This is a genomic window from Elongatibacter sediminis, from assembly GCF_037892215.1.
Classification (GTDB): Bacteria; Pseudomonadota; Gammaproteobacteria; order Xanthomonadales; family SZUA-36; genus Elongatibacter; species Elongatibacter sediminis.
On record NZ_JAZHOG010000005.1, the window covers coordinates 173,014 to 230,684 of the forward strand.

The following is a 57,671-nucleotide window of genomic DNA, read 5'->3' on the forward strand; positions in this document are numbered from 1 at the left end:
CGCCGCTCTTGAACTCCGACAACGCACGGGTGCGCGCGCCCTGGCTCTTGTTGCCATGAATGGCGGCGGCGGTCAGGCCATCCTGGTCGAGCTGCTTGGCCAGGCGATTGGCGCCGTGCTTGGTGCGGGTGAACACCAGCACCTGGCGCCAGTTGCCGGCGCCGATCATGTGGCTGAGCAATTCGCGCTTGCGTCCCGCATCGACCGGATGCACTTTCTGCTCGATGCGTTCCACCGTCGTGTTGCGCGGCGCCACTTCCAGCAGTTGGGGATCATTGAGCAAGGTGCCCGCGAGCTTCTGGATGTCCTTCGAGAAAGTCGCCGAGAACAACAGGTTCTGACGCAGCGCCTTGTCCGGCAGCATCGCGATGATGCGGCGGATGTCATGAATGAAGCCCATGTCCAGCATGCGGTCGGCTTCGTCGAGCACCAGCACCTCGACCCGCGACAGGTCAACGGTCTTCTGCTGGGCATGGTCCAGCAGACGCCCGGGGGTCGCTACCAGTACATCCACGCCGCGCCGCAGTTTGCTGATCTGGGGAGAAATTTTCACACCACCGAAGATCACCGCGCTGCGGGTCGGCAGGTGCCGGCTGTAGGTCGTGACGCTCTCGCCCACCTGCGCCGCCAGTTCACGGGTCGGTGTCAGCACCAGTGCGCGCGGGGCGTTGGGCCGTTTGTTCTGGGGCCGCGGCCCGAGCCGGTGCAACAGCGGCAAGGTGAATCCGGCAGTCTTGCCGGTGCCGGTCTGCGCGCAGGCCATGATGTCACGGCCTTCGAGCACCAGGGGAATCGCCTTGCTCTGGATGGGAGTGGGTTCGTTATAGCCCTGCTCGCGCACAGCGCGCAGGATGTCGGCCGAAAGGCCGAGGGAATCAAAAGACATTCGGGAAATTACTCCAAAGGTGCCCCGCCGCCGGCGCATGGCGCAGGTGGATACCGGTCAGGGCGGAATCAGGGGTCGAATCTCGCGGCAGGCCCACAGGGTCGTGGGGGCGTACGGCAGAAGTGACGTCCAGCGGCTGGCCTCATTGCCGAATCCGCCGGTCGCGCCAACCGGTGCGGCGCGTTTGCGGTGTGCATGGTAACAGGTTTCCGGCCACGGCGTATGACGGTCTTTCAATAGACCTTACAGACTCCCGGCCATGGCTTCCGGGCGGCGGGAGAAACCGAAGTACAGCAGCAGCACCGCGCTGATTGGAATCACGGCGGCGGCCACGAACATGGGCCCGAAGCCCTGCGCCTCGATCACCCGTCCCGCCACCAGCATGAACAGCATGCCGCCGAATCCGGCCCCCATGCCGCTCAGGCCGGTGACGGTGCCGACAACACGGTTGGGAAAGGCGTCACCGATCAGGGTCATGACGTTGGGCGCCCACAGCCCGAAGCCCAGCATGGCCATGCAAATGGCCATGAAGGTGACGCCGAAAGCCACATCCAGCGCGATCAGAAATGCGGGCACGGCACATGCGATACCAATCATCATGATGGTGAAACGAGCCGCGAACAGGCTCCGTCCGCGGCGGCACAACAGATCCGACAGAAAGCCGCCCAACAGCAGGCCGGCGCCCTGGAACGTGAACGGTATCCATGCATACTTGCCGATGTCCGCCATCGAAAAGCCCGCACCCTGCGACAGGTAGGTGGGGATCCAGTAGTTGTAGAACCAGATGCAGGGATCGACGAGGACCCGGATCAGGACCACGACCCAGACGTTGCGGGTTTTCAGCAAGGCCAGGTAGCCGGCGCCTTCGGAGGGCGGTGACGGATCAGCCGGCGGCGGATCCTGCGCCGCCGCTGGCGGATCGCTGTCGGCTGCAGGCAAGTGGTAGTAGCGGAGCCAGGCGATCAGCCAGATGAAGCCGATCAGGCCGGTGAACACGAAGGCCAGGCGCCAGTCGAGCACGATGGTGATCCAGGCCACCAGCGGCACCGAGACAATCTGCCCGACACTGACACCGAATCCCCACAGGGAGTTGGCCATGCCGCGCTCCCGGGCCGGGAACCACTCCGCCACCGCCTTGACGCAGGCAGCCCAGCTTCCGGCCTCCCCCGCGCCGAGCAGAACACGGTAAATGGCGAACGAGGTCACGTCGTCGCCCAGCGCGTGCAGCATGGTCGCCACCGACCACCACAACATGATGACGGCGAAGCCGAAGCGGGTACCGAAGCGGTCGATCAGCCAGCCGGCCGCGGCCTGCATCACCGTGTAGGCGAACAGGAAACAGCTCAGGACGAAGGCGTAGTCCGAATTGGTGATGCCCAGTTCATCGCGCAGCACGGGCGCGATGACGGACAGGGTCTGCCGGTCGATGTAGCTGATCGCCGTGGCGGCGAACAGCAGCCCCAGTATCACCCAGCGCAGACGCGACACCATCGCCATCCGCTCAGGCCGTACCCTTGTTGGCGGTGCCGGTCACACGTCGATGACCAGGGCGTCGTGCGCCAGCACGACCGGGCCGTCGTAAACCGCTTCGGCCTTGGCCACGATCTCGTCCCAGATTTCCGGGCCGCGGGCGGGGCCGTAGTACATTTCGCCCATCTCGATGGCTTTCGGGTGACTGGTGTAGGGGCCGAGATGGGTCAGCACCAGCTTCTTCACGCCGGCTTCCTTTGCGACGCGAGCCGCACCCGACGGGCCGGAGTGGCTCCACATCTGCCGCTCCTCGATGATTTCGTCGAGAAAAGCCGTGTCATGAATCAGCACATCCGCGCCCTTCGCCAGATCGATCATGCCCTGGCAGGGGGAGGTGTCGCCACTGATGGCCACCACCCCGTATTCGGACTCCACCCGGTAAGCCACGGACGGCATGCCCACGCACTGGTGGTGCACCACCTCACCGGCGGTCACCTTGAAGGTATCGGTTTCCAGCTCGAAGCCGACCTCGATGTCCAGTGCCTTGACGTTGGGGTCGTTGGACGGCTTGTTGGTGATGTGCGAAGGCAGTCTCCTGATATAACCGCGAACGAAATCGAAGTCGGCCTTGTGCGTGCCGTAGATGGAATTGGCCACCATCGCCTCGGTGCCGTCGGGGCCGTAAACCTGAAGTGTCTGGCGACGTCCGCAGTTCCAGGTGGACATCACCAGGTAGCCGAATTCGGCCATGTGATCCCAGTGGAGATGGGTAAGAAACAGATGCCCCACGTCGTTGGGGTTGATGCCGGACTTGATCAGATTGATCGTGGTTCGCTCACCGCAATCGAACAGCAGGATCTCGTCGTCGATCACTACCGCCTGGCTCGGATTGCCGCGGTCGGGGTCGGGAACCGCAGAACCGGATCCCACGATGACCGCTTTCATGCCTTTTGCCATTACTTCATCTCCTCATGCTATTGGGGTTGTGGACTGAATTGGAGGTCGCGCGCGACCACGGCGGAACGGATCCGACGGCAACCATCGTCCGTTCGCGAATTTCATACGCACAGGTGCCGGGGTTCAAACCGACCGCCCGAGCCGGCTCAAGGTGTCGCGGATCGCCTTTTTCCCCTCGTCTGCGATGGGCAGGACCGGCGGTCGCGGATAACCGCCCGGCAAACCCTGGGCGTTCAGCGCTTCTTTCATCAGCGCCTGGACCGTACCGAAGCGGGGACGGTAGCCGGCCGTGAACCAGTCGGTCATCAGAATGCGATCCTTTTCGCCGCAGGCCAGGGCCTCATCGAGTTGACCCCGGTCGAGGCAATCGAAAAACGCCGGGTGATCACGACCGAGAACGGCACCTGAGCCGATCATGCCGTCGGCCGCGTGATGTGTGTACAGCGAGGCGCCAAACTCATTGGTCGGCACGCCGTAATACCGCACCTGATCCTTGAGCCCGAAGAAACACTCGATGAAACGCCCCATGTCGCCGGTCGAGTTCTTGACCGCCACGACTTTGTCCAGCGCCACGATGCGCTTGAGCACGTCCAGCGAGAGATCGACGCCGGTACCGGGCGGCCAGTTGTAGACGCAAATGGGCAGGTCGATGGCGTCGTTGACCGTGCGGTAGAACGCGACGATTTCGTCATCGGTCGGAACCACGTACGGTGGCGGAGTCAGCAGAATGCCGTCGAACCCGTGTTCCTTCGCCGCGCGCGCATAGCCGATGCTTTCGTTCGGGGTGAACGCATTGCACCCTGCCAGCAGCGGCAGCTTGCCGCCGAGCACAGATCCCGCCTTGCGGAACAACGCCGTGCGCTCGTCCGCAGTGAGACTGAACCACTCGCCGGTCGTCCCGGCCAATACAATTCCGTGCATGCCCTCGCCCTGCAGCCACAGCAGCAGGTCTTCGAGCATTTTCTCGTCAAACCGGAGTTCGGCATCGAACGGCGTGGTGATGGCCGGAATGTATCCACGCCAGGTAACGGAGTTTCGATCCATGGGAGCCCCCACTTCGGATGGTCTGAGCCGTGGCCTCATCAGTCTCTGACTGCTGACACACCGGCTGGATTTCGCGGCGGGCCGAGTGTCACCCGACCGCCCGGAGCATGATCAGGCGTTGCGGTCTTCGGCCAGTTCCAACTGGTTTCCGAAAGGATCGACAACGTATCGATTACGGCAACCGGCATGCGGACCGTCGGTCATCTCGATGGTGCCCGGCATGGGGGTACAGCCGCGTGCTTCCAGGTCGCGTACCGCGGCATCGAGGTCGTTGACCCGCAGCGCGATGTGGTGACCACCGACGTCACAATTGCGGATGGGTTCTTTGCTCGCATCATCCGGCGCGTCGTATTGAAAGACCTCGAGCCGGAGATCCGGGGTGAGTTGTAATTCGACCAGGGTCAGTTTGGCGCCGGGTACGCCGACGTGCTCGGCCATCCAGTCACGGCCGTTGGGGCCTGCGGGAAGGTCCTCCGCGGCCATCGGACCCAGGCGGAAAATCTCGCGGGCACCGAGCGCCTCGCTGTAGAATTTCACGACCGCTTCGAGGTCGGTTACGGTCCAGCCGACGTGATCGACGCCACGGAACCAGGCGGGCGGATTCAACCGGTCGTCGGCTGGATGGTCAGGTGCTGCGTTCATCGCTTCCTCCACAGGTCATGCGATGCGGAATGGAATAACGCGCTCACCCGAGCGAACCGGCCGTTGCGGCGCGGCACGCGTGCGCATTCAGTCCTCTCCGCTGTTCACGGTAAAGACCATCCCGTCGTCTGCCAGAACGAACGGTCCTTCGTAGGCCGTTTTCACGGCATGAATGACTTCCGACCAGACCTGCTCGCCGGGGTTCCCGCCCGTGTACAAGGCCATCATGTCGAGCATGGCTTTGGAGCCGGTCAGCGGATTGACATGATACCCCACCAACATTTTCACGCCTGCCCGGGTGGCCATGTCGCCGAGTTCGGAGGGGGCGGTATGTCCGGTCTGCGGCCGGTCCTTGTCGGGCTTCTGAAATTCCTTGCTGGCGAACTTGCCGCCGGACAGCATGCCCGGATCCGGCTTGGTCAGCTCGTGGATCAGGATATCGGCACCCCGGGCCAGTTCGACCATCTGTTCGGACGGGCCGGTGTCACCGGAGATGACCACCGAACCATGGCGCGAATCCACGCGGTAGGCGAGGCTTTCCGCATCGTAGGGGTAGTGTGGTGATGAGATCGCCGTGACCTTGAACGAGTCGGTTTCGAGAACGGTTCCGGCCCCGCTGTCGTGCACGTCGAACGGTGGCTCATACATCGGCTTGACCTTCTGGTCCGGTGGCCACTTGTCCACGATGAACTGCACGAAGCGGTAATCGGACGCGTGCATGCCGCGCAGGGCACCTTCGTGCAAGGCCTCGGTTCCGGACGGACCGTAGATTCCCATCACGCTCTGCCGGCCCGCGATCCAGGTTGCGTACAGAAAGTAGTCGTAGCTGGCGACGTGATCGAAATGGTGATGCGTCAGAAAGCCGTAGTCGACATCCAGCGGATTGATGCCGGCCTGAATCTGCCCTTCCATCACGCCGCGCCCGAAATCGAACTGCAAAATGGTCCCGTCGATCGTCACGGCCACGCTGGCACCGGCCCGCTCCGGGTCGGGCATGGCGGAACCGGTACCGGTCATCACCACGTGCATGCCCGTGGCGTAAGGGCCGTCGGAGACTTCCGCGAATACCGTTCCCGACAGGACGAACAGCAGGCCGGCACAGATTCGCCAGGTCATTTCACAAACCCGGTCAGTACGGGCATTCGGAACAATTCTCATGTTTTCCCCAGGGTTCTGGTCGACGGCCAATCGGGTATATCGTCACAGGCCCCGGAAATCCGGGGCCTGTGAGCGTTTTCAGGTCAGAAGGTGCGACGGAACGACAGGTAGAAGGTCCGCGGCCAGGGACGAACCTCGCCGGGCGGCACGTAACCGACCGCAGGCTGGCTGTTGCCGTTGAACGTATAGGCCGTGGTTTCGTCCTCATCGAAGAGGTTGTTCACACCGGCAATCGCCGACCATTTCTCGCCGTCGACTCCCACCCTCAGGTTGAAGACCGAGTAGCTGTCGATCTCCCGGTAGGTGGAGTCCGTCGGACGCAAGCGGTTCTGCTGGTCATCCTGGAACGTCAGGTCGCCGCCGATAAACCCCATGCCGCCAATGCTGGTGAGGAACGGAAACTCGTAACGGCCGGAAAGGCTGAAGCTGTACTCCGGCACGTAGGGCAGTGCGTCACCGTCCATGCCGTCGTCTGCCACCGGCAGATCCTGGGTGAGTTCCGCATCCGTCCAGCCGAAGGTCGCGCCCAGTTGCAGGCGGTCGGTCGGATAGGCGGTGAGCTCGAACTCCAGACCGGTCACTTCAGCCGCGCCGCCATTGCCGCGGTAGGCGAACTGCAGACCACCCGGCGCGATGGCGCGCCGCAATACCTGAATGTCCGTCCAGTCCATGAAGAAGGCCGCGGCATTGAACACAAGCCGGCTGTCCATCAGAGTGCTCTTGATGCCAATCTCGTAGTTGTCCACCGAGTCGGAACCGAAACCGGCCGGAATCGACACACCGGCGAGGCTGGCGGCCGTCTGGTCATTGGTGCCGCCGGCCCGGTAACCCTGGGAGAACGTGGCGTAACCCAGGACGTCGTCAGTGAAGTCATAGCCGACATTGAACTTGAAGATGGTATCGCTTTCCGTTGACGACAGCGGGTTGCCCGGGCCACTGCCGGGAGTGCCGGGAAAGCCGGTGACCGCGGTGGCGATTTCGTCCAGATCGAACTCGAACCAGCGCACGCCACCCGTGATGGCCAGGCGGTCGGTTGCCTGCCAGGTCAGTTCACCGAAGAACGCGACCTCGTCGATATCGGTGTCGACCAGGCGGTCGAGGTAGGCGATCGAATCGTCGGTGACCTTGCCGGTGACCGGATCAGTGGTAAGCACCGCGCTCTGGAAATGGCGCTCTTCCTTCTGCGTGAACCCGCCGACCAGCACCTGCACCGGGCCATCCCAGTTGGAGGCGAAACGCAACTCACCCTGGGTCAGCTTGCGGTCCTGCGGCTGGATGATCGTGGTCTGGCCAGTGCCGTCCGCGGGAAACGTCAAACCGGTGATGATCTCGATTTCAGCCGAAGCGTCGCGGAAAAAGTCGGTCTCGCGGTCGAGAATCGAGCCCGTGGCCGTCACCGTGCCCCAGTCAGCCGAATACTCGGCCTTGAGGTTGTACAAATCGATGTTGTCCTTGAAGGGCTCCGCACTGAGCGTGTTGTTCCAGTGATCGCTCGGCGCCGCACCGCCGTTCAGCGACGAACTCGCCGGCAGATCGATCAGCAGATCCATATGCCCGGCACGACCGCCGGTCTTGGATTCCTGCGTCATGGCCGTGGCGGAAATCAACAGGTTGTCTGTCGCCTGGAACGCCAACATCGCGCGAACGGCTTCCGAATCGTCGTAATTGACGTCTTCGGCGAAACGCGTGTCGATGTAGCCTTCCTTCTCGATCACCGTGGCCGCGAGACGCAGTGCGAAGCGATCCGCCACCAGCGGAATGTTCACCATCGCGTCCACGTCCCAACTCGGGAAGTCGGCATTCTTGGTCGAGCTCAGGGTACCGCCGATCTCGGCGCTGAACTCGCTGAGATCCGGTGCATTGGGAATCCAGCGAATGGTGCCGGAAAGCGAACTCGAACCGAAGGTCGTGCCCTGCGGTCCCTTCAGCACCTCGATGCGATCCATGTCGAACAGCCGGATGTCGGGTTGCCGGCCACCCTCCGACGACAGAAACTCACCGGTGATGATGGTTTCGTCGAAATACAGGCCGACGGTACCAGCACCCGAGGAGCTGATGCCGCGGATGATGTAGGTTTTGTGCCCCGGGCCCTGGTCGTTGACGCTGAGGCCGGGAACGAGCCGGAAGTAATCGTTGAAGTCCAGTGCACCGGTTTCCTGCAGCCGGTCGCCGGAAATGGCCTGCACCGTGATCGGAATGTCCTGAATCAGCTGGCCGCCACGTTTGCTGGCCGTGACGACGACTTCTTCGAGCGCCGATGCTCCCGCATTCGATTGCGCCTGCGCCGATCCGGCTGCAAGCAATCCAAGAACCATCCCCGCGTACGTGTATGTGGTATGTCGCATGTGTGTGCCCATCGTTAGTTGCGGAAGTCCGTGGGAAGAGGCACGCGACACAACCGCGTGGCCATTTCGCCCGGCCCTGTTCTTAAGGCTAGTCCGTTGCGGGGGCGAGTCAATGCGTTCAATCGCAGAAATTTGTTGTCTTTTGCGCAACACACTCCGGGCCCAGACCACGTAAACACCCTTGCCGGAACCGCCGGGACGATGGAACAGCCCGGCCGGCACCCAACGTTGTCCGCAATGCAATGAGAGCGCACTTTCGACGCACCGGCGCTTATGGCACCCTCGAACGCAGTTTCCGAAATTCGGCTAAATCCGGCCGTTTCGTGCCCCGACGCGGTTACGACACGCACGGACCGATCTTCCATCTTGAAGGCAGAATACTCATGTTTAAAACCAAGATTGCAGCGATCTTTCTGGCCCTGGCCCTCCTCCTGCCTTCGGCTTTGCCCGCACAGGAAGGAGCCGAAATCGATCTCGCCGTCGTGGGCGGGCGGCTGATCGACGGATTCGGCGGAACGCCGCTGCCGAATGCGGTAATCCTGGTAAGCGGAAACCGTATCGTCGAAGTCGGCCAGGTCGGCATGGTCGACATCCCCGCCAGCGCCGCCGTGGTCGACAGCAACGGCATGACTGTCCTGCCCGGCCTGTGGGAATCACACGGCCACCTGTTCCATGCCGCCGAAGGCGATCCACAATCGTTTCCCGCCAAATTTCGCGAACGCGCGCCGGCAGTGATGGCGGCGGTGGCGAAAATCAACCTGATGTCCGGTATCACGAGCTTTCGCGACACCGGGGGGCCGATTGAACAGCAGTTACAACTTCGCGCGGACATCGAGGCGGGCGAGACCGTTGGGCCCCGCCTGTTCCTGGCCGGCCCGATTCTGAGGCAAGAGGCCCTGGATCCGGACGGAAGCCGGGGCGAGTACTACATCGACTCACCCGATTCGGCGCGCCGGGTCACCCGCAAAGTGCTCGGCCTGGGCGTGGACCAGATCAAGGTCTACGGGTTCTGGGACCGGGAAATTCTGGAAGGTGTGACCCAAACAGCGCATGAAGCGGGGATCGGCGTTGACGCCGACGTGCGGCACATTACCGCCTACCGCACGGCCATCGAGGCCGGTGTTGACCGCCTGCATCACGTATTTACCGCCGATGCGCTGTCGGACTACAGCGACGCGGACCTGAGGCTGCTCATCCGCGGGCTGAAACCCGCGGCGGCGGGACCGATGGCCAATATTCTTCGCGGCCCCTGGATTCTGCCCACGATTGAAATGCGCATGGCCTACGCCCGCGTGCTGGCTTTTCCCGAATTGATCGACCATCCGTCGCTGGCCCGGCAATACCCGCCGGACGTGTACGAACACTTGCGCGAGTCCTGGGAAAATCCCTCATCGGTGCCCTGGGGCATTGGCGCGCCGGAACGAATCAAGGTGGCCAAGAGAAAGCTGGCGCACTTCATCGAGGCGGGCGGGCGCGAACAGATTGTCGCCGGCACGGACGCGGGCGCACCGTTCAATTTCCACAGTCCGCTGACCCGCGAACTGCGCAACCTGCACGAGGCCGGCCTGACCGCGATGGAAACGATCCAGGCTGCGACCTTGCGCCCGGCACAACTCCAGGGCGTGCAAGAGGATCTCGGCAGCGTCTCGGCCGGCAAGCTCGCCGACATGGTCATCGTCGACGGTGATCCGCTGCGCGACGTGTCGGTGCTGCAGCACCGGATCGCCGTGGTGATCAAGGATGGTGAGGTTTACCGCCCCGGCCACGGCGCGGACACCGACTAAACCCGGGGCGGGGAACCCGGCCGCCCTATCGGGTGGCCGAAGCGGGCTTCAACCCCCGCTGCGAATCCGGCTCAGCGCGTCACGGGCTTCCCGGATTTCAGGCAACGGCGCATCGGAGGCGCCCCAGTAGTCGAGGAATTCCGTGTACAGGCGGCCGGCGTCATCCATCCGGCCCTGGGATTCATAGAGCCGGCCCAGGCGATAGTGTGCACGCACGAACATCGTCGGGATGTCCAGCCGCGCATCGGTGAGCCGGATGATGTGCAGCAGGCTGTTCTCGGCCTCTTCGAAGCGCTCGAGCGCCAGCAGCGCACGCACTTCGGTTTCGCGGTACAGCGGGTGATCGTAAATCCCGATGGCGCGCGTGATGGAGGCGAGCGCGTCCGCGGCATGCCCGTCAGCGAGGCGCAGCTCCGCGTCGAGCTGGTAGAAACGCCTCAATTGATTATTCAGGCCCGCTTCGAACACCGCATCGCCGATGATTCGCAGCCGATCGCCCACCGTGTGCAGGCTCCCTTGTTTGATTTCCCCCAGCGCGGCCAGGTGAATCACATCGAGACCGAGCGCGCTGGCCGCCGGCACCCGTTCCAGGGCACGCGCGAACGAGTCGCTCGCGGCATCCAGATCACCGAACTCGGTCTGGATGTAGCCGATCTGCATGAACCTTCGGGCTGCGTCCGCATCACTGCCGCCGTTTTCGACGGTAAGAACCCGCGCCGCGTTCTTGTGCCGGATCGCATCGGCGAACCGGCCCTGGTAAAGCGCGATCAGCGCCAGTTCGTCATTCGCCGCGAGACGGGCGCGAAAGTCCTTGCTGTCGAGCAGGGGCGAAAGCAGCGCGGACGACTCCGCGTATTCCCCGGCGAGTATCATCGTTCGTGCCAACTGAACCCGGGGCTCGAGCTGATCGGGATGACGGCGCATGCGCTGCTCGAAAAACGCCTTCGCGGCCGCGATATCGCCGTCGCGGCGGGCCCGGATGCCCTCGGCCAGATCACCCTTGGGCGCGGACGGACCGCCATGAGGCAGATCGGAAGCGGGTTCGGGCCGCCATTGCTCGCGGCCCTGTTCGAAAAACTCCGTCAGCATCGTCGCCAACGCGTCGAGATACGCGGCACCGAACTCGGCGGTTGCCGGCCGGGGATCGCCCAGCGCTCCGGTCGGGGCGACAGCGCGCGTCCCCTCCCGGTTCATCTGCTCGCCAATTCCGTAGGCGTCGCCCATGAAGCCCTCTTCGGCGCGATTCATGCGCACCAGGTCCGGCCGCACCGCCAACGCCATCGCTGTCTCGCTCATGCCGGCGTGCGAGCCGGCGACATCGAGCGGAACGCCCAGACGTTCCGAAGTCGAAACCAGGGCGCCGATGTATCGGTCGGCATCCGCGAACGCCATCACGTTCACGTACGGATAAAGCGTGTTCAAGCGGCGGCCGACCTCGGCCACGGTGGTGAAATTTCCCCCATGGGTGGGCACGATGGCGATATGGCGATAGCCATGCCATATCAGGCTGTGCGCGTACTCCATGATCATTTTCGCGAGGACTTCGCTGCGCACCGTAATCGTGCCCGGAAAGGTCATGTGATGAGGCGAAACACCGACCCGGATATTGGGCGCAATCAGGGTACGTCCCAGCCGGCGTGCGATTTCCGGGGCGAGGTAGTCGCCGGTGATCGAGTCACTGGCCATGGCGATCTGCGGGCCATGCTGCTCGGTCGCGCCAATGGTGATGATCGCCGTGTCGGTGCCCTCGGCCAGGGCGGTTTCGATTTCCTCCCAGGTCAGTTCTTCCATGTGGAGGGACGTCTCAGCCAGCCCGGCTTCGGCGGACAACGCGAGAAGAAGAACACACAGCGACAACACGGTGGCTTTCATTTCGATCGATGCTCCTGCTTTGCTTCGATAGCGCGGGCCAGAGGACCCCGGCCGATGGTGGACCGTGGCGCGCGCGGAACTGATCCGGCCGCCACGGCGGCCAGGGCCGGGAGGTGGTTCAGGCGGACACCCCGGCGCCGACCGCCCTGGCGGGCTGGACGGACCCGGCTGGCAACCGATCGAGTATCGCGAGCGTCTCGCGCACCTTCTCGAGTCCATGTTCGTCGAGATCCATGACCGGCGCCCGGGTATGTCCTCCCGGCAACCCCTGCAGATTGAGCAGTGCCTTGAACGTGCCCTGCGTGGAACCGTACTTGGCCGTGTAGTCCGGATTGAACAGCCGCGACATCACCAGATCGAGACGCTGACCCAGCGCGCGGGCGCGGTCGATGTCACCGTCCCAGATGGCCTCGAAGTAGTCCGCGTATTCCCGCCCCAGTACCGCACCCGCGCCCATGGTGCCGTCGGCGCCGTGCTGCAAGGTAAGGCTGATGCCAAGATCATTGGTGGGCATGCCGAACACTCGCACCCGGTCGTTCAGGGAGAAGAACACGTCCAGGTAATGGTTCATGTCGAATCCGGCCGTGGAGTTCTTGATCGCCACCACCCGGTCGAGTTCGCAGATGCGCTCCAGCAGGGCGCGTGACATGTTCACGTGCGTGCCTGGCGGCCAGTTGTAAACGCAGATTGGCAGCGTGACCAGTTCGTTCACCCGGCGGTAAAACTCGTAAATCTCACCTTCGGTGGGGCAGACATAGGGCGGCGGCGTGACCAGCACCCCGTCGAAACCGAACTCGGCGGCGAGCGCGGCATTGGCGGAGACCTCTTCAGCCGTGAACGCGTTACAGCCGGCGATGATCGTCATGTGGCCTTTCAGCTCTTCGCTGACGACTCGCAGCATATCGCGCCGCTCGCCACGACTCAGGCTGAACCACTCGCCCTGGGTTCCCAGAGCGATCATGCCGTGAATGCCTTCATTCAGCAGCCAGCGGCAAAGCTGCCGCTCCGCGTTGAGGTCCAGGGCGCCGTTGGCGTCGAAGGGCGTGGTGATGGCGGGGATGTATCCGCGCCAGTCAATCGAGTCTCGATCCATAAGTTTGTTTCGCGCCCCGGTCGCGGCGCCAGTTATTGATGATGGGGAAATGCTATTGCCCGAATCACCGCAGCGCAATTACCGCGGCCGCTCAACTTTGTTGCACGGCAGGCAACCCTGACCGCGAAACAGCCACAAAGCACGCTGTGGCAACATCGTTGCGTCCATGCGGAAATCTTGTTGCCCTGGCCGCATCGGGTGGCCGCGTAAGCCGCATGCCAGCGTCGCCGGGCGTTCCGGCGGCGTGGACCGGGCTTGACAGCCCAGGCCTGATCCCGCTGAATTCAGGCTCCATCAGCCGCCCGGACAGCACCCATACCATGCCTACTTTCATCAACATGATCCGTAGCAGTCTGCTGGCCGCAGCCATCCTCTTTCTGCCGGCAGGAGCCGGCGACCTGTCCGCCCAGGACCTGTCGACCTACTACACCGTGACCCACCCGGAAGAATTCGACATCGACTGGGGCTCGTTTTACCGGGAAATGGATGCACGCACGGCCGTGGTGAGAAAGCAGTACCCACACCACCTCGATCTCGCATTCGGCGACGACCCGAAGCAACGGCTGGATCTGTATCTGCCCAGGGGCGACGTCTCCGGCGCACCGGTCTTCCTGTTCCTGCACGGTGGCGGATTCCGCGAGGGTGACCGGGCCCACTACGGTGGCGTGGCCGCGCCCTTTCTGGCCGAAGGCATCATCACCGCCGTCGCGAGCTATCGCCTGACTGCCGACGGATTTTCGTATCCGGCGCAGACCGAAGACACCCGCAGCGCCATCCTGTGGCTGCACGAGCATGTCGCCGAATACGGTGGCAACCCGGCCGCGCTGTATCTGGGCGGCCATTCCGCCGGCGCCATTCTGACCGCAGACGTGGGGGTCGACCGGCAATGGATGGCCGCCGCCGGAATCCCCGGCAACGCGCTGCAGGGCATCATCCCCATCAGCGGCCCCTACGATTTGCGCAATCGTGGACGGGCCGGCGAGACCGATGCGTACGCGCCGACCGCCGAGCTGGCGCGGCAGGCCAGTCCGGTCCTGCACGTGGGCGATCCCGCCCCCGCAGCGATCGTCGCGGTGGGATCGCTGGAGGCCTACCAGGCCTCGTCGCAGGAACTGACCGCGAAACTCGCCGCGGCAGGCAGCGACGCATCCTACCTGTTGCTGGACGGCCAGGATCACAAGGACACCGCGCTGTCACTGGCCGACCCCGAAAGCGAACTGTTTCAGGCCGTGCTGCGGCTGATCCGGGAGTAGCCTCATCATGACCGGAACCGGCCGCCAGGCGTTTTTCTCCCGCCGACCCTCGACGGCATCCCCGGCAACGGTGCTCCCGATGTGCCTGGTTCTGGTGTGCCTGGCACTGGTGCTCCCGGCACACGCCGCCGACGGTGCGTCCGGCGATGAATCCATCACCCTGGTTCTGGCGGGCGGGCGCCTGATCGATGGTTTCGGTGGCGCACCCGTGGAGAACGCCGGCGTGCTGATCGCCGGTGAACGCATTGCCGCCGCCGGGCCGCTTCACTCCCTGAAGGTACCGGACGGTGTGCGGACCATCGACACCAACGGCATGACGATGTTGCCGGGACTGTGGGAATCGCATGGCCACCTGTTTCACGTCGGCGAGGCCGATCCGGGTGCTTTCCAGCAACGCTTCGCCGATCGGCTGCCCATCATCATGCAAGCAGTGGCTCGCGTTTCAGTGGAAGCCGGCATCACGGCCTATCGCGATTTCTGCACCAGCTGCGCGGCCATGGCGAAGGGCTGGCGCAGCCCGCTACACGAAGCACAGCTGGAACTGAAACGACAAATCCTGGCGGGTGAGATGCCGGGGCCACGGTTGTATCTTTCCGGCCCCATCCTGGGCCAGGCCGCGTCAGACGGTGGACGGGGGAACCATTTCAAAGTCGCGACCCGGGCCGAAGCCCGGCGAGCGGTGCGGGAACTGGTGGACATGGCCGTGGACAACGTGTTCGTGGGCGCCAACATCTGGGACGTCGAACTGCTGCGCTCCATCGTTGAAGCGTCCCATGCCGCCGGCCTGGGCGTGGATGCCGAATCGCGGCACGTTCGCGCCACCACCGCCCTGCTCGAAGCCGGTGCAGACCGTATCCACGTGCTGTTCACGGCGGATGCGCTGGCCGGGAACAGCGACGAAGAATTACGTGCTCTCATTCGCGGCCACCGCCCCACCGCGAGCGGCCCGTCCGCCAACATCCTGCGCGGCCCGTGGTACCTGTCGACGCTGCCCATGCGCCAGGCCTACGTCGATGCCGGGCAGTTTCCGGAAATCCTCGATCACCCGCGTTTTCGCGAGCTGTTGCCCGCCGACATCCACGCGGATCTGCGCGCCAACTGGGCGAATTACAGCGCCATACCCTGGGGGATCGGCGCCGGGGAGCGCGTCGAGGTGGCCCGGCGCAAGTTGGAGCGGTTCATCGAGGCCGGCGGAAGGGAACAACTGATCGCCGCCACCGACGTCGGCGCACCGCTCAACTTTCATACGCCCATTCCGCGCCAGTTGCGCAATTTCGTCGAAGCGGGGCTGACCCCGATGGAGGCCATCCAGAGCGCGACCCTGCGCCCGGCGCAGATGCAGGGAGTTGATCGGCAACTCGGCACGGTGTCAGCCGGCAAGTTCGCTGACATCATCGTCGTGGACGGCGATCCACTGCAGGACATCACCGTGCTGGAGCATCGCCTGGTACGGGTTGTCATGAACGGCAGGGTGGTGAAATAGGCATTGCTGGCGAGCCGCGCGGTCATCGAAAATCCAACCCGCTTGCGTTCGGTTGCAGGTGCGCGGCGCAGTACGGGTAAAATCCCTGCTTCGACGTCCAGCGGTACCCGTCCCTCATGAGCGGAATCTTCAGCAAACTTGGCAGTCTCGCGGGTCCTGCGGCAGTGATCGCCGCGGGCAGCATGGGCGCAGGTTCGGTGGCGACCCTGATCCTGGCCGGCGCCTGGTTCCGTTACGAGTTGCTGTGGGTCATTCCGCTGACCCTGCCGCTGTTTGTCGCCGCGGTGGATTCCTCGTCGCGCATCGGCAGTGTCAACCGCGGCCAGGGCATGCTGTCCATCGTGCGGCAGCACATCCATCCGGGTGTGGCCTGGCTGCTGCTGGCGGTCAATGTGCCGGTGCACATGCTGGTCGGCATGAGCCAGTTATCGGTGATGACTTCGGCGTTTCTGTCGCTCCTCGGACTCGAACCACAAACCGTGGACGGAGTACGGGAAGGTATCCCGGGCATCGAGATCGTCACTTCGATCGTCCTGGCGGCGCTGGTGGCCTGGCTGGTGCTGTCGCGGGGTTACCAGCGCATGCAGACCGTAATGACCGGCCTGATGGTGGCCATGTTCGTCTGCTTTCTGCTGATCGCTCTGCGCAGCTTCAGCGAGCTGGGCGACATCCTGCAGGGTTTCGTCCCGGGCGTTCCGGACGATCTCCCCGCACCGGGGCACAACACGGTACGCATCAGTACCGCTACCATTATAGCGATGGTAGGCAGTACCATTGCGCCGGGATCGCTGCTGACCATTCCCTACCTCAGCTCCGATGCCACCAGGGGCGACCCGGAACTCGGCCGGAACCTGCGGCGGTTCATCGTCAATCTGGGCATTATCTTCGGCGCCTACTCCATCTTCATCCTCGTCGCCGGCGGGTTCGCGCTCTATGCGCTCACCAACCACGCCGAGATCGAGACCGTGGGGGAAGCCGGTCAGGTGCTGACCCTGGCACTGCCCCATTCGCTCGGCTTTCTCGGCCCCCTGCTGTTCACGATGGGACTGTTCATTGCCGCGATGACAACCCTGGTGATTTGCGTGCAGCTGGTGATTTATCTGTCGCTCGACATGTTTCGCAAGCCCTGGAGCTTCACCCGTGACAACCCGCTGTTCGGCCGGCTGGTCATGGCGGTCACCTTGCTGGTGGGCGTTCTGGCCCCGGTTTGGGATTTTCCGGCGATGCTGAAAGTCGTGCTGATGATGGGTGCGAATGTATTCGTGGTGCCGCTGGTCATCTTCACCCTGATCTACCTGCTCAACCGGCGGGCGGTGATGGGCGAACATACGGCCGGCGCCCCCCGCAACCTGTTGTTGGGAGTGTGCCTGATCATGGCCGTCGCACTGGCCGTGAACCAGTTCCCCAACTACCTGTCGATGGTGCTCAAATAGGCGAGCGCCTGCTCCAGCGACAACACGTCGCCGTAGCGTTGTTCGATGTCGATCAGGTTGGTCTCGTTGGCCAGCGGCGAACGGTCTCCCACCGCTTCGCGGACCACTCCCGGCCGGAATCCGGCCTGGGCGGCATCCACCGCAGACGCTCGTACACACCCACTGGTGACGCAGCCTGCCAACAAGACGGTATCCACGCCCATGACCTGAAGCTGAGAGGCCAGCGCAGTGCCGAAAAACGCCGACCCGTGCTGCTTGGATACGATCACGTCGTCATCCCGTGGCGGCAGGCGATGATCGACCCCGGTCCAGCGTGAACCTTCGAGCAGTGCACCAATCCGCGGTGTTTTCAGGTAGAGCAGGTTACGTTCGAGATCCGCCGACCGGAGTTCCACCGTGGTGTAAACCACCGGAACCCCCGCCTCTCGTGCTCCAGCCAGCAGGCTGGCAGTATGCTCGATCTCCCGGTCCCAGGAACCACCCAGGGGGGATTCGGGGTTGGTGAAACCCTCGATGAAGTCGACGACGATGACCGCCGGCCGCCGCCCAAGGCCGAGCGGACGGGCCTCGCCGCACGGATAACTTTGCCGCAATTCGGCAATCATTCGATCCATGTTCATATCCCGAATGGTAACCTGAAGATCGGGCTGCCGCGACGGGTATGCGGCAGACGAAGCGTGGCCTGATGGAGCAAGTGCGATGCGACCACGATCCATCGATCAGCAAATTGCGGCGCTCCGGCCCGCCGTGCGATCCGGCCTGGCGGGCCGGTTTCATGTCTGGCTACTCGCCTGCGCCGCGGGGTGTTCGCTCATTGCCGTGGTGATGTGGCACCCCGTTCCATTGATGGTGGCGGCCTTCCTCGCGATCGTGGGCCTGTCGGAGCGCCGGGCGGGACCCAACATCGTGGCCGCACTGTCCGCCTATGAGACGCAAACTCATTCGTCCGGCGAAGTCACCATTTCGACCACAACCGGTTCGGACGAAGTGCATTATCACGCCCGGGTCGAAGAACCAGGCCAGTCCGCCTGGAGCTATGAGTTCATCCCACAGGGCTGGACTCCCGAACCGGGCAGATACCCGGCACGCATCTGGCGCGACTCGGTTTCCTCCAGCATCGTGCTTGCCACGATCGATGGCGGGCTGCTGATCCCGCGGTACGCCCCCCAGCCGGCGGAGCCATCGGATAGACATTCTCAACCGGGCTAAGCCGGTTTCCGGCAGCCACTACCCGTAGCGACCTGTGACATGCCGTTGACCATGTCGTGGGTGCGGATGGAAAGATCCCGGTCAGGCCAAAAAACGCCCCCCGATCCGGTGCGGGCGCCCCAACCGGCGGCGCCGCATCGTACACTGGGGCTCATGGACTGGAATCCCCGCATATCCCATCTCGAGTGCATCGGCTGCGGCGCGCGTTATCCGGCGACCACGCTGATGAACCTGTGCCCGGTCGACAACCGTCCGGTCGAAATCCGCATGGACCTGGAACGGCTGGTGGCCGAACGGCCCGGTCTCGCCTGGTACGATCCCGCGCGCCGTGACCAATGGCGCTTCGGCGGACTGTTACCGCTGGATGTGACCGAAGCGGCGGATCAGCCGTACATCGTGTCGCTGGGCGAAGGCGCGACTCCGCTACTCGATTACCGGAATCACGCGCTCGCCCAACTCGGTGGATTCGAACTGTACGTCAAGGACGAAGGCAAGGCCCGGGCGGATCACGGCGCCAACCCCACCCAGAGTTTCAAGGACCGCGGCATGTCCATGGTCGCCTCGATGGCCCGGCGTCATGGCCTGAATCGGCTGGCGGTGCCGACCCAGGGCAATGCCGGGGATTCGCTGTGCGCTTACGCCGAAGCGGCCGGACTGCAGGCCGTTGTGGCGATGCCGGAAGACACGCCGCTGCCCATTCTGGGCCGGGTGGCGGCGCTGGCGCATGGCTCGGAGAATTTTCACCTGGTGCGGGTCCAGGGCACGATTCGCGAAGCCGGCGAGGCCCTCAAACACGACTGGATTCCCAACGGCTGGTTTTCCGTCGCGACCTTCCAGGAACCGGGCTGGCGTATCGAAGGCAAAAAGACTCTGGGCCTGGAACTGGCCGAGCCGGCTGAGCCGGGCGGTCAATGGTGCCTGCCCGATGTGATCGTCTACCCGACGGGTGGCGGCACCGGTGTCCTGGGCATGTGGAAAGCCTTTGCGGAATTGGAAATCCTGGGACTCATCGGCCCCCGGCGCCCGCGCATGGTCTGCGTGCAGGCGGCGCCGACCGCGCCGTTGGCCACGGCCTTCGAATCCGGCGACAACGATACCCGGGCGGCCGCGGCCGGCCAGACCCTGGCTTTTGGGCTGAATGTGCCGGGCGGGATCGGTCACGCCCGCGTCCTGGAAATCATCCGCGCCAGCGACGGAGTCGCGCTGGCCATCCCCGAAGCGGAAATCCAGGCCGTGTTTCGCAGTGAATGGCGCGAGCGCCACGGCTGGACCGGACCCGAAGGCGCGGCCTGCCTGGCGGCCCTTCCGCGTCTGCTGGATGCCGGGGTGATTCGTCCACGGGACCGGGTCGTCGCGTTCAACACCGGTTCGCTGGAAAAATACCTGCCGGACCTGCGACACTTGCTCTGAAGCCACGAACAAACGCGCCCCCGCAACCGCTGGGATACGAGCCGGCGCGATCATGACCCGCGTCCGGCTGACTGCGACCGGCTCACGGGCCACCGCCCCGGGGCAGGAGGAGCATCATGAAAATTCATTACCTCGAAATTGTGACACCGGACGTGGAAGGCGTGTGTGCCGCCTACAGCGCCGCGCTGGGAGTGGTGTTCGCTGGCCCTGACGCGGGTCTGGGCGAAGCCCGGACCGCCCCGCTGCCCGGGGGTGGCAGCGTCGGGGTGCGTGCTCCGCTACATGCCGGGGAGCAACCGGTGGTTCGCCCGTATGCGCTGGTGGAGGATGTCGAGGCCGCATTGGCATCAGCGGTCGAGGCCGGCGCCGAAGTCGCGCATCCGCCGATGGATATCCCAGGTCACGGCAGATTCGCAATTTACATCCTCGGCGGAATACACCACGGACTCTGGCAACTTTGATCGGCGGCTGGAAGCCCCGTTGACGGACAGGTTGGTCCGGGTTGCCTAGCTGGGCTGAGCGACCTCCCGGATGATTTGGGCCAGCGCCTGTGCGTGCGCTTCGCTGTCATTCAGCGCCGGAATGTAGGCCAATTTGCCGCCACCGGTCTCCTCGAACAGTTCGGCGTTCTGCATCGCGATTTCCTCCAGCGTTTCCAGGCAATCGACGGCAAAACCGGGACAGGCGACCTGCAGGGACTTGGCACCCTGTTCTGCCAGCGAGCGAACGGTTTCGTCAGTATAGGGCTGCAGCCAGGGTTCACGGCCAACCCGCGATTGAAAGCACAGCATCCAGTCTTCCGATTCCAGCCCCGCCGCCTTCGCAATGGCCTCGACCCCGGCCCGGCACTGATCGGCGTACGGGTCGCCCTGCGCGACGTAGCGCTGCGGAATGCCGTGCAGGGAAAACAGCAACTGGTCCGGCTCGCCGTGTTGCTGCCGATACTGGCGGATGCTGTCGGCAACGGCCCCGACCCAGGCGGGATGAACGTGATAGTCCTCGATTCGCCGCTGCACCGGTTGCCAGTCGAGTTCACCCAGGCCGGCATCGACGGCATCGAAGATCGACGCGGTCGTGGTGCCGGAGAATTGTGGATAAAGCGGCAGCACGACGAGTTCATCGACGCCGTCATCGCGCAGCCCCGCCAACGCATCGCGAATGGACGGCTGCCCGTAACGCATGCCGATGGCCACGTGGGTGGCAGGTCCGAGTTCCGCAGCCAGACGGCCCGCGAGGCGCTGGGTGAATACCAGCAGCGGGGAGCCGTCCTCGCGCCATACTGCCCGATAGGCCGCGGCTGAGCGGCCGGCCCGCAGCGGAATGATGACCCCATTGAGCAACGGCAGCCACAGCCACCGCGGCAGATCGACAACCCGGGGGTCGGACAGAAACTCGCGCAGAAACCGCGCTACCGCACGGCGCTCCGGAGCTGCGGGCGTGCCCAGGTTGGCGAGGAGCACACCACGGCGTCGCTCGGCGCCGCCGCCACGGTCGGAGCGTGCCGGTGATTCGCTGGCGGGCACGGACGCACCGCCCTCCGTGAGGGTGTCCCCGCCGTTCGATGAGGGCAATTGCGCAGTCATTGTTGGGTCATGGCTCGCAGGTCCCGGACCTGGAAGGGCTGTTGTTTATACGCGACAATCCACGGCTCCGATCATCGCCGATCCTGCAGGGAAAATACAGCACGCCAAGCGGAGTCGCCGTAAAGCCCGCCGTTGCTGGGCTTGCGTCGGTCGTCTGCGGGGGTTCCGGGTGGCCGAGACGCGGACACATTGTTGCGGAATACCAACACCCCCGGAACCAGGTCCGGAACGGGCCTGCAAAACAGGCGATAACAATTTGTTTTGCATGTTTTTTCTGCTAGCATGTGCGTCCCGTCGTTCCCACGAACGAGAGTATTGTTTGCCCTGATGAACCGCTTGTCCAAATTTTGTCTGCTCAGCCTGCTGACCGCACTGTCGGCCACGGTCGCGGCCGCGCCGGACGGCTACAGCATCAATTCGGACAGTCCGAGCGGCGATGCCGACAGCCTGTACCGGATCGATCTGGCCACGGGAGCGCACACGCGGCTCGGTCGCATCCAGTCATTGGGACAAACGCGGCTCGACGTGGAAGGCCTCGCCTTCGCCCCCGACGGAACCCTGTATGGCGCCGACGACGAGGCCATGCGGCTGTTCCCGCTCAATGTCGACAACGGCATCGTGGTCAACCAGGAAGAAGTCAACATCACCGGCATCCCGGGCGGCGGCGGCAACGACTTCGGCATGACCTTCGCCTGCAATGGCAATCTGTATCTGACGTCGGTTGCCACCCAGTCACTTTTTGTCGTCGGCCTCGACGGCCAGGCCAGCCAGGTGGGCGCGGCCGGCGCGCTCGGCGCCAACATCAGCGCAATCGCGGCCTTCGGCACCCCGGTAAAACTCTATGGACTGGGTAACGGACTGACCAGCGGCGGCGCGGTGGATTCGCGCAAACTCTACGAAATCAATGTCGCCGATGGCACCACCGTCGAGGTGGGCACCCTCAGCGGCGCAGCGGGCGATTACCACGAGGCCGGCCTTGCTTTCGACAACAGCGGCCAGTTGTGGGCCATCACCGATCGGCGGGCCGTGCCCGGCGGTCCGTTCCCGAGCCAGATTCTGCGCCTGGGACTGAACCCGTTCAGCACCACCGCGGTTGCCAACACCACCGAGCAGGGCTTCGAAAGCCTGGCCATCACGGTTCCTCGGGGTTGCAGCACGGGCGGCGGCGAAACGGCGCGCTTCACGGTTCAAAAACGCTACGTCGATGGCAATGATGTGACGCCGGTGACCCTGAATCTGAGTTGCAACACCGGACTTCCCCTGGAACAGAGCATCGAGGTCGTGCCCAACGATGGGGTGTTCGGTGAATTCGAAGTGGAGTTCGTGGTCACCGACTTCGATTCCGGTGAATTGGAGTGTTCGGTGACCGAGACACCCCCGGCGGGTTATTCGCCCACCTACACCTGCCTCGGCGAATCAACCTGCGCGGCACCGCAGAGTGCACAGAGTTGTATGTTTACCGACATCGAAAGTGGCAGCGAAAACCTCTGCCAGGTGCAAAATTACCCCGATCCGGTTGAATTCACGGTTATCAAGGAATGGTTGTTCGCAGCCGAGGAACTGGGTTCGGTGAACGTATCGAGCATCGAGCTCACCTGCGAGAACGTGTTCGGCGGCGACGGCGTGGCCAACGGCAGTTCCATGACGTGGTCGTGGGACGTCGAGGGCAATCAAAGCCTCACCGCGCAGGTCCGGCCGGACTACGAAGGCAACACCACCTGCAGCGCCGAGGAGTTCCCCGTTTTCAGCGCGGTCGAGGCCGACAACGGCTGTGCCAATCCGATCCCGGTCCGCGTGGGCGACGGCCCCAGGTCCTGCACCATCGTCAACACGGTGTTTCTCGAAGGCATTCCCACGCTCGGCGATGCCGGCAAACTTCTGTTCGCCTTGCTGATGCTCATCACCGGGCTGGTCTTCATCCGGCGCATCTGAGTCCGGGCCGGAACCGAAAACAACACCGTTTCCCCGGCTCGTTTGCGTTAAACTTTCCTTTTTGCGGCATCACGGAGCGCAATCATGGGTTTAGGTGGTATCAGTATGTGGCAGCTAGTCGTGCTGCTGCTCATCGTGGTTCTGGTGTTCGGCACCAAGCGGCTGCGCAACATGGGTAGCGATCTGGGCGCGGCCGTCAAAGGTTTTCGCAAAGGCATGAACGAGGAAAAGGACGCTGACGCCGAACGCCTCGAGGCGGATGCCATCGGCGCCGATGCGACGACTTCGCCCAACGCTTCCGACACGTCCGACACAGAACGGTCCGGAAACGAATCCACCAGCAAGCCCTGACCTCCGCCCATGTTCGATGTCGGCTTTGCCGAGCTGGTCCTGCTGTTCATCATCGGCCTGCTCATTCTGGGTCCCGAGCGGCTGCCTAAAGTTGCGCGCACACTGGGCGGACTCACCCGGAAAGCACGCAGCAGCTGGCTGAACCTGAAACGGTCGATCGAGGCCGAAATGCGGGCCGAGGAGCTCAAACAGCCATTCGAGCAGTTCAGCAAGGACGTACGCTCGACGGTCAGTGACGTCAACGAAAAAGTGGATTCGTTCAAACGCGACATGAATGCGGACATCACCGAATCGGGTGACGCAAAAGACCCCAAACCCCCTTCCGGCGATGACTCCCGTTAATACCCCGGCCGAGCCCGAGGACGACCGCGAACAGACTTTCCTCGAGCATCTGGTCGAGTTGCGCGGCCGCCTGCTGAAGGCCTGCGCCGCCGTTCTGCTGGTACTGCTGGCTTTGTTGCCGTTTTCGCGACGACTCTACAGCCTGCTCGCCGAGCCCCTGTCCGCCCAGTTGCCCGCCGGCAGCAGCATGATCGCCATCGATGTGGCGTCACCGTTTCTCACGCCGTTCAAGCTGGCCTTGTTGCTGGCGCTGATCCTGTCCATCCCCGTCGTCCTCTACCAGATCTGGGCCTTCGTGGCGCCGGCCCTGTACCGCCACGAGAAGCGACTGGCCAAACCGCTGCTGTACACGTCGGTGCTGTTGTTTTACGCCGGCTGCGCCTTCGCCTATTTCGTCGTATTCCCCCTGGTGTTCGGATTCTTCACCAGCGTTGCCCCCGAAGGGGTCACGGTGATGACCGACATCAGCAAGTACCTGGATTTCGTGATCACGCTGTTCCTGGCGTTCGGCATCACTTTCGAGGTGCCCATCGCCACCATCATCCTCGTCGCCACCGGCATCACCACGGTGCAGCGGCTGGCCCGGGCGCGCGGCTACATTCTGGTCGGCGCTTTCGCACTGGGCATGCTGCTGACCCCGCCCGACGTGATATCACAGACCCTGCTGGCCCTGCCTATGTGGCTGCTGTTCGAGTTTGGTCTGGTCATGGCGCGCATCCTGCTGCCGGACCGCGTCAAGGCGGCGGCCGAGGACGAAGCAGACGAGGATCAGGCCACGAACTGACCGCCGTCCCCGCCCTCCGGGCGGTCTCCGCGATCGTCATCCCCGTTGTTCACGTTGTCGTCCGGCGCTCCGGTCGACGACCCTCCGGCATCAGATAAACCGAAAATGGCCCGGTGCGCGCAATATTGAGTGCCGAATATCATCAATTGCACGAACAACATCACCCCGATGACCAGGACCAGCCCCAGCACCGAACCGCCCGGCGAGGCCCCGCCCCCGCCGAACAGCATGCCGAGAACCAGGGCAACCGGGACCAGCGCCGCCGCCATCCCCAGAGCAAGCACCAGAAAGGGTTTCCAGTTCACCACCATGGCCCGCAGACCGGCCAGCAGAGCCGTGCCCACTGGCAGTTCGCTGAACCAGATCAGGGGTATCGTCAGGTAACTGAGGGTTCCGGTCACTGCCACGGCCGTCGCCAGCGCCGCAGCCATCCGGAAGATGAATTCGGGATCGATTTGAGTCAATGCCTCGGTGTCGCCCTGCTCGATTCGGGAAATCAGGTCAGGATCAAGCCCACCGGCTCCCTCGCCGAACGCGCCCCCCATCAACAGCGACGCCGACAGGATGCCCGCCGCGAACATCACGGCACCCAGCGCCAGCAGCCGGCCGGTCCGCGGCCGGGACGTCAGTGGCGTGAACAACACCGCCAGTGGCGGTCGCTGTCCGGCGCTGACCATGTGGAAACCCTGCAGCAGTCCGGCGGAAAACGCCGGCATGGCCAGCACCACCAGCAAACCCAGAAGCGGAACCTGGCTGAGACTGAGTACCGCTTGCATCAGAACGGTGAGCAGTAGCAGGCGCCACGGCTGGGCCCGCACCAGTGCCAGGCTGCCCGCCAGCCAGGCCAGTCCCGCCCCGGCAGGGAGTACGCGTATGGATACGTTCGGCTTGGAACTCATGATACGGGCGGATCCGTTGATTCGGAGAATTGGGCGAGCCGGTATTGTAAACTGAACCGCTCACACCCACCCATGGTCTATTCACCCGCACCCTGCCACAGATTGAAACAGGCTGACTTTTGAAAGCATTTCCGAGTACCACATCGCCGACCCCGGTATCGATGGTCATCATCGCCACCTGTGCCCTCGTCTTTCTGGGCAACAACCTGTCGGCGGCCCTGGCCCTGTGGCCACTGGACAGCGGCCTGTTCCGGCCGTGGCAACCGCTGACCTACGGATTCCTGCACGGCGGCTTCAACCACCTGTTTTTCAACATGTTCGCGGTATGGATGTTTGGCTTCCCACTGGAGCGCGCGCTGGGCAGCAACCGATACGCGACCTACTACATGATCTGCGTCATCGGCGCCGCTGCCGCGCAAATCGTGGTGCAGCAGTTCGAGGGCGGCGTCTATCCCACCATCGGGGCATCGGGCGGCGTGTTCGGCCTGCTGCTGGCTTACGGCGTGATGTGGCCGGAGAACCGGCTGTTCCTGTTGTTTTTCCCGGTACCGATCAAGGCCAAGTGGTTCGTGCTGATTTACGGCGGCGTTGAATTCCTGTTCGGCGTGACTCGCACCATGCCCGGCATCGCCCATTTCGCCCATCTGGGCGGCATGCTGTTCGGCGCCGGACTGCTGTGGCGCTGGGGCTGGCGACCGAGCATGACCTGGCGGCGCTAGCACCGGCATGAAGAGGTGGCTGAAAAAGGACTACGCCGGCTGGATCGCAGTCGCGGTGCTGTTCCTGCTGTGGCGCCAGTTCGGACCCGGACTTCCCGGCGACACGGTACGCAGCCACGACCGCATTGCCGAGGCCTTCGCCAGGCAGCAGTCCGGCATCATGGTGGAATTCGACGCCCGGGTCAGGCGACTGCTTCCTGACGACACCGAAGGCAACCCGCACCAGCGATTCATCGTGGAACTGGACAATGGCCATTCCCTGCTGGTGGCGCACAACCTGAAACTGGCGGCCCGCGTGCCGCTGGCCGTCTACGATCTGCTCGCCATTCGCGGTGAATACGAATGGAACGCACAGGGCGGTGTGGTGCACTGGACCCACCGCGATCCCGGAGCCGGCGTCAAACACGGCTGGATCGAGCACAAGGGCGTCCGCTACGAGTAGCGGAAGATCAATCCTCCAGAACGAACGTCACCTTGAGTATCACTCGGTACTCACGGATGAATCCGTCGGAGTCACAATCGACTTTCTGCCCCTCCACCCAGGCGCCGCGCACATTTTTCAGCGTCTTGCTGGCGCGTTTCAAACCACTCCGAACGGCATCCTCGAAGGACTCGTTGGATGAAGAGATGATTTCCGTAACTCGTGCAACCGACATGGGCATTCTCCTTGATTCGTGATTCAGATTAACGGGCTGTCGCCTTCAAGCATAGGCCATGGCGACGAAGCTGCCAGCCCCCGTGACCCTTTGGGACAGGCAGAACAATGAACTTCAGTAGCGGCGTGCTTTCCACGGATTACCCAGAAAAAGATACGCCGTGCTGTCGCCGTTGTCGCTGCGGCCGTAAGCCAGGTACAGCGGGCCCAGCGGGGTGTCGGCGCCGAGGAATACGCTGCCGGAATAACGCAGGCTGGCGAAATCGATGTCGGCACGCTCGCGCCACACGTTTCCGGCCTCCAGGGTGAAACCCGCGAACACCGGAAACAGGTCCACGTCATTGAGCCGCCGATACAGGGCCAGGGTCGCCAGCCCCGCATGGCGGCCGAGCAACTGGTCCGGAACCAGGCCGGACAGACGGCCGAACCCGCCCAATTCGAACCACCGTTCCAGCGGCGCGGCGTCATCGATGCTATAGCCGGCCTCCAGGCTCAACAGTCCCGAATTGCGTCCCAGGGTGTAGGCCATTGAACCGCCGAAGTAGGCCTGTTCGTAGTCGATCTCGGCGCCCAGGCTATCCCGCGCCGCTCGCAGGCCGGCGACGTACAGGTGGCCTGAAGTCGGAAACCACGGGTTGTCCTGGCTGTCGTGCCGGTATTCGAGAACGACTTCACCGATATCGACCGACTCCTCGCCGAGGATGTCGGTATCGCCAATCAGCACATCGGCATCGCCCCTGAACAGTTCGTACTCCAGCCGCAGCAGGTCGGTGGAACTGAAATTGCGACCGAGGCCAAAGCTGAAGCCAACGCCCGGGATTTCCAACTGGGCGACGAAGTCGTCACCCTCGAATACGTTGTACTGCTCACGGGTTCCGAATACCCGCGGCTCGATGAACCAGCGGGCATTGCGGTCGATGGGCTGGTAGAAATCGAATTCCAGCAGATCCTCACGCCCGAGCGTGAATTCCACCCGCATTTCGCCACCGAGGCTGTTCAGGGCATTGCGGGTGTAGGCCGCGCCCAGACTGAAGTCGGTATTGCCGGCGAAGTCATCCGAAATCTCGAGCCCGAACTGAAGGTAATTGGGACCCCAGCTCCGCGGTATGGCATTGATGATGACGCCCCGGCTGCCGTCGGCCCGGGTTTCCAGGTCGTAGGTGACCGACTGGAACACATCCAGGCTGTACACGTGATCGATGTCGTCTTCGAGCCGTGCGATATCCAGCGCCTCGCCGGGCCGCAGACGCAGGCGTGAGCGGATGATGTCGTCGTTCAGCACCGATCGGTTGTTGATTTCGATGTATTCCACCACGTAAGGGTCCTGCGCGGCCGCGGCCAGATTCACGGTCTGCGCCCGGCTCTCGCCCGGTGACCGCAGCGGCACCAGCGCGGCCCGGCTGACCATGACCGCGTCATAACCATCGGCAACGATATCGAGCACCTTGACGAAGTCTGCGGCGCTGAACTGCCCCAACTGGGGAACGATCAGCACGTCCCGCGGGCCGAGGGTGGCCAATTGCTGGATGGTGTTGCGGCGTGTCAGGAAATTACTCAGTTGTTCGGTCACCGAAACCACCGAGGTCAACTCTTCGCGTACCAGCAGCGGCGAGGAGATATCGACCGCGATGACAATATCGGCTCCCATGCTTCGCACCACGCTGATCGGCAGGTTGTTGACCATGCCGCCGTCCACCAGGATGCGGTTGTCGAGCAGCACCGGTGCGAAAACACCGGGTACGGACATGCTGGCCCGAATCGCATCCGGCAGACTGCCCTCGCCGATCACCACCTCAGCTCCGGTGGCCAGATCGGTGGCCACGGCCCGAAACGGAATCCGCAGATCTTCGAAATCGGAAATTTCCCGCACACCCATCAGCACTCTCTCGAAAATCTGGTCGAGTTGCTGCCCTTCGATAGCGCCGAGCGGGAGCTGAATCCGGCCACGATTGAAACCCACCCGATGGGGTATCAGGAACTTGGCATCCAGGGCTTTTTTCCGCATCGTCGTGCCACGCCGGTCCGGCTGGTCGGAAAACGCCTCGATCCAGTTGGTTTCGCTGACGATGCGCTCGATTTCGTCAGGCGAGTACCCGGCCGCGTAATATCCGCCGACGATCGCCCCCATGCTGGTACCCGCGATGTAGTCGATCGGCACCTGCAGTTCCTCCAGTGCGCGCAACACACCGATGTGCGCACCGCCACGGGCTCCGCCACCGCTCAGCGCCAGGCCAATGCGCGGCCGCTGATGTTCCGCTTCGGCCGGCCGGGCCGTCGCCGGGAGAGTGGTCAGCACCATCGCCGCGAGCAACAAGTGAGAAAATCGCATCGAATGCTCCGCTGGAAGGGGAGAGAAGGCGATTATATCGAGTCCGGCAAGCTCTCCTCGGGCCCGTTTGGCCACGCCCCCGATGGAACGGTGCTGACAGTTCCGGGCCCAATCGCGACATGGACCCCGACCACCGATTGGCTACAATGGGACGATCTTTTTCAACCCTGGGTAACTACATGTCAAGCATTCATCCGGTTCCCGAAGAGTTTGCCAGGCAGGCGCTGTACAACGAGAAAGACTACGAGCGCATGTATCGCGCATCGATCGAGAATCCCGACGAGTTCTGGGCCGACCAGGCCAAACGCCTGGACTGGAACCGTTTCCCGACGAAAATCAGCGACGTGTCCTGGCAGCGCGACCAGCTGCACATCCGCTGGTTCGAGGACGGCGAGCTCAATGCCTGCGTCAATTGCCTGGACCGGCATCTCGACGCACATGGCGACCGCACCGCCATCATCTGGGAAGGCGACGACCCGGACCGCGACCTGAAGCTCAGCTATCGCGAATTGCACGAACAGGTGTGCCGCATGGCCAATGTGCTCAAGCGACTCGGTGTAAAACGCGGTGACCGGGTCACCGTCTACATGCCGATGATTCCGGAAGCGGCGATGGCCATGCTGGCCTGTGCCCGCATCGGTGCAGTGCACTCCGTGGTGTTCGGCGGCTTCTCGCCAGACGCGCTGGCCGGCCGCATCCTCGACTGCGAATCCAGGGTACTGATCACGGCTGACGAAGGCTTGCGCGGCGGGCGCACCGTTCCCCTCAAGAACAATGTCGACGAATCGCTGAGCCGCGCGGGCGTCGCCGATTGCCTGGAAACCGTACTGGTGGTGCGCAATACCGGTGGCGAAGTCGCCTGGTCGGAAGGCCGCGATTACTGGTACCACGAGGAGCGGGAGCACGTGGATTCCAACTGCCCCGCCGAGACGATGAATGCCGAGGATCCCCTGTTCATTCTCTACACGTCCGGCTCGACCGGCCAACCCAAGGGTGTGCTGCACACCACGGGCGGCTACCTGCTGTACTCGGCGTATACCCATGAAATGGTGTTCGACTACCAGCCCGGGGATATCTACTGGTGCACCGCGGACGTCGGCTGGGTCACCGGCCACAGTTACATCGTTTATGGTCCGCTGGCCAACGGCGCCACCACCCTGATGTTCGAAGGCGTGCCCAATTACCCCAGCCCCAGCCGGTTCTGGGAAGTGGTGGACAAGCACGGGGTGACTATCTGCTATACCGCGCCGACCGCAATCCGCGCCCTGATGCGCGAAGGCGAGGAACCGGTCAAGCGCACATCGCGCCAATCCCTGCGCCTGTTGGGCTCGGTGGGCGAACCGATCAACCCGGAAGCCTGGGAATGGTATTACCGGGTGGTGGGCGACAGCCGCTGCCCGATCGTGGACACCTGGTGGCAGACCGAAACCGGCGGCATCCTGATCAGTCCGCTGCCGGGCGCCACCACCCTCAAGCCCGGTTCGGCCACACGGCCGCTACCCGGCATCGAGCCGGCGCTGGTCGACGAGCACGGCGAGGAACTGGACGGCGCCGCCCAGGGATTGCTGGTGATCAAGAAGAGCTGGCCCGGCCAGATGCGTACCGTTTACGGCGATCACGAGCGCTTCGCCCAGACCTATTTCTCGCAGGTCGCCGGACGCTACTTCACCGGCGACGGCGCGCGTCGCGACGAAGACGGCTATTACTGGATTACCGGTCGCGTCGACGACGTTCTGAATGTTTCCGGCCACCGTCTGGGCACCGCGGAAATCGAAAGCGCGCTGGTTGCGCATCCGGCCGTGGCCGAGGCCGCCGTGGTCGGTTACCCTCATGACATCAAGGGCGAAGGCATTTACGCCTACGTGACCCTGGTGCTCGACCGTGAGCCCACCGACGAGCTGCACCAGGAACTGGTGCAGTGGGTACGCAAGGACATCGGCCCGATCGCCAGTCCCGACCAGCTGCAATGGGCGCCCGCGCTTCCCAAGACCCGGTCGGGCAAGATCATGCGCCGGATTCTGCGCAAAATCGCCGCCAACGACCACGAGAACCTTGGCGACACTTCGACCCTGGCCGACCCCGGCGTGGTCGAGGACCTGATCGACAACCGGCGCAACTGCTGAACCGCCTGCGGCCGGCCGGATGCCGGACCGCCCCCGACCCGGGAGGAAAGAACCATGGGTTTACTCGACAGCCTCAAGAACGTACTTGGAAACCGCGACCGCAACGAGGACACCGGCGCGGCTGCGGAACCAGCACCGGCTGATGTGGCCGAAGCAGCACCTGCGGCTGATGCCGCTTCCGCTGACGTGACCACCTACACCGTGCAGTCGGGCGACACCCTGTGGCGCATCGCCGAAACGCACTACGGCGACGGCAACCAGTACGGAAAAATTTTCGAAGCCAACCGCGACGTGCTGGACGACCCCGACCGCATCCTCCCCGGCCAGGTACTCACCATCCCGCCCGGGTAAGAGCCGGCTGCAGCCTGCCCACAAAGTGGCTCAACTCAGGCCCTGGTGTTCAAGGGGGCGGGAACGGTGCATCAGAATCCACTCGGCCCCCTCTTCCAGGGCCGCCTCCCCCAGCGCCTTGAGCACCCGCCGGCGGAACGCGAGATCGGTCGATCCGCGCAGAAGCTGGCGGGCGTTGGTGAATATCCTCGCCATGAACCGGTATTGCTTGATGAGTTCCTTTTCCGCTTTCTTGTGCGAAATGGTGTCACGAACGCCGGCGATCAGCGGCAACATGCCCATCAGCACCAGCAGGATCGCCTGCTGGGATTCGCTCAACACACCGCTGGCCAGACCCAATATGAAAGCGATGCCGATACCGCTCCAAAGGCAGACCCGGCCGAGCCATTCGGTACGGTGATAATTGTTCGAATTCTGCACTTCCTTGCGTGAGTAATACGCCAACTGACCACCGGAACCGGTGTCACCCACCCAACGTTCGATCACCCACCCGGTCCACGCCGGGTCCGCCTCTTCTCCCCGGGTCCTCAGCAAGCTGGCCGCACGCATGACGTGCCGGATCCAGCCCAGTTCCACGTCCTGCTTCTGCAGAAAGTTTTCGTAGGCGAAAGCCACCGAATTCGCTTCCACCACCCCCGCCAGATTCCAGTAGAACTGCACCCTGAGCGCCTCGGCCAGGGCCCGGTAATCCAGGTATTTGCGGTGCCATTCCCGCCGGTCACCGGCCACATGCAGCGCGACGCCGGCGAAGAACAGCGCCAGGAATATCCACACTAGGAAGTCGGGCGCCGGATACTCGGAGTAGACGATGAAAACCAGGCCCATGAGGATGGCCAGGGTGTGGATGCCGTACAGGCCCCGATTCACCCGTTTCTGGTATTTCAGCGCCAGCCGGTCGGCGGCGACGTGAAGCGCTTCAACGTAACGCGCGCTTTCCGGCGGCGGCGCGCCGGGCAATTCGTCATCGAGCAGTCCGCGGCCTTCGAGATCGGCGGCCTCCAGCCGTGCCCGGTCTCGCTCGAAAGCCTGCAGGCGGTCCAGCATGATGGCGTACTCGGCCGGCATGTCCGCGCCCGGCAGCCGGCCATGCTGCGAGGTAATCCAGTACTGCTCCATGGGCTTCAGCCCGGCCGCGGGTTCACCCTTGGGACGGTCCCGGCTGCAGACGATGTGGCAGGCGAGGTCGTTTTCGCTGTCGGCCAGCAGATGAGCCGAGGTGTCCGGCGCTTCGAAGCCCTCCATTACGGCACTCAGGTGGTAACGGATGACCTGCGCGGTTCCGCCGACGAGCGGAAGTTCGTGGCCGTCCCACAAGGCCAGCAGCACCTGGCAATGGTTGGAAATGAAAACCCCGGCCTGGGCGTACTGGCGATCCCGGATGGAGGCCGCGGTGGCGTCCGGAGTCAGTTCACTGCCGTCGTGCAGCGGCAGCTCCACCACCCGGCCGGCCGCGTCAATCAGCCCGCGAAACCTGCGGAGCTCTTCCGATGACTCGAAATCACGCTCGTACTCGGACTGCGCCATCGGCAACACGGCGATCAGGGACACACCCAGGTCCAACGCCACGCGGGCGACCAGTTGGTCTCCGCCCGCCGCCAACGGTGACAGCAGTTCGAGCTCCAGGTCCGGAAAACGGGCCTGCAGTCCCTGCAGAAAACCCCGCACCCGGGATTCCAGCACGGGTATTTCGGTCGCGACCAGGTCGCGGTGTGCGGTAACGCCGATGGTCAGGTACATGGCTTCAGATCATACGCCCGCCCGGCACGGGCGGCACCCGGCCGGGCTGGCGATTTTCGGCTCACGTTTCCAGGCGAGGCAGTGTGACGTACCGCCGCGCAGTGGTTCAGGGATTGCCGCCGCCCCGATTGTCGATGACCGGGTCGGAATCGATTTCCGGACCGCCGGCGCGTGGCATCGCATAGAGCCGGTAATGGGTGGAACACGGCGCTTCGTTGCGATCGCGAATCTGCAACTTGCGACCATTGGCGGTCACCATGGCCGTCGAAGCGATCCCGGTATCCCGGTCCTCGGTCTCCAGAGCGAAGGCTTCCATGGTGCAGTCCTGCAGCGGATGGCCGGGCTCTCCCCAGTGATCACCATCCGGACTGAACTGCAACCGGGTCAGCATCCAGTCTGCTTTGGACGCGCGATCCAGCTCCCACTTCAGCACCGGCGAATTGCCATGATCCGCCTCGATACAACCCTTCTCGTCGGGGCGATCCGCGCATTCCGAATTGAGAAACTCCAGCTTGTAGCTTGTTTCCCCGCTGACCACGGTCAGGTCGATCTGCTTGTCCGCGCCCTCGGCGGCTGACGCCCCGGCCAGACCGAACAGCGCCAACGCCAAAAGTCCGGGCCGAACGCCCGATGATCCCTGTTTCAACATGTCATTGCTCCGGTGGTTGTTGTGTTTGTTCGTGTGCCTGATGATCAGCGTCCGTGGCCTTTCCGGACCGCAGGTCACACAGGCCATACTCGCCGCAGAATGCGACGAAGCCCGGCTCGAAGTAGCCCTTGCCCAATACATAACGAGTATAGTCCCTGGCCAGCCCGAGGTCGCCGCGCAGCAGAGCCAGGCGCGCCGCCGTGCCCGCATCGGTGCAGCTTTGGACCTGCCTGGGCCGGGACAGGTAGCCGTCCAGCAGGTCCGTCACCTGGCCACCCGGCAGCCTGCCGGTAAGGTCCCAGTAAGCGAAACTCGCATGGGCCAACTGGCGAACGGCATGACGGTGGCCCGGATTCCCGCCCACCAGCACCGCCAGCTCACCAACTGCGCGATCCAGCGCCTCCCGGCCGATTCGGTCCTCACCCATGCGAAACGCCAGCCGGGCCAGATCGAGGCGGAATTCCGCCGCTTCCACCGCGACGGGAAGATTATCGGAGTCACTCAGTGCCCTGTTGGCCTCGATGCCTTCGGCCGTTTCGCCAAACAGTGACCAGGCCTCATCCAGGCGTTCTTGCGCGGCGTACAGCCGGGCCAGCCGCTGCTCACGCAGCAGCAGCTCCCAGCGCAGGTATTCGTTGCCGGGCTGTCGGGACAACAAATCGCGCAACAGCTCACCCGATTCGCGGATGTTCTGTTCCGCCAGGTCGAGCAGACCCATTTGCTGCTGCACCGAGGACAGCCCGGACAGCGCGTAGGCCAGCTCCTGCTGCAGGCCGGAATCGCCCGGCAGGCCACGATGCAGTTCGCGCGACAGCTCCACGTTCTGCATGCGCAGTGAAAATGCGTTGCCGAGGTCGCAGGTTTCCAGCCAGGCATCCGCCAGATGAGCGAGCATGGTTACCAGGTCCTGGCGGTAAGTGTCGTTACCGGCATCGAGCACCAGCGCCATCTGGTTGTACTGCACCGCGGACTGGAACAACTGCAGGATCTGGGCCGTGTCCGGGTTCTGCCGCGCTCGCTCGAGCGCGCCGAGGTTGGCCAGGGTATAGGCCAGCTCCATGACCATTTCGGCGTTGTTCGGATCGGCATTGATCAACCGCCGCGCGATCGCGCCGTAGCGCGAAAACGACAACTGCGCCTGGTCCAGTTCACCGCGATCCATGTGCACGTAACCCACCCAGAATTCGGCCTGGCCCAGCTCGTACAGAGCCCGCTGGGTGCCGCCTTCGCGCTGATGCAATTCGACCAGCGCCGCGCGGGACTGCTGGAACTGCTGCATCGCGGGTTCCAGCTCACCTCGGCCGTGGAAGTCGATTCCCCGGTCACGCCAGCCCGATGCCGCCGCAACCAGCTCCTCGTTCGACTTCGCGTCGATATCCAGCTCGGTCCGGTAGCGCTGCAACGCGAGATCATGATCGTCAACGATTTCCAGCCCGACGATGGGATCGAGGCGCTTGAGATCACCCAGCATGAAGCTCAGCAGTTCCTCGGTATTGGCCCGCTGCACCCGCGCCGCTTCCTGGCTGGTCGCCATCGCCCAGGCCAGCCAGCCGATCAGGCTCACCGTGGCCATTCCGGCCGTCCCCCAGAACAGCCGCCGGCGAGTGCGCCGCTGGGCATCACGCCGGCGTAATTCGTCCAGGCGAATACCCAGTATCCCGGCGACCAGTTTCAGCCGCGCCAGAGACCGGCCGTCGGCATACTTGCGGGCGTCCGCCGCCAGGGGTTCGATGGCATGACCATTGCCGCCATCGAGCAGGGCTCCGGGGAAACAGCCGTTATCCGTGCCGGACGCCAGCGGATCCCCGTCGACCACCAGCGCGAGAATGCGATCCCCGCGCCCCAGTTCACGAAAGTAGCGAATCTCCTCGTTGACCCAGCGCGAACGCGCGGCCGCTGGCGAACACACCACGATGAGCGTTTCCGATGCCGCCAGTTCCTGCTTGATCCGGGTGGACAGATCGGATGCCGAGGACAGGTCCTCACGATCGCGAAAGATCGGCTGCAGCCGTTTGGGAACCGGGCCGTGCGGGGATTCAGCGCCAACCAGCCGTTTGGGAATCCGGTAGCCTTCCAGCGACTTCTGCAGCCAGCGCGCCCAGGATTCATCCTGGTGGCTGTAGCTGATGAAGGCCTTGTAGTGAGGCGGAGTCACTGCGACCGCTTTACCGCGAAATCAGCGCGCTATTTGCCGCGATTCCTCACCATCGGGTCCGTACTCAAGGTGGCGTGCTTGCCTTCCACTTCCTCGCAGGCGGTGGCGGTCACCCGATAGTAGACGTCCTTCTGACCCTCGTGTGCGTTGGCATCGAAGATGGCGACGGTGGCCGATGCCTGGTCCCAGTCGGCTTCGAACACGATGCCGTCGCTGAGGTCCACGTCGGGAAAGGCCAGTTGCAGCCAGGCATCCTGGCCACTGTCGAAGTTATCGCCTTTCTCGGTACTTTCCACGCCACTGTCGGACAGTGCGATTTGGGTGATGACCCAATCGGCGTCACCAGAGCCAGCGCAGACATCGCCGATGTCCTCGCCCTTGATGTGAAAAATGATGGACCCGGCTTCGTCGATGTCAAAACCGACATAGCCGTCCTTCTTGCCACCCTTGCCGTAGCCCTGGGGTCCGGACTTGACCTGCAACTCGGGGTTGGCGCCATTCGGCTTGGGTTTGAGCTCGATCGCGAAGCTGCGCTGCATCGCGGCGCTGGCTGGCCTGATACCCTGGTTTGCGCAGGCCGACGTCAGGCCGACGATCACAATGGTCAGTGCACACAAAAATCTCATGACGCTCCTTCGTGCTCCATGCGCCCGGTTGGCGCCGAACGCTTTTTGCCCACGCAGCCGCCCGCATCCGGACCGGCCACCCTCACGCTTTAGCATAGTCCAGTTTGCGTTCACGCGTTCGCCGCAGGACCGATCCGGCCGATATAATCCGGTTCCCCGTCACCACCGATGACACGCGCCATGCATTGCACGGTATACCGCTCCACCCTGCGCGACTACACCTATCTCTACCTCGCCAGGAGTCACGACTTCGAAGACCTGCCGGACGACCTGCGCGACCGGTTCGGCCCGGCCGAACCCGTCATGGAACTGGACCTCGCCAAGACGACCCACCTGGCACGGGTGGACATCGATGCGGTGCGCCGCGCCCTGGCCGATGCGGGTCATTACCTGCAACTGCCGCCGCGTCACCCACTGGAGGAAGAAATCCAGGCCGCTCTCGAAGGCCGCCCCTTCAAACCCGATTGATGGGTTCACCGGCCAGAAAACCGGCGATGACCCGGGCGACCTGTTCCAGGCCGGCCTGGCGCGCGGTGCGGCTGGCCCAGGCATTGTGGGGCGTGACCAGCAGATTGGGAATGTCCTCCGCCAGCAACGGATGATCGGCCGGCGGCGGCTCCCGGCTCAGCGTGTCCACGCCGGCGCCCGCGATATCCCCTGCCCGCAGCGCATTCGCCAGGTCTTCCTCGACCACGATGCCACCCCGCGCGGTATTGATCAGAACCGCGTCGGACTTCATTCGATCCAGCACGTTCCGGTCAATCAAGCCGCGGGTTTCCGAATTCAGCGGACAATGCAGCGACAGCACGTCGGATCGCCGGATGACTTCGTCGAACGACAGCCGGCCCGGACGTGGCGCCACCCCGCGGCGCTCCGCCACGATGACTTCCATGCCCAGGCCGCGCGCCCGATCCGCGGCGGCCCGGCCCAGGCTCCCGTAACCAACCACACCAAAAACCAGCCCTCGCGCCTCGCGAATGGGCCGATCGTTGAGACAGAACTGCATCGCCCGGCTCCATTCGCCCGCCCGCACCTGGCGCCAGTACCACGGCAGGCCGGTCAGCAGGCTCAGCATCAGGGTGATGGTGTGTTGCGCGACCGACTCCGAACAGTAATCACGAATGTTGCACACCGTGACGCCCCGGTCGTGCGCGGCCTCGAGATCGATGTTATCGGTGCCGGTCGCGACCAGCGAGAGCAGACGCAGGTCGGATGCCTGGGCCAGTATCTCCCGGCTGAAAACGCATTTGTTGGAGACCACCACGTCGGCACCCCGAATGCGCTCGATGATCTGATCCTGCCCGGTGTGCTCGTGCCACCGCCATTCGCCGACCACCCGCTCGAGACAGGAGCGGTCGAGGTCGCCGTTGTCCACGGTACCCAGATCGAGGAACACGCCACGGTTTGCGGGTCCGGCGGACATGGCTCAGACCTCCGCGGGCGTGGGTGCGGCACTCATGACAGGGAGAGCGAACGGCTACTTGTTGCTGGTGGCCACGCTGACCGACTGGATATCCACCGCCTTGGCCGCGTCCAGGATGGTCACCAGGGCGTCGGTGTCGGCCTCGGGATGCGCCGCGATGATCAGCGGCGAGTCCGGCTTCTCGGCTTTTTCACGCTCGAGATTGGCCTGCACGGCACGCCGTTCCAGCATGCGCCCTTTCAGGCTGATCAGGCTACTGGAGTCGATCTTGAGGACGATGGGGCCTTTTTTCTCCTTCACTTCCTTGGGCGGCGTATTGGACGGCCGCGAAACCTCCAGACCCTTCTCCTTGACGAAGGACGTGGTGACGATGAAAAAGATCAGCATGATGAACACGATGTCGAGCATCGGTGTGATGTTGATCTCGGCCTCGTCTTCGATGTGGTGTTTTCGTCTCATTCGTAGACCTCGTGTCCGCCGCCCAAACCCAGCCCCGAGGGCCGAACGGGGAGTTCAGCTTACTGAAACAACCGGGGTTTCGCCACTGTGAAAGTGACGAAACGCCAACCGCCCGGACCGAATTATTCTTCCTGGTAGTCCGCCTCGAGCACTTGTTTTTCCTTCAGGGTACGAGTCAGTTTCTCGATCCGCACAAAGGCCACGACCCCGAGAATTCCGAATACCAGATTGATGTATTCCATTTTCTTCCTCCCTATTGAATGCGCATTTCATACGAATTCCAACGACCCGGCAAGGCTACAGCCGCCGACGGCGAAACTGTCCACCCTTGATGATCACGGGCATTTCCGTGCGGTAACGCTCGAACACCGACACGTCCTTCAGCGGATCTCCATCCAGCACGATGAGATCCGCAAGGGCACCCGGCGCCACCACGCCCAGCTCACCCTTCCTTTGCATGATTTCCGCATTGATCGAAGTCGCCGAACGAAGAATGTCGATGGGTTGGTCGACTTCGGCGCGATAACGAAACTCGCTGGCCTGGAAATCATGATGCTGGGTACCGAAAACATCCGTACCCAGACCTATCTTCACTCCTGCGCGCCGACAGGTTTCGATTGACGTGAGCATCTGTTCCCTGACCCCATTCAGCTTGGCAAGGCTTTGTGGCTGCATGCCAGCCTCCGCGCCATGCTCGGCGCCCAGATGAAGGACCGCGAGGGTCGGCACCGTGAACGTCTCCGTACTTTGGGCGATTCGCTGCGCTGTCTCTTCACTGATTTCCGTGGCATGGTCGATGGAGCGAATGCCGACATCCAGGCAGCGACGTGCGCCGTCGTCCGTGTGGCAGTGCGCGATCACATACTTGCGCCGGCTGCGGGCTTCTTCCACGGCGGCAGCCAACTCGGCCTCGGTAAATTGCGGCATCCACATCGGATCGCTCGGGGAAGCCACACCCCCTGAAATGAAAACCTTGATGTGGTCCGCCCCACGCCGCAACTCCTCGCGCGCCACTTTGCGAACTTCGTCCGCACCATCCACAACCCGGCAGATCACACCGGAATAAGCGCAGTTACAGGGATCGGCGTGACCAGGCAGCCTCATATCCCCGTGCCCGCCTGTCTGCGACAAGGCCTTGCCGCCATAGAAAAAGCGGGGGCCATCGAGCAACCCCTCTTCAATCGCCATGTGAAGCCCGATGTCACCACCACCCGGATCGCGCACCGTGGTGAATCCCCGCTGCAGGCAATCGGAAAGATGCTTGATTGCATAGGACACCAGCAAGGGTTTGGGCATGCGATCGAGCCACTGAAAATCAAACGTGGCCGAATAGGCATGGAAGTGCAGGTCGATCAGTCCCGGCATCAGGAAGCGCCCCCCGCAATCCAGAACATCCGCATTATCCGCGGCGATCGGCCGGTCAGAGACTTCCCGGATTCGATCGTTTTCGATCAGTACCTGACCGTTTTCGATCAATTCTTCATTGACGCCATCGAAAATTCGGGCGTTTGTCAGCTTCAGCATTCAGGACTTCCTTTGATTTAACGCGAAATGCGTGGGGAACTATTCGACAGTCACGGACTTGGCCAGATTGCGGGGCTGATCGACATCGGTGCCGCGCAGCACCGCCACGTGATAAGCCAGAAGCTGCAGCGGCACGGTCAGTACCACCGGCGCCAGCAGCGCTCCACCCGTTTCCAGTTCGACGATTTCGCCGTGCCGCTCGTTCAAACTGGCGCCGGCCCTGGCATCCGCGATCACGAACATCTCGCCGCCGCGCGCACGTACTTCCTCGATGTTGCTGATCAGTTTCTGCAGCAAGCTGTTGTTGGGCGCCACCGCGACCACCGGCATGTCGTGATCGACCAGGGCCAGCGGGCCGTGTTTGAGTTCTCCGGCGGGGTAGGCCTCGGCGTGGATATAGGAAATCTCCTTGAGCTTGAGAGCGCCTTCCATCGCAATCGGGTAGTGGCTGCCGCGGCCGAGAAACAGCGCGTGATGTTTCTCGACGAAATGCCCGGCGAGCCGCTCGATGGCCTCATCCAGGGTCAACGCCTGGCGCATGACGTCCGGCAGACGGTTGAGATCGGCCACCCACTCGCGCAACTGATCCGGCTCGATACGCCCGCCCAACTGGGCCAGTTCCAGCACCAGCAATTGCAGCGCCACCAGTTGGGTGGTGAATGCCTTGGTCGATGCAACCCCGATCTCGGGGCCAGCCCGGGTCATCAACACCAGGTCGGCCTCGCGCACGATGGAACTCTCCGGCACGTTGCAGATGGCCAGCGTCGCGAGGTAACCGGACTCACGCGCGTGCCTCAGAGCCGCCAGTGTATCGGCGGTTTCGCCGGACTGGGAGACCACCACGAACAGGGCGTCTTCAGGCACCACCGGGTCACGGTAGCGGTATTCACTGGCCACCTCCGCCAGGCACGGAATGCCGGCCAGCTGTTCGAGCTGGTAGCGGGCGACCAGGCCGGCGTGATAGCTGGTGCCGCAAGCCACGATGTGTACCTGTCGAACGCGACGCAGCACTTCGTCCGAACCCACACCGAAGATGTTGGGCAGCACGTGATCGGCGCCGATGCGGCCTTCCAGGGTCTCCGCCACCGCGGCCGGTTGTTCGAAAATCTCCTTCTGCATGAAGTGCCGGTAGCGGCCACGCTGCATGGCATCGGCACTGAGGTCGGCTTCCCGGACCGAGCGTTCCACCGTTTCGCCGTCGCGGTCTATGATGCGGTAACCATCCACCCGGATCTCGGCGACGTCTCCTTCGTCCAGATGCACGAATCGATTGGTCACCGCCAGCAAAGCATGAATGTCGGAGGCCAGGAAATGCTCGTTGAAACCGATACCGAGGACGATGGGATTACCGCAGCGGGCCCCCACCACCACGCCCGGCTCACGGCTGCAGACCAGGGCGATGCCGAATGACCCTTCGAGTTTTCCGACCGCCTCGCGGACCGCATCGAACAGCGACCGGTCGCCGGCCATCAGGTGATGCACCAGGTGAACCACGACTTCGGTATCGGTATCGGACTTGAAGTCATAACCGGCGGCGGCCAGTTCACCGCGCAGCGCCTGATGGTTTTCGATGATGCCATTGTGCACCAGCGCGATTTCATCGTGCGACAGGTGCGGATGCGCGTTTTCGGTGTTGGGCACGCCGTGGGTCGCCCAGCGGGTGTGGGCGATGCCGCAAAATCCGGGCACGGATTGCCGGCCAGCCTGTTTTTCCAGGTCGCGAACCTTTCCCTGGGTACGCACGCGTGTCAGCCGGCCATCATGCTGCAATGCGATACCGGCCGAGTCGTAACCCCGGTATTCGAGCGCATGCAGCCCCGAGATCAGGATCTCGCTCACATCGCGTTGAGCGGTCGCCGCGACTATCCCGCACATGCTATGGGTCCTTCTTCTTCGGCCGTTTCCAGCCTTCGACGGTGGTCTGGCGAACCCGGCTGACGGTGAGTTCACCGGCGGGGGCGTTACGGGTCAGCGTCGTGCCGGCCCCGATGGTGGCCCCTTTCTCCACGGTCACGGGCGCCACCAGTTGGGTATCCGAACCGATGAATACATCGTCGCCGATCACCGTCCGGTGTTTGTTCGCGCCGTCGTAATTGCAGGTAATGGTGCCGGCTCCGATGTTCACCCGTTCACCCAGCTCGGCGTCACCGATGTAACTCAGGTGACTGGCCTTGCTGTCGCGGCCAAAAGCGGCATTTTTCACTTCCACGAAATTTCCGATCTTCGCCCCTTCAGCCAGTTCAGTATCCGGCCGCAGGCGGGCGTACGGACCGATGGCGCAGGCGCCGGTGGTACGCACGCCTTCGAGCACGCTGTAGGCGTGAACCATCGTTCCAGCCGCCAGGTCGCAGTCCCTGAGCACGCAGCCGGGACCGATGATCACGCCGTCACCGAGCGTGACCTGCCCTTCCAGCACCACGTTGACGTCGATGCGAACATCACGGCCGGGTTCCACCTCGCCGCGCACGTCGATGCGTGCCGGATCGGCTACACAAACGCCCCGGCTCATCAGCCAGTCCGCCTGCCGCTCGCGATGGCGCTGTTCCAGCGCGGCCAGTTGGCGCTGGTCGTTCGCGCCCATCAGGTCGGCCGGATGCGGCGCGACCACGCCGTGTATTTCCAGCCCCTCGCTGTGCGCCATCGCGAAAATGTCGGTGAGGTAGTACTCGCCCTTGGCGTTTTCGCAGCCGAGTTGATCCAGCCAGCGGCGCAAGGCCTCGGCCCGGGCGAGAATGATGCCGGTGTTGACCTCCTTGATGGCCCATTGAGCCGGCGTCGCGTCCCGGTCCTCGACAATTCCGGCGATACGCCCGATCCGGTCACGCTCGATTCGGCCGTAGCCGCGTGGACGATCGAGGACCATCGTGAGTAACGACAGCGGCGCGGACGATTCCCGGATCAGTTCCTGCAGCAATTTGGCCGGAATCAGAGGGTGGTCGCCCAGTAACACCAGGATGCGTGCACCGTCCGGTATTTCCGGCATCGCCTGCTCGACCGCGTGGCCGGTACCGCGCCGCTCGGACTGCACCACCCAGTGAACGTCGAAATCAGCACAGGCCTCGCGAACCCGCTCGGCACCACTGCCGATGACCACGTGTATACCGGCCGGCTCGAGTTGCCGCGCTGTATCGAGCAAGTGGCGCAGCATGGGCTTGCCGCCCACCGGGTGCAGCACCTTGGGCAGTGCGGATTGCATCCTCGTGCCCTCGCCCGCGGCGAGGATGACGATGTGAAGACTGGCGCTCATGAAATCAGTAGCTTGGGACCGGGATTCTGGCTGCGACAGTATAGCCGGAATGCGGATTCCTGTATGCCGCCGGCCCCGCGAACCCGAAGCCGGCAATGCCCGCCCGCGGGTGTTTCGGGCCCTGCCCACCCTCCCGAATTCTTCCAGTCGGGGACACGAATTCGCCGGAACGGGACGCAACGATGGCGCAAACCGGCAACCGGTGCCCGCAGACGTTGCGCAAACCTCGGCTTCCGGCGACCATGAAGCCATGCGTCATGCCCTGATGTTGACCACATTGTGCCTCCTGGCCCTCTCTGTCGAAGCCGCCGAACACAGCGGCCGGGACACCGGATACACCGAGCGGCGCATGAACGACGGCCAGCTCATTCTGCAGGATGTGCCCGAGATTCCGCCACGCCTGGTCGAGCGGCTGCGGCAGTACCAGGCCGTGCGTTCGGCCACCTTCCTGGACTGGGCGCGGGACGGTGAGGGACTGTACGTCCTGACCCGCTTCGCCGATCTCAGCCAGGTGCACCGGGTCCGGTTCGCCGGCGGCACGCGGCAGCAACTGACCTATCTGCCCGACCCCATCATCGAGGTCCACCGCCAACCGGGCGGCGATCGCCTGGCCCTGACGACCGATCCGGGCGGCAGCGAATTTTCGCAGATCTACCGCTTCGACCCGGACACGGCCGAAACGGTGCTGTTATCCGACGGCGCCTCGCGCAACGCCCGCCTGGTCTGGAGCCGCGACGGCAGTCGGCTGGCCTTCCAGTCCACCCGCCGCAACGGCCGCAGCAACGACATCTGGATCATGGATCCCTTGCGACCCGATTCGGCGATCCCGGTGCTGGCCTCGCTGGACGATACCTGGTGGGGCCCCGCCGGATTCACCCCGGACGGCCGTGGTCTGCTGGCCCAGCAACTCATCGGCGCAACGGATTCACGCATCCACCTGATCGACCTGCAATCCGGTGAGCAGCGGCGGGTGGCCGGCGATCCGGAATTCCCATCGGCCAACCGGGCCTCGGTGGTGGACCGCAAGGGCAAGGGCTTTTACATGATTTCCAATGCCCGCGGACTCGCCGCGGAACTCGCCTGGCAGCCGTTCGAGCCCGGCGCGGAAACCGAGTTCATCAGCACGTCTACCCCCTGGGACGTGATGGAGTTCGCCCTCAGCGAGGATGGCCGTCGCGGCGCCTTCACCACCAACGAAGAGGGCATGAGCCGGCTCTACCTGTTGAATACCCGAACCGGCCGCTATTCACTGGTCGGCAACATGCCGGTGGGCCTGATCTACGGCCTCAAGTTTCATCCCGACAACCGCCAACTGGCGATGACGCTCAATGCCGCCCACACGCCCAGCGACGTGTTCGTGATGCAGCTCGGCCGCCGCCCGGAGGCCGCCCGCGCCCTGCACCGCTGGACCTTCAGTGAAGTCGGGGGGCTGGACACGGAGCGCTTCGCACGCCCGCAGTTGATTCGCTATCCGACCTTCGATTTCGCGGCGGAAGACCAGCCCCGCCGGATTCCCGCTTTCGTCTACCGCCCGGATGGCGCAGGGCCGCATCCCGTGATCATCCACATCCACGGCGGCCCGGAGGGCCAGTACCGGCCGGCCTTCTCCAGCCTGTTCCAAAGCTGGATCAGCGAACTGGGCGCGGCCGTCATCGCGCCCAACGTGCGCGGATCCTTCGGCTACGGTAACGAGTGGCTGGCGCTGGACGACGGCCGCAAACGCGAAGACGCGGTGCGGGATATCGGCGCCTTGCTGGACTGGATCCGCAACCAACCCGATCTGGACGAGAACCGGGTCGCGGTTTACGGGGGCAGCTACGGTGGCTACATGGCGCTGGCTTCCGCCGTGCATTTCGGCGACCGCCTGCGGGCAGCCGTCGACGTGGTCGGCATCAGCAACTTCGTGACATTCCTGGAACACACCCAGGACTACCGCCGCGACCTGCGGCGCCGGGAATACGGCGACGAGCGCGATCCCGAAATGCGTGCTTTTCTGGAATCGATCAGTCCGCTGAACCACGCCGACCGCATCGACGTACCGCTACTGGTGGTACAAGGCCAGAACGACCCGCGGGTGCCACCATCGGAATCGGAGCAGATCGTCACGGCCCTGCGCGCCCGCGGCCGGCCGGTGTGGTACATCAAAGCCCTCAACGAGGGCCACGGTTATGAGCGCAAGGAAAACCGCGACGTGTACCAGCAGGCCGCAATGCTGTTTCTGCAGCGCTACCTGATTGGGGCTGGTGACGCGGCCACGAACGAACCGGCGCAGGAAACCGGTTCAGGGCGAGGGCCGCACCCAGGGCCGAACCCAGAGTCAGGGTCACGGTAGATACCAGCACGACCCGGCAGCCGGTCCGCTATCATGAGAGGCAGACCGCACGCGCGGTCAGAACAGCAGCAACCAACGGCAGCAACCAACGGCAGCAACCAACGGCAATGGAAGCGTTCAGGGAAATCTGGGACAAGTCACTGGTCACCTTGAGCGGCGGCAGCGAGATCACCGTCGGTCAGGCCACTCTGGTCGCCCTGTTCCTGCTGCTCGCGCTGCTGGTCAGCCGGATTCTCGGCCGCATGCTGCTACGCCTGTTGGCTCGCAAGCAGGTCGAAGCCAACGTCGCGCAGACCATCCACCGACTGTTCAGCTGGAGCTTTCTGATCCTCGTCCTGCTGACGGCGATGGCCATGCTGCAGATTCCCATCACCGCGCTGGCCTTCATCAGCGGCGCGGTGGCCATCGGTGTGGGCTTCGGCGCACAGAACGTGATCAACAATCTCATCAGCGGCTGGATCCTGATGTCGGAAAAGCCGGTGCGGGTCGGCGATTTCATTGAGATCGACGACATGCGCGGCACCATCGAGCGCATCGGCAATCGCTCCACCCGCATTCGCCGGATCGACAACGTGCACGTGCTCGTGCCCAACAGCCAGTTGCTAGAGCGCATGGTCATCAACTGGACCCTGATCGACAACCGGATTCGAACCTCGGTGCGCGTCGGCGTCGCTTACGGCTCCCCGGCCCGCAAGGTCGAGGCGCTGTTGCTGCAGGCCGCCGCTGATCAGAAAGACGTGCTTGCCGATCCGCCGCCGGTGGTGGTGTTCGAGGACTTTGGCGACAACGCGCTGGTGTTCGACCTCTACCTGTGGTGCGAAGTACAGACAGGCACCGAGCTGCGGGTGATCCGCAGCGAAACCCGTTTCAATATCGAAGCGCTGTTCGCCGACAATGGCATTGTCGTGGCCTTCCCGCAGCGTGACGTGCACCTCGACACCACCCGACCGCTGGAAGTGCAATTGAACACCGGCACCGGTCCGGCCGGCTATCGGCTGGAGGAGCCGCCCGAGGGCCGAACCGATGAATGAAGAGGCGAACACACCGGTCATCGAAGGCCTGGTCTGCGCATACGACCTGGACGGTTTCGGCGGCGCGAGCCCGCTGGCCTGGGATGCGCTCGGCGGTGCCACGCCCGACGGCCGGGTTCGTTGGATCCACCTGGACTTCACCCACACGCGAGCCCGGCAGTGGCTGCGAACGGAAAGCGGCATCCCCGACACCGTGGTCGAAGCCATGCTGGAAGAGGACATCCGCCCACGCAGCCTGCAGCACGGCAACGGCGTACTGACGATCCTGCGCGGAGTGAACATGAATGCGGGCTCGCCCGTCGAAGACATGGTGTCCATCCGCTTATGGCTGGAACCCGGCCGCATCATCAGCACACGCCGGCGCCGGCTGAAGGCCGTCCGCCGCATTCGCGCCGAGCTGGCCGACGGGAAAGGCCCCACCGGGCCGGCAGACTTCCTCCTGACCCTGCTCGATTACCTCGGCGAGCGCATTGGCGAAGTGGTCGACACCATCGACGAGTCCATCGAGAGCGCGGAGTTGGCGATGGAGGCGAGCAGAGCGAAAACCTACCGCGGCGAATTCGGCCAATTACGGCGCAAGACGGCACTGATCCGGCGCTACCTGGCACCGCAGCGCGAAGCGCTGGACCGGCTTTCCCGCATGCAGTCGCCACTGTTCGAGCCCCATGATTCGATAGCCCTGATGGAAGCAACCAATCAGATGACCCTGCTGGTCGAGGACCTCGACCTCGCCCGTGAACGGGCCATGGTGGCCCAGGAAGAGATCCTGTCCGTGCTGGCCACCGAGCAGAATACCAAGATGTACCTGCTGTCCCTGGTTGCCGCGGTTTTCCTGCCCCTGTCGTTTCTCACCGGTCTGATGGGCATGAACGTCGCCGGTCTTCCCGGCACCGAGAACCCCGCGTCTTTCACCATTCTGGCCGTGGTGATGGTGGCCATCGGCGTCGGTATCCTGTGGTTGTTCCGGTTGAAAAAATGGCTGTAGAAAAGTCAGCCCGGTTGACGCTCGGCTGGCGGGAATGGGTCGCCCTGCCCGGGCTGGGTGTGCCACGCATCAAGGCCAAGGTCGATACCGGCGCCCGCACGTCCGCGCTGCATGCCTTCCGCGTCGAGGAGTTTGAGCGCGACGGCACGACGTGGCTGCGCTTCTGGCTGCATCCCTTGCAGAAGAATGAGCGCGAGGAAGCCGTCTGTGAAGCGCCCCTGCTGGACCGGCGCCAGGTCACGGATTCCGGCGGGCACCGCGAACTGCGCCCGGTCATCCGCACCCCGGTATCGCTGGGAGGCCAGACCTGGGACATCGAAGTGACGCTCACGGCCCGTGACACCATGAGATTCCGCATGCTGCTGGGCCGCACCGCGCTGCGTGGGCGCGCGCTGGTAAATCCCGGCCGATCCTACCTGGTGGACAGCCCCGGATCCCCGGACCGTGCAACGTCATCGGTCGGCACCGGAACAGCCAGGGCCTCATGAGCCCGGCCCGGCCACACGGAGAACCCGTCACCCTCGGCGGCACCACGGTCGCACCCGGCACGCGCGCCATTGTCGACGTACCGGTCGCCACGCTTTACACCCACGCCGTGCTGAACATGCCGGTGCAGGTGGTCAACGGAAGCCGGCCCGGACCCACCCTGTTCGTGTCGGCGGCTGTGCATGGAGACGAAATCAACGGTGTGGAGATCATCCGCCGCCTGCTGCAACGCAAGATGCTCGGCCGCCTGCGGGGAACCCTGCTCGCGGTGCCCGTCGTCAACGTGCACGGATTCCTCGATCATTCCCGTTACCTGCCGGACCGGCGTGATCTCAACCGGTCATTCCCGGGCAGCCCGAAGGGCTCGGTCGCGGCGCGCCTGGCGCACCGCTTCATGAAAGAAGTGGTGTTGCGCTCCGATTGCGGCATCGACCTGCACACCGGCACCATGCACCGCGCCAACCTGCCACAGATCCGCGCCAGCCTGGATCAGCCGGGTACCGGAGAACTGGCCCGGGCTTTCGGGGCGCCGGTGATTCTGGATGCCGCCATGCGCGACGGGTCGCTGCGTGGCAATGCGGCGGAAAACGGCATTCCCGTGCTCGTCTATGAAGCAGGCGAAGCCCTGCGGTTCGATGAATTTTGCATCCGAGCCGGCCTGCGCGGCATTCTCAACGTCATGTCCGAACTGGGCATGTTGCCGCGAAGCGGCCGCCGCAGGGAACGGGTCGAGCCGACCATCGCCAGCGCCAGCCGTTGGGTTCGCGCCCCCTTCAGTGGTATCGTGCGCGCCCCGATCGAGCTCGGCCAGCGGGTCATTCGCGGTCAGCGCATGGCGGTGGTCAGCGATCCGCTGGGCGACCGCGAGGAGTACGTGCTCGCATCCGAGTCCGGGATTGTCATTGGCCGTTCGAACCTGCCGCTGGCGCACGAAGGAGACGCGCTGTTCAATGTCGCCTCGTTCGAACGAGTCACCGAAGCCGAGGAAACCGTGGAGGAATTCGCCGCCCGGCACGATCCGAATTTCACCTCCGAAACCTGAACACCGACCGGAACCCACACCATGAAAATCGTCGTGCTGTCCACCAATCCCAGGCTCTACTCGACCCGCCGCCTGGTCGAAGCCGGCCAAGAGCGCGGTCACGAGGTCGAGGTCATCAATCACCGGCGCTGCTACATGAACATCGCCACCATGCGGCCCGCCGTTCACTACAAGGGCCACAGCCTGGAAGATGTGGACGCGGTCATTCCGCGCATCGGCGCATCGGTCACGTTCTACGGCACCGCCGTGGTGCGCCAGTTCGAAATGATGGGCGTTTACTGCGTCAACGAATCGGTGGCCATCAGCCGGTCACGCGACAAGCTGCGCGCGCTGCAGCTGCTTTCGCGCAAGGGCATCGGCATGCCGGTCACCGCGTTTGGCGCCTCACCCGACGACACCGACGACCTGCTGTCGCTGGTCGGCAATGCGCCGGTGGTGATCAAGCTGCTCGAAGGCACCCAGGGAGTCGGCGTGGTGCTGGCCGAAACGCGCCAGGCGGCGGAAAGCGTGATCGAGGCATTTCGTGGCCTGAACGCCAACTTCCTGGTCCAGGAATTCATCAAGGAAGCCGGTGGCAGCGACATTCGGTGCCTGGTCATTGGCGAGAAGGTCGTGGCGGCGATGAAACGGCAGGGCAAGGAAGGCGAATTTCGCTCCAATCTGCACCGGGGCGGCAACGCGCAACTGGTTCGCATCACACCGGAGGAGCGCTCCACCGCGGTGCGCGCGGCCCGCATCATGGGCCTGAACATCGCCGGCGTGGACCTGCTGCGTTCCAACCACGGCCCGGTGGTGATGGAAGTGAATTCATCGCCCGGGCTGGAAGGCATCGAAAACGCGACCGGCAAGGACGTGGCCGGTCTGCTCATCGAATTCATCGAGAAGAACGCCCGACGCGGCAGAACCCGGACTCGCGGCAAGGGCTGAGACCCACGGAGGCCGACATGGCTGACAAGCAAACCACCAGCTTCATGCGCTCCCTGTGCATGGGGCGAATCGAACACGACATTCTCTTCCCGTTCCCCACCCTGCCCGCGGAGCAGCAACAAACGCTGCGCGAGGTGTCAGGTGCGCTGGAGGACCTGCTGGGACCGCGCGCCGAGGATTTCCGAGCCTGGGATGTGGCCGGTGACATACCCGATGACTTCATCGAGGAACTGCGCCAGTTCGGCCTCTTCGGCCTGGTCGTGCCGGAAGAACACGGCGGCTTCGGCCTGGGCAACATGGCCTACTCCCGCACCCTGCAGGAAGTGGCCCGCTACGATGCCTCCGTCGCCGTCACGATTGGCGCGCACAGTTCCATCGGCATGCGCGGTCTGCTCCTGCACGGCACCGAAGACCAGCGCCAGCGCTACTATCCGCGCCTGGCCAGCGGCGAACTCATCGCCGCCTATTGCCTGACCGAACCGGGCGCCGGTTCGGACGCCGCCGCGATCAAGACCCGGGCGGAGCGAGATGGGGACGACTGGATTCTCAACGGCAACAAGCTGTGGATCACCAACGGCGGCATCGCCAGTTTCTTCACCGTGTTCGCACGGACCGAGCCCGAGGACGGCGGCAAAGGCAAAATGACGGCGTTCCTGGTCACCTCCGACATGGACGGTGTGAGCATCGGTCCGCACGAGGATAAAATGGGCCTGCGCGCCAACCCGACCACCACGGTGCATTTCGACAACGTCCGGGTGCCCGCCGCCAATGTGCTTGGCCAGCCCGGCAAGGGCTTCAAGGTGGCCATGCAGATCCTCAACAGTGGCCGGACCGGCCTGGGCGGCGGTTCGGTGGGAGCCATGAAGCGCCTGATCGGACTGGCGACGGCACAGGCCAACGAGCGCAAAACTTTCGATCAGCCCATCGCCAGTTACGGGCTGATCAAGGAAAAAGTCGGCCGCATGGTGGTGGACTGTTACACCTCCGAAGCCGTCGTCACCCTGGTCGCCGGCCTGGTCGATGCCGGTTACCAGGAGTATGCGGTCGAGGCGGCAATCTCCAAGATTTACGCCACCGAGTGCCTGTGGCGCACCGCCGATCAGGCTCTGCAGATCGCCGGGGGCAACGGGTTCATGCGCGAATACCCCTACGAGCGCATCATGCGCGACTGCCGGATCAACCGGATATTCGAGGGCACCAACGAGATTCTGCGCCTGTTCACCGCGTTGACGGCGATGAACGACGTGGGCAGCCAGCTCCAGGAGCTCGCCGATACCATGAAGGACGTGCTGAACGGTCCCATCAAGGGATTCGGCGTGCTGTCCGACTACGCCCGCAAGCACGCCAAGCTGCGCACCGGACTCGGCGGCGGCGTGCGGCTGACCGGTATCGATGATTCCATCCGCAGCCCGGCCGACGTGTTCGAAACCGAAACCCGTTTCCTGGCTCAGGCCACCGACCGCCTGTTGCGCAAGCACGGCCGGCACATCGTCGGCAAGCAACTCGCCAGCAAGCGCCTGGCGGAAATCATGATCGACCTGTTCGTGCTGGCGGCCACGCTGTCCCGCGTACAGGCTTCGATCGACGCCAACGGCGTGGAAAAGGCCGCACGGGAAATCGACCTGCTTCACGTGTTCGCCCACGACGCCCGCATCCGCATCAAACAGAACTTTCGCTGCATCGACGACAACGACGACGAGCGGCTCAAGGCACTGGCCGACGATGCCTTTTCCACGGAACGATTTCGCTGGGATACGATCTAGTGGAAGCGGGAACGCAAGCGAATACTGAAAGGAGCGGGTTTTGCAGGACGTAAGAACGCAGTTGAAGGAATTTTTGCTGGAGTGGCTGAACGCACAACTGCCCCAGTTCGCCGGTCTGGCCTACGCCACCCTGGTACTGCTGTGGATCGGACTGGTCGCACTGCTCATCTACCTCGTCACTCACCGGGTGGCGTTGCGCTGGGTGGCCAAACCTGTTCGAACCCACTCGGGATCGCGCAGCCACTGGCGTCAGGTTCTGCACCAGAACAAGCTGTTCGGCCGCCTGGTGCTGACCGCGCAGGCCGTTATCGTCAAACTGCAGGCCGAATTCTGGCTGGCGGACGACTCGACCCTGATGGGTGTTATCGATGTCGCCGCGCAGACCTGGATCATTATTTTCTGCACCCTGTCGATCTTCTCGGTCCTCAATTCCGCGCTCGCCATACTGCGCCTCAACCCGGCCACCCGCACGTTTCCTCTGCGCGGCATCACGCAAAGCATCAAACTCGTCGCGGTAGTTCTGGCGGGGCTGCTCATCGTGGCCGCGTTGCTGGGCAAGTCCCCGGTCATCCTGTTGAGCGGGCTGGGTGCGGTGTCCGCCGTGCTGATGCTGGTGTTCAAGGACCCCATCCTGGGTCTGGTGGCCGGCTTGCAGCTCTCGGCCAACGAAATGCTATCGGTGGGCGACTGGCTGGAGATGCCCAAGTACGGCGCGGACGGAGACGTGATCGAGATCGGACTGACCACGGTCAAGGTGCGCAACTGGGACAAGACCATCACCACCATTCCCACCTACGCGCTGATTTCGGACTCGTTCAAGAACTGGCGCGGGATGTCCGAAGCGGGTGGCCGCCGCATCAAACGCAATCTGCTCGTGGAAACCGGCAGCATCCGCTTTCTCGATGAAGAAGACCTGCACCGCCTGAATCGAGCGGAGCTGCTGGCACCCTATCTGACCGCCAAGATTGACGAGATCGAACGTTACAACCAGCAGGGGAAAGGGGATCTTTCCTGCCTGGTGAACGGGCGCCGGCTCACCAACCTGGGGACCTTTCGCGCCTACCTGACCGCCTACCTGAAGGCGCACCCCCGCATTCACCAGGAAATGACCCTGATGGTGCGGCAGTTGCAACCGGGCGCGAACGGCCTGCCGCTGGAGATTTACGCGTTCACCAACACCACCGACTGGGCCGAGTACGAGGGCATCCAGGCCGACATCTTCGACCACGTGTTCGCCGTGTTACCGGAATTCGGCCTGCGGGCGCACGAGCTTCCCACCGGCAGTGATCTGCGCCTGCTGACCGCAGACCGCCAGCCCTGAGCCCGGACCCACCCGGCCCAAATTCTGCCTAGAAGCTGCTCGCCTCCGCCCGATCCCAGAAATTCTGGTGCGGTTGCGGCGCCGAGCCTTCCAGCAGGGAGCCGGGCCGGGCCTGCGGATAGAGCTGAGCGTAGCTGCGCACCTCGTGATGGGAGATGCGGCGATTGAGCAGTTCGGGACACAGGTCATCCGGTCCCGAGAGTCCACAGGCCGACAGTACGGTGAGAAAGTGGGAAATCGTATGAGCATGGTAATTGGCCACCCGCTGCGCCTTGTCCTCGACGTCCAGCCCGCTGACCCGCCACGGCTCGTTGGTGGTAATGCCCGTCGGGCAACGATTGGTGTGGCAGCGGCGCGCCTGAATGCAACCCAGCGCGAACAGCATGCCGCGGGCGGAGTTGCACACATCGGCCCCAATGGCGATACGGGCGGCCATGTCGAATCCATGAACGATCTTGCCGGCCGCGATGATTCGGACCCGGTCGCGCAGCCCCGCTCCGGACAGCGCGTTTCGGACCAGAAACAGACCATCGGTCAACGGTGTTCCCACCGAATCGGACAATTCGGGCTGGGCCGCGCCGGTGCCACCCTCACCGCCGTCGACGGTGATGAAGTCGGGCACGATTCCCGTCTCCAGCATGGCCTTGACCATCGCCATCAACTGGGTTTCCTTGCCGACACAGAACTTCACACCCACCGGTTTGCCCCCGGACAGCTCCCGCATCCGCTGCAGAAACTCCATCAGGTCAATCGGGGTGGACAAGCCGAGGTGTGCGGCCGGTGACACGACCGTCTTGCCCTCCGGCACGCCGCGGGCGGCCGCGATCTCGGCGTTGACCTTGCCTCCCGGCAGCACACCGCCGCCACCGGGTTTCGCTCCCTGCGAAAGCTTGAGTTCGGTCATCTTCACCTGGTCCGACCGCGCGCGCTCGCTGAATCGGTCGGGGTCGAACCGACCGTCCTCGCGCCGGCAACCAAAGTAGCCGGTGCCGATTTCCCACACCAGATCACCACCGTGCTCGCGGTGATACCGGCTGATTCCGCCTTCACCTGTATCGTGGTAGAAACCGCCCATGCGGGCGCCCTTGTTCAGGGCCAGGATGGCGTTCGAGCTCAGCGAGCCGAAACTCATGGCCGAAATATTGAAGCGTGAAGCCGAATAAGGCTGGCTGCACTGGTCGTTGCCAATGAGCACGCGCGGCTCTTCTTCCAGCCGCGAACTCGGCGCCGCGGAATGTTCGAGCCATTCGTACCCTTCGGCGTAAACATCCTGCAGCGTGCCGAAAGGCAGTACGTCGCTTTCCTCCTTGGCCCGCTGGTAGACCAGCCCGCGCTGGGCATGGCTGAACGGCGCACCGTCGCTGTCGGATTCAATCAGGTACTGGCGAAACTGGTGGCGCAGATCCTCGATCATGTAGCGCAGGTGACCGACCACGGGATAGTTGCGCAAAATGGTGTGGCGGCCCTGGGTCAGGTCACGAATCATCAGCACCGAGGTCGGTCCCAGAAACAGGTAGGCCCAGAGCACCGGACGCCACCAGAGGGCGGCGACAAGCACGAGAATATTCGTCAGAACGGCGCCGGCAATAAGCACGTGCTTCATGCTGATGCTCGACGATTTTCGTATGACGGGTGTTTGCTCGGTCATGGCGCTCCTTACCTCCTCACCGCGACGGCGGCCCTACAGGGCATTATCGGCGGCTGGCCGGAGCGCCGCAAAGACACCGGAATCCGGGGAGGGACAATCTTTGGAATTGTGTCCATAGTTATTGACATATTAAAATATGTCGATTATTCTGGACATATGGACATTAAAGAATCCCTGATCGTTTTTGACGCATTGTCGCAGGAGACGCGGCTGCGGGCTTTTCGGCTGCTGGTGCAGGCTGGCCCGGACGGCATGCCCGCCGGCGCGCTCAGCGATGCGCTGGACGTACCGCACAATACGCTGTCGTTTCACCTTGGCCATCTGTCCAATGCCGGCATCGTTTCCTCACGCAAAGAAGGCCGGTCGGTGATCTACGCCGCACGCTTCGACACGATGCGCAACCTGATCGGGTTCCTGGTCCGCGACTGCTGCTCCGCACCCTTCGCCCAGATCCGCGAAGACCGCCAGTCCGGCTGCTCGGTGATCGAGCTGGCGGACGGCTGCTGAGAAGCTTTCCCCAACAAACGATTCATCAACGAGGTGAACTCATGAAACGCATGCACATTCATGTCGGTGTCGAACGCCTGGACGAAGCGCTGAAGTTCTACAACGCGCTGTTCGGCCAACCACCGGTCAAGACCCGCGACGATTACGCCAAGTGGATGCTGGACGACCCACGGGTCAATTTCGCCATATCCACGCGCCCGCAAACCGGGCTCGATCATCTGGGCATCCAGGTGGAGAACGACGCCGAACTCGGCGAGTTGCGCGACCGGCTGCGGCAGGCCGACCTCAGCCTGTTCGACGAAGGCGAAACCGTCTGCTGCTACGCCCGCTCGGACAAGTCCTGGGTGACCGATCCCGGCGGCATCGCCTGGGAAGCCTACAAGACCATGGAGGACGTTCAGTTCTTCGCCGGTGATGAAAACGAAGCCCTCAGGCCGGTTGAAGCCGACAAAGGCGCTTCGGCTTCGACCGCCTGTTGCCCGCCGCGGGTAAGCCCGGAAGCGGAATGCTGCGCTCCCACCGAAACCACCACGGGGACCTGTGGCTGATGAGTTCGGAGACCGACGGCAGCGTCTCGGCGCTGGGCAGTTTCGAGCGCTATCTGTCGCTGTGGGTGGGTCTGTGCATTGTCGCCGGGGTCATCCTCGGCGCCGGCCTGCCCGGCCTGTTCAGCCGCATCGCTTCCCTGGAGTACGCCAGCGTCAATCTCGTGGTGGCGGTGTTCATCTGGGTCATGATCTACCCGATGATGGTGAATGTGGACTTCGCCTCCATTCGCGATGTCGGCAGAAAGCCCAAGGGCCTGTGCATCACCCTGGTGGTGAACTGGCTGATCAAGCCGTTCACGATGGCCGCGCTGGGCATCGTCTTCTTCGAGTTCGTATTCGCCGGCCTGGTCGATCCACAGACTGCCCGGGAATACATCGCCGGCATGATTCTGCTGGGCGTGGCGCCGTGCACGGCCATGGTGTTCGTGTGGAGCCAGCTGGTGCACGGCGACGCCAATTACACCCTGGTTCAGGTTTCGGTCAACGACCTGATCATGGTGTTCGCCTTCGCACCCCTGGCGGCCCTGCTGCTTGGCGTCACCGACATCATCGTGCCCTGGGAAACCCTGCTGCTGTCGGTCGTTCTGTACGTGGTGATTCCGCTGGCCGCGGGCTATGCCACCCGCAGGACGCTGGATCGCGCCGGCAACCACCAGCGTGTCGCGGACTTCACGGCTCGCATCAAGCCCTTCTCCATCATGGGCCTGCTGGCCACGGTGGTCCTGTTGTTCGGTTTTCAGGCGCAGACGATTCTGGACAAACCGCTGGTCATCGTGCTGATCGCGATTCCGCTGCTGATCCAGAGCTACGGCATCTTCGCCGTGGCCTACGGCTGGGCCTGGTTGTGGCGGGTGCCTTTTTCCACCGCCGCGCCCGCCGCGCTGATCGGGACCTCGAATTTCTTCGAACTGGCGGTCGCCGTGGCCATCAGCCTGTTCGGCCTCAATTCGGGCGCCGCCCTGGCCACCGTGGTCGGGGTACTGGTGGAAGTCCCGGTGATGCTTTCGCTGGTGGCCTTCGCCAACCGCACCCGCGGTCACTTTGTCACGGTGGACCCCGCCATCCCGGTATCGCGCGGAACAGGCAAAGCGATCGCGACGGCCCACCCGGACCCATAGGCGGCACCGGCCCCGGCCTGCTAGCATGAAGGCCGG

General features: G+C 63.8%; 51 protein-coding genes (1 of these 51 running past the window's edge). 27 read left to right on the top strand and 24 right to left on the bottom strand.

Features of this window, described 5'->3' with window-relative positions:
• The 7 genes from V3330_RS09225 to V3330_RS09255 form a co-directional block, all read right to left on the bottom strand.
• Positions 1-886, bottom strand: the 5' portion of a protein-coding gene (locus tag V3330_RS09225; RefSeq protein WP_354695123.1) for a DEAD/DEAH box helicase. Its footprint begins 554 nt before the window's first position; 886 of the gene's 1,440 nt are visible here — the first part of the coding sequence; the start codon lies at positions 884-886; its stop codon lies off the left edge, out of view.
• Positions 887-1,129: 243 nt separating this feature from the next.
• The gene (locus V3330_RS09230; RefSeq protein ID WP_354695124.1) at positions 1,130-2,377 is read right to left on the bottom strand and encodes an MFS transporter; all 1,248 of its coding nucleotides are present in this window, start codon (positions 2,375-2,377) and stop codon (positions 1,130-1,132) included.
• Between the two features lie 39 nt (positions 2,378-2,416).
• Positions 2,417-3,313: an MBL fold metallo-hydrolase gene (locus tag V3330_RS09235; protein WP_354695125.1), complete on the bottom strand. Its 897-nt coding sequence runs from the start codon at positions 3,311-3,313 to the stop codon at positions 2,417-2,419.
• A gap of 123 nt (positions 3,314-3,436) precedes the next feature.
• A complete protein-coding gene (locus tag V3330_RS09240) occupies positions 3,437-4,357 on the bottom strand; it encodes a dihydrodipicolinate synthase family protein (protein ID WP_354695126.1) in 921 nt (306 codons plus the stop codon).
• Positions 4,358-4,468: 111 nt separating this feature from the next.
• Positions 4,469-4,999 carry a VOC family protein gene (locus tag V3330_RS09245; protein WP_354695127.1) on the bottom strand — a complete coding sequence of 177 codons (531 nt, stop codon included), beginning with the start codon at positions 4,997-4,999 and terminating at the stop codon, positions 4,469-4,471.
• A gap of 87 nt (positions 5,000-5,086) precedes the next feature.
• A complete protein-coding gene (locus V3330_RS09250) occupies positions 5,087-6,115 on the bottom strand; it encodes an MBL fold metallo-hydrolase (protein WP_354695128.1) in 1,029 nt (342 codons plus the stop codon).
• 125 nt (positions 6,116-6,240) lie between these two features.
• Complete coding sequence (locus V3330_RS09255; protein WP_354695129.1) at positions 6,241-8,502, bottom strand: TonB-dependent receptor; 2,262 nt, start codon at positions 8,500-8,502, stop codon at positions 6,241-6,243.
• 383 nt (positions 8,503-8,885) lie between these two features.
• Here V3330_RS09255 and V3330_RS09260 point away from each other — a divergent pair, with 383 nt between their 5' ends.
• Positions 8,886-10,286 carry an amidohydrolase family protein gene (locus tag V3330_RS09260; RefSeq protein ID WP_354695130.1) on the top strand — a complete coding sequence of 467 codons (1,401 nt, stop codon included), beginning with the start codon at positions 8,886-8,888 and terminating at the stop codon, positions 10,284-10,286.
• Between the two features lie 48 nt (positions 10,287-10,334).
• Here the strand turns inward: V3330_RS09260 and V3330_RS09265 are convergent, their stop codons facing one another.
• Positions 10,335-12,158 (bottom strand): creatininase family protein, encoded by a 1,824-nt coding sequence (locus V3330_RS09265; protein ID WP_354695131.1) that lies wholly within the window; start codon positions 12,156-12,158, stop codon positions 10,335-10,337.
• A gap of 118 nt (positions 12,159-12,276) precedes the next feature.
• Positions 12,277-13,251, bottom strand: a complete 975-nt coding sequence (locus tag V3330_RS09270; RefSeq protein WP_354695132.1) for a dihydrodipicolinate synthase family protein — start codon at positions 13,249-13,251, stop codon at positions 12,277-12,279.
• Positions 13,252-13,571: 320 nt separating this feature from the next.
• Between V3330_RS09270 and V3330_RS09275 the strand changes: the two genes are divergently transcribed.
• The 3 genes from V3330_RS09275 (at position 13,572) to V3330_RS09285 (ending at position 17,420) form a co-directional block, all read left to right on the top strand.
• The gene (locus tag V3330_RS09275) at positions 13,572-14,504 is read left to right on the top strand and encodes an alpha/beta hydrolase (protein WP_354695133.1); all 933 of its coding nucleotides are present in this window, start codon (positions 13,572-13,574) and stop codon (positions 14,502-14,504) included.
• A gap of 7 nt (positions 14,505-14,511) precedes the next feature.
• Positions 14,512-15,987, top strand: a complete 1,476-nt coding sequence (locus tag V3330_RS09280; RefSeq protein WP_354695134.1) for an amidohydrolase family protein — start codon at positions 14,512-14,514, stop codon at positions 15,985-15,987.
• 116 nt (positions 15,988-16,103) lie between these two features.
• Positions 16,104-17,420 (top strand): NRAMP family divalent metal transporter, encoded by a 1,317-nt coding sequence (locus V3330_RS09285; protein WP_354695135.1) that lies wholly within the window; start codon positions 16,104-16,106, stop codon positions 17,418-17,420.
• Here the strand turns inward: V3330_RS09285 and V3330_RS09290 are convergent.
• The gene (locus V3330_RS09290; RefSeq protein WP_354695136.1) at positions 17,396-18,034 is read right to left on the bottom strand and encodes an isochorismatase family protein; all 639 of its coding nucleotides are present in this window, start codon (positions 18,032-18,034) and stop codon (positions 17,396-17,398) included. The two genes, V3330_RS09285 and V3330_RS09290, sit on opposite strands and share 25 nt — an antisense overlap.
• Positions 18,035-18,119: 85 nt before the next feature.
• Between V3330_RS09290 and V3330_RS09295 the strand changes: the two genes are divergently transcribed.
• The 3 genes from V3330_RS09295 (at position 18,120) to V3330_RS09305 (ending at position 20,500) form a co-directional block, all read left to right on the top strand.
• Entirely contained in the window at positions 18,120-18,629 is a 510-nt protein-coding gene (locus tag V3330_RS09295) for a hypothetical protein (protein WP_354695137.1), read from the top strand.
• A gap of 153 nt (positions 18,630-18,782) precedes the next feature.
• On the top strand, positions 18,783-20,039 hold the full coding sequence (locus V3330_RS09300; RefSeq protein WP_354695138.1) for a threonine synthase: 1,257 nt from the start codon (positions 18,783-18,785) through the stop codon (positions 20,037-20,039).
• A 116-nt stretch (positions 20,040-20,155) separates the two neighbouring features.
• Positions 20,156-20,500, top strand: a complete 345-nt coding sequence (locus tag V3330_RS09305; RefSeq protein WP_354695139.1) for a VOC family protein — start codon at positions 20,156-20,158, stop codon at positions 20,498-20,500.
• Between the two features lie 45 nt (positions 20,501-20,545).
• Here the strand turns inward: V3330_RS09305 and hemH are convergent, their stop codons facing one another.
• Positions 20,546-21,562 carry a ferrochelatase gene (gene hemH / locus V3330_RS09310; RefSeq protein ID WP_354695140.1) on the bottom strand — a complete coding sequence of 339 codons (1,017 nt, stop codon included), beginning with the start codon at positions 21,560-21,562 and terminating at the stop codon, positions 20,546-20,548.
• A gap of 396 nt (positions 21,563-21,958) precedes the next feature.
• On the opposite strand from hemH, the gene V3330_RS09315 reads away from it, so the two are divergent.
• The 4 genes from V3330_RS09315 (at position 21,959) to tatC (ending at position 25,031) form a co-directional block, all read left to right on the top strand.
• Positions 21,959-23,554 carry an NHL repeat-containing protein gene (locus V3330_RS09315; protein WP_354695141.1) on the top strand — a complete coding sequence of 532 codons (1,596 nt, stop codon included), beginning with the start codon at positions 21,959-21,961 and terminating at the stop codon, positions 23,552-23,554.
• 84 nt (positions 23,555-23,638) lie between these two features.
• The gene (gene tatA, locus V3330_RS09320; RefSeq protein WP_354695142.1) at positions 23,639-23,905 is read left to right on the top strand and encodes a Sec-independent protein translocase subunit TatA; all 267 of its coding nucleotides are present in this window, start codon (positions 23,639-23,641) and stop codon (positions 23,903-23,905) included.
• Positions 23,906-23,914: 9 nt separating this feature from the next.
• Positions 23,915-24,247 carry a Sec-independent protein translocase protein TatB gene (gene tatB, locus V3330_RS09325; RefSeq protein WP_354695143.1) on the top strand — a complete coding sequence of 111 codons (333 nt, stop codon included), beginning with the start codon at positions 23,915-23,917 and terminating at the stop codon, positions 24,245-24,247.
• The gene (gene tatC, locus V3330_RS09330) at positions 24,234-25,031 is read left to right on the top strand and encodes a twin-arginine translocase subunit TatC (RefSeq protein ID WP_435791704.1); all 798 of its coding nucleotides are present in this window, start codon (positions 24,234-24,236) and stop codon (positions 25,029-25,031) included. Before tatB ends, tatC begins: the two co-directional genes overlap by 14 nt.
• Here the strand turns inward: tatC and V3330_RS09335 are convergent.
• Positions 25,016-25,930, bottom strand: coding sequence for a BPSS1780 family membrane protein (locus tag V3330_RS09335; RefSeq protein WP_354695144.1), 915 nt, complete (start codon positions 25,928-25,930; stop codon positions 25,016-25,018). The genes tatC and V3330_RS09335 overlap by 16 nt on opposite strands.
• A 161-nt stretch (positions 25,931-26,091) precedes the next feature.
• Here V3330_RS09335 and V3330_RS09340 point away from each other — a divergent pair, with 161 nt between their 5' ends.
• Positions 26,092-26,649 carry a rhomboid family intramembrane serine protease gene (locus tag V3330_RS09340; RefSeq protein WP_354695256.1) on the top strand — a complete coding sequence of 186 codons (558 nt, stop codon included), beginning with the start codon at positions 26,092-26,094 and terminating at the stop codon, positions 26,647-26,649.
• A 7-nt stretch (positions 26,650-26,656) separates the two neighbouring features.
• A complete protein-coding gene (locus V3330_RS09345; RefSeq protein WP_354695145.1) occupies positions 26,657-27,091 on the top strand; it encodes a DUF3465 domain-containing protein in 435 nt (144 codons plus the stop codon).
• Between the two features lie 7 nt (positions 27,092-27,098).
• Here the strand turns inward: V3330_RS09345 and V3330_RS09350 are convergent, their stop codons facing one another.
• Positions 27,099-27,305 carry a dodecin family protein gene (locus V3330_RS09350; RefSeq protein ID WP_354695146.1) on the bottom strand — a complete coding sequence of 69 codons (207 nt, stop codon included), beginning with the start codon at positions 27,303-27,305 and terminating at the stop codon, positions 27,099-27,101.
• Positions 27,306-27,419: 114 nt separating this feature from the next.
• A complete protein-coding gene (locus tag V3330_RS09355; RefSeq protein WP_354695147.1) occupies positions 27,420-29,633 on the bottom strand; it encodes a patatin-like phospholipase family protein in 2,214 nt (737 codons plus the stop codon).
• A 179-nt stretch (positions 29,634-29,812) separates the two neighbouring features.
• Here V3330_RS09355 and acs point away from each other — a divergent pair, with 179 nt between their 5' ends.
• Positions 29,813-31,756, top strand: coding sequence for an acetate--CoA ligase (acs, locus tag V3330_RS09360; RefSeq protein ID WP_354695148.1), 1,944 nt, complete (start codon positions 29,813-29,815; stop codon positions 31,754-31,756).
• Positions 31,757-31,810: 54 nt separating this feature from the next.
• Positions 31,811-32,107, top strand: a complete 297-nt coding sequence (locus tag V3330_RS19615) for a LysM peptidoglycan-binding domain-containing protein (RefSeq protein WP_435791707.1) — start codon at positions 31,811-31,813, stop codon at positions 32,105-32,107.
• 30 nt (positions 32,108-32,137) lie between these two features.
• Here V3330_RS19615 and V3330_RS09370 read toward each other — a convergent pair whose 3' ends face one another.
• From V3330_RS09370 to V3330_RS09385, 4 genes are all read right to left on the bottom strand, one after another.
• Positions 32,138-33,844 (bottom strand): hypothetical protein, encoded by a 1,707-nt coding sequence (locus V3330_RS09370; protein ID WP_354695149.1) that lies wholly within the window; start codon positions 33,842-33,844, stop codon positions 32,138-32,140.
• 106 nt (positions 33,845-33,950) lie between these two features.
• Positions 33,951-34,493 (bottom strand): hypothetical protein, encoded by a 543-nt coding sequence (locus V3330_RS09375; protein WP_354695150.1) that lies wholly within the window; start codon positions 34,491-34,493, stop codon positions 33,951-33,953.
• A 1-nt stretch (position 34,494) separates the two neighbouring features.
• Entirely contained in the window at positions 34,495-36,648 is a 2,154-nt protein-coding gene (locus V3330_RS09380; RefSeq protein ID WP_354695151.1) for a TIR domain-containing protein, read from the bottom strand.
• Between the two features lie 29 nt (positions 36,649-36,677).
• The gene (locus V3330_RS09385) at positions 36,678-37,274 is read right to left on the bottom strand and encodes a hypothetical protein (RefSeq protein WP_354695152.1); all 597 of its coding nucleotides are present in this window, start codon (positions 37,272-37,274) and stop codon (positions 36,678-36,680) included.
• 180 nt (positions 37,275-37,454) lie between these two features.
• Here V3330_RS09385 and V3330_RS09390 point away from each other — a divergent pair, with 180 nt between their 5' ends.
• Positions 37,455-37,742, top strand: coding sequence for a YcgL domain-containing protein (locus V3330_RS09390; protein WP_354695153.1), 288 nt, complete (start codon positions 37,455-37,457; stop codon positions 37,740-37,742).
• Here V3330_RS09390 and V3330_RS09395 read toward each other — a convergent pair.
• The 5 genes from V3330_RS09395 to glmU all read right to left on the bottom strand — a co-directional run bounded on the left by V3330_RS09395 (position 37,729) and on the right by glmU (position 43,927).
• Positions 37,729-38,697 carry a D-2-hydroxyacid dehydrogenase gene (locus V3330_RS09395; protein ID WP_354695154.1) on the bottom strand — a complete coding sequence of 323 codons (969 nt, stop codon included), beginning with the start codon at positions 38,695-38,697 and terminating at the stop codon, positions 37,729-37,731. The two genes, V3330_RS09390 and V3330_RS09395, sit on opposite strands and share 14 nt — an antisense overlap.
• Positions 38,698-38,751: 54 nt before the next feature.
• On the bottom strand, positions 38,752-39,156 hold the full coding sequence (locus V3330_RS09400; protein WP_354695155.1) for an ExbD/TolR family protein: 405 nt from the start codon (positions 39,154-39,156) through the stop codon (positions 38,752-38,754).
• A gap of 297 nt (positions 39,157-39,453) precedes the next feature.
• Complete coding sequence (locus tag V3330_RS09405) at positions 39,454-40,680, bottom strand: metal-dependent hydrolase family protein (protein ID WP_354695156.1); 1,227 nt, start codon at positions 40,678-40,680, stop codon at positions 39,454-39,456.
• A 39-nt stretch (positions 40,681-40,719) separates the two neighbouring features.
• Positions 40,720-42,555: a glutamine--fructose-6-phosphate transaminase (isomerizing) gene (glmS, locus tag V3330_RS09410; RefSeq protein ID WP_354695157.1), complete on the bottom strand. Its 1,836-nt coding sequence runs from the start codon at positions 42,553-42,555 to the stop codon at positions 40,720-40,722.
• Position 42,556: 1 nt separating this feature from the next.
• On the bottom strand, positions 42,557-43,927 hold the full coding sequence (gene glmU, locus V3330_RS09415) for a bifunctional UDP-N-acetylglucosamine diphosphorylase/glucosamine-1-phosphate N-acetyltransferase GlmU (protein WP_354695158.1): 1,371 nt from the start codon (positions 43,925-43,927) through the stop codon (positions 42,557-42,559).
• Positions 43,928-44,129: 202 nt separating this feature from the next.
• Between glmU and V3330_RS09420 the strand changes: the two genes are divergently transcribed.
• From V3330_RS09420 to V3330_RS09455, 8 genes are all read left to right on the top strand, one after another.
• Positions 44,130-46,259: an alpha/beta fold hydrolase gene (locus V3330_RS09420; protein WP_354695159.1), complete on the top strand. Its 2,130-nt coding sequence runs from the start codon at positions 44,130-44,132 to the stop codon at positions 46,257-46,259.
• 107 nt (positions 46,260-46,366) lie between these two features.
• A complete protein-coding gene (locus V3330_RS09425; RefSeq protein ID WP_354695160.1) occupies positions 46,367-47,290 on the top strand; it encodes a mechanosensitive ion channel family protein in 924 nt (307 codons plus the stop codon).
• Positions 47,283-48,275 carry a zinc transporter ZntB gene (locus V3330_RS09430; RefSeq protein WP_354695161.1) on the top strand — a complete coding sequence of 331 codons (993 nt, stop codon included), beginning with the start codon at positions 47,283-47,285 and terminating at the stop codon, positions 48,273-48,275. The genes V3330_RS09425 and V3330_RS09430 overlap by 8 nt, the downstream gene beginning before the upstream one ends.
• Positions 48,266-48,763, top strand: a complete 498-nt coding sequence (locus V3330_RS09435; RefSeq protein WP_354695162.1) for an ATP-dependent zinc protease family protein — start codon at positions 48,266-48,268, stop codon at positions 48,761-48,763. The genes V3330_RS09430 and V3330_RS09435 overlap by 10 nt, the downstream gene beginning before the upstream one ends.
• Complete coding sequence (locus tag V3330_RS09440; RefSeq protein ID WP_354695163.1) at positions 48,760-49,803, top strand: succinylglutamate desuccinylase/aspartoacylase family protein; 1,044 nt, start codon at positions 48,760-48,762, stop codon at positions 49,801-49,803. Before V3330_RS09435 ends, V3330_RS09440 begins: the two co-directional genes overlap by 4 nt.
• Before the next feature lie 21 nt (positions 49,804-49,824).
• Entirely contained in the window at positions 49,825-50,730 is a 906-nt protein-coding gene (gene rimK / locus V3330_RS09445; protein ID WP_354695164.1) for a 30S ribosomal protein S6--L-glutamate ligase, read from the top strand.
• 17 nt (positions 50,731-50,747) lie between these two features.
• A complete protein-coding gene (locus V3330_RS09450) occupies positions 50,748-52,493 on the top strand; it encodes an acyl-CoA dehydrogenase family protein (RefSeq protein WP_354695165.1) in 1,746 nt (581 codons plus the stop codon).
• Positions 52,494-52,554: 61 nt separating this feature from the next.
• The gene (locus V3330_RS09455; protein WP_354695166.1) at positions 52,555-53,814 is read left to right on the top strand and encodes a mechanosensitive ion channel family protein; all 1,260 of its coding nucleotides are present in this window, start codon (positions 52,555-52,557) and stop codon (positions 53,812-53,814) included.
• A 28-nt stretch (positions 53,815-53,842) separates the two neighbouring features.
• Here the strand turns inward: V3330_RS09455 and V3330_RS09460 are convergent, their stop codons facing one another.
• Positions 53,843-55,462, bottom strand: a complete 1,620-nt coding sequence (locus V3330_RS09460; protein ID WP_354695167.1) for an FMN-binding glutamate synthase family protein — start codon at positions 55,460-55,462, stop codon at positions 53,843-53,845.
• A 156-nt stretch (positions 55,463-55,618) separates the two neighbouring features.
• On the opposite strand from V3330_RS09460, the gene V3330_RS09465 reads away from it, so the two are divergent.
• The 3 genes from V3330_RS09465 to arsB are packed head-to-tail and all read left to right on the top strand — an operon-like array spanning position 55,619 to position 57,635.
• Positions 55,619-55,969: an ArsR/SmtB family transcription factor gene (locus tag V3330_RS09465; RefSeq protein WP_354695168.1), complete on the top strand. Its 351-nt coding sequence runs from the start codon at positions 55,619-55,621 to the stop codon at positions 55,967-55,969.
• 41 nt (positions 55,970-56,010) lie between these two features.
• Positions 56,011-56,517 (top strand): ArsI/CadI family heavy metal resistance metalloenzyme, encoded by a 507-nt coding sequence (locus V3330_RS09470; RefSeq protein WP_354695169.1) that lies wholly within the window; start codon positions 56,011-56,013, stop codon positions 56,515-56,517.
• Positions 56,517-57,635 carry an ACR3 family arsenite efflux transporter gene (gene arsB, locus V3330_RS09475; RefSeq protein WP_354695257.1) on the top strand — a complete coding sequence of 373 codons (1,119 nt, stop codon included), beginning with the start codon at positions 56,517-56,519 and terminating at the stop codon, positions 57,633-57,635. The genes V3330_RS09470 and arsB overlap by 1 nt, the downstream gene beginning before the upstream one ends.
• Positions 57,636-57,671 lie beyond the last annotated feature (36 nt).

Coding starts and splice junctions, on each gene's coding strand:
- V3330_RS09230 (WP_354695124.1), bottom strand. CDS start 2,377: ATGGTGTCGCGTCTGCGCTGGGTGATACTGGGGCTGCTGTTCGCCGCC.
- V3330_RS09235 (WP_354695125.1), bottom strand. CDS start 3,313: ATGGCAAAAGGCATGAAAGCGGTCATCGTGGGATCCGGTTCTGCGGTT.
- V3330_RS09240 (WP_354695126.1), bottom strand. CDS start 4,357: ATGGATCGAAACTCCGTTACCTGGCGTGGATACATTCCGGCCATCACC.
- V3330_RS09245 (WP_354695127.1), bottom strand. CDS start 4,999: ATGAACGCAGCACCTGACCATCCAGCCGACGACCGGTTGAATCCGCCC.
- V3330_RS09250 (WP_354695128.1), bottom strand. CDS start 6,115: ATGACCTGGCGAATCTGTGCCGGCCTGCTGTTCGTCCTGTCGGGAACG.
- V3330_RS09255 (WP_354695129.1), bottom strand. CDS start 8,502: ATGCGACATACCACATACACGTACGCGGGGATGGTTCTTGGATTGCTT.
- V3330_RS09260 (WP_354695130.1), top strand. CDS start 8,886: ATGTTTAAAACCAAGATTGCAGCGATCTTTCTGGCCCTGGCCCTCCTC.
- V3330_RS09265 (WP_354695131.1), bottom strand. CDS start 12,158: ATGAAAGCCACCGTGTTGTCGCTGTGTGTTCTTCTTCTCGCGTTGTCC.
- V3330_RS09270 (WP_354695132.1), bottom strand. CDS start 13,251: ATGGATCGAGACTCGATTGACTGGCGCGGATACATCCCCGCCATCACC.
- V3330_RS09275 (WP_354695133.1), top strand. CDS start 13,572: ATGCCTACTTTCATCAACATGATCCGTAGCAGTCTGCTGGCCGCAGCC.
- V3330_RS09280 (WP_354695134.1), top strand. CDS start 14,512: ATGACCGGAACCGGCCGCCAGGCGTTTTTCTCCCGCCGACCCTCGACG.
- V3330_RS09285 (WP_354695135.1), top strand. CDS start 16,104: ATGAGCGGAATCTTCAGCAAACTTGGCAGTCTCGCGGGTCCTGCGGCA.
- V3330_RS09290 (WP_354695136.1), bottom strand. CDS start 18,034: ATGGATCGAATGATTGCCGAATTGCGGCAAAGTTATCCGTGCGGCGAG.
- V3330_RS09295 (WP_354695137.1), top strand. CDS start 18,120: ATGCGACCACGATCCATCGATCAGCAAATTGCGGCGCTCCGGCCCGCC.
- V3330_RS09300 (WP_354695138.1), top strand. CDS start 18,783: ATGGACTGGAATCCCCGCATATCCCATCTCGAGTGCATCGGCTGCGGC.
- V3330_RS09305 (WP_354695139.1), top strand. CDS start 20,156: ATGAAAATTCATTACCTCGAAATTGTGACACCGGACGTGGAAGGCGTG.
- tatA (WP_354695142.1), top strand. CDS start 23,639: ATGGGTTTAGGTGGTATCAGTATGTGGCAGCTAGTCGTGCTGCTGCTC.
- tatB (WP_354695143.1), top strand. CDS start 23,915: ATGTTCGATGTCGGCTTTGCCGAGCTGGTCCTGCTGTTCATCATCGGC.
- tatC (WP_435791704.1), top strand. CDS start 24,234: ATGACTCCCGTTAATACCCCGGCCGAGCCCGAGGACGACCGCGAACAG.
- V3330_RS09335 (WP_354695144.1), bottom strand. CDS start 25,930: ATGAGTTCCAAGCCGAACGTATCCATACGCGTACTCCCTGCCGGGGCG.
- V3330_RS09340 (WP_354695256.1), top strand. CDS start 26,092: ATGGTCATCATCGCCACCTGTGCCCTCGTCTTTCTGGGCAACAACCTG.
- V3330_RS09345 (WP_354695145.1), top strand. CDS start 26,657: ATGAAGAGGTGGCTGAAAAAGGACTACGCCGGCTGGATCGCAGTCGCG.
- V3330_RS09350 (WP_354695146.1), bottom strand. CDS start 27,305: ATGTCGGTTGCACGAGTTACGGAAATCATCTCTTCATCCAACGAGTCC.
- V3330_RS09355 (WP_354695147.1), bottom strand. CDS start 29,633: ATGCGATTTTCTCACTTGTTGCTCGCGGCGATGGTGCTGACCACTCTC.
- acs (WP_354695148.1), top strand. CDS start 29,813: ATGTCAAGCATTCATCCGGTTCCCGAAGAGTTTGCCAGGCAGGCGCTG.
- V3330_RS19615 (WP_435791707.1), top strand. CDS start 31,811: ATGGGTTTACTCGACAGCCTCAAGAACGTACTTGGAAACCGCGACCGC.
- V3330_RS09370 (WP_354695149.1), bottom strand. CDS start 33,844: ATGTACCTGACCATCGGCGTTACCGCACACCGCGACCTGGTCGCGACC.
- V3330_RS09375 (WP_354695150.1), bottom strand. CDS start 34,493: ATGTTGAAACAGGGATCATCGGGCGTTCGGCCCGGACTTTTGGCGTTG.
- V3330_RS09385 (WP_354695152.1), bottom strand. CDS start 37,274: ATGAGATTTTTGTGTGCACTGACCATTGTGATCGTCGGCCTGACGTCG.
- V3330_RS09390 (WP_354695153.1), top strand. CDS start 37,455: ATGCATTGCACGGTATACCGCTCCACCCTGCGCGACTACACCTATCTC.
- V3330_RS09395 (WP_354695154.1), bottom strand. CDS start 38,697: ATGTCCGCCGGACCCGCAAACCGTGGCGTGTTCCTCGATCTGGGTACC.
- V3330_RS09400 (WP_354695155.1), bottom strand. CDS start 39,156: ATGAGACGAAAACACCACATCGAAGACGAGGCCGAGATCAACATCACA.
- V3330_RS09405 (WP_354695156.1), bottom strand. CDS start 40,680: ATGCTGAAGCTGACAAACGCCCGAATTTTCGATGGCGTCAATGAAGAA.
- glmS (WP_354695157.1), bottom strand. CDS start 42,555: ATGTGCGGGATAGTCGCGGCGACCGCTCAACGCGATGTGAGCGAGATC.
- glmU (WP_354695158.1), bottom strand. CDS start 43,927: ATGAGCGCCAGTCTTCACATCGTCATCCTCGCCGCGGGCGAGGGCACG.
- V3330_RS09425 (WP_354695160.1), top strand. CDS start 46,367: ATGGAAGCGTTCAGGGAAATCTGGGACAAGTCACTGGTCACCTTGAGC.
- V3330_RS09430 (WP_354695161.1), top strand. CDS start 47,283: ATGAATGAAGAGGCGAACACACCGGTCATCGAAGGCCTGGTCTGCGCA.
- V3330_RS09435 (WP_354695162.1), top strand. CDS start 48,266: ATGGCTGTAGAAAAGTCAGCCCGGTTGACGCTCGGCTGGCGGGAATGG.
- V3330_RS09440 (WP_354695163.1), top strand. CDS start 48,760: ATGAGCCCGGCCCGGCCACACGGAGAACCCGTCACCCTCGGCGGCACC.
- rimK (WP_354695164.1), top strand. CDS start 49,825: ATGAAAATCGTCGTGCTGTCCACCAATCCCAGGCTCTACTCGACCCGC.
- V3330_RS09450 (WP_354695165.1), top strand. CDS start 50,748: ATGGCTGACAAGCAAACCACCAGCTTCATGCGCTCCCTGTGCATGGGG.
- V3330_RS09460 (WP_354695167.1), bottom strand. CDS start 55,462: ATGACCGAGCAAACACCCGTCATACGAAAATCGTCGAGCATCAGCATG.
- V3330_RS09465 (WP_354695168.1), top strand. CDS start 55,619: ATGGACATTAAAGAATCCCTGATCGTTTTTGACGCATTGTCGCAGGAG.
- V3330_RS09470 (WP_354695169.1), top strand. CDS start 56,011: ATGAAACGCATGCACATTCATGTCGGTGTCGAACGCCTGGACGAAGCG.
- arsB (WP_354695257.1), top strand. CDS start 56,517: ATGAGTTCGGAGACCGACGGCAGCGTCTCGGCGCTGGGCAGTTTCGAG.